Annotated in this window: 56 protein-coding genes (2 of these 56 cut by a window edge); 24 read left to right on the plus strand and 32 right to left on the minus strand. The window is 67.8% G+C overall.

The features are described 5' to 3' along the window. Together groL and AC5P7F_RS06210 are read right to left on the minus strand one after the other, a co-directional pair. Positions 1–998, minus strand: the 5' portion of a protein-coding gene (groL, locus tag AC5P7F_RS06205) for a chaperonin GroEL (RefSeq protein WP_005411226.1). 652 nt of this gene lie to the left of the window's left edge; the window shows 998 of its 1,650 coding nt (coding positions 1–998); the start codon lies at positions 996–998; its stop codon lies off the left edge, out of view. Positions 999–1,079: 81 nt separating this feature from the next. Then, complete coding sequence (locus AC5P7F_RS06210) at positions 1,080–1,367, minus strand: co-chaperone GroES (protein WP_005411227.1); 288 nt, start codon at positions 1,365–1,367, stop codon at positions 1,080–1,082. A gap of 311 nt (positions 1,368–1,678) precedes the next feature. On the opposite strand from AC5P7F_RS06210, the gene AC5P7F_RS06215 reads away from it, so the two are divergent. The 5 genes from AC5P7F_RS06215 to AC5P7F_RS06235 all read left to right on the plus strand — a co-directional run bounded on the left by AC5P7F_RS06215 (position 1,679) and on the right by AC5P7F_RS06235 (position 9,975). Continuing rightward, a complete protein-coding gene (locus AC5P7F_RS06215; protein WP_014648594.1) occupies positions 1,679–3,469 on the plus strand; it encodes an endonuclease in 1,791 nt (596 codons plus the stop codon). Positions 3,470–3,537: 68 nt separating this feature from the next. Continuing rightward, positions 3,538–3,876: a divalent-cation tolerance protein CutA gene (gene cutA, locus AC5P7F_RS06220; RefSeq protein ID WP_014648595.1), complete on the plus strand. Its 339-nt coding sequence runs from the start codon at positions 3,538–3,540 to the stop codon at positions 3,874–3,876. Then, on the plus strand, positions 3,873–6,254 hold the full coding sequence (locus AC5P7F_RS06225) for a protein-disulfide reductase DsbD domain-containing protein (protein ID WP_164077596.1): 2,382 nt from the start codon (positions 3,873–3,875) through the stop codon (positions 6,252–6,254). Before cutA ends, AC5P7F_RS06225 begins: the two co-directional genes overlap by 4 nt. Next, a complete protein-coding gene (locus tag AC5P7F_RS06230) occupies positions 6,251–6,814 on the plus strand; it encodes a redoxin family protein (RefSeq protein ID WP_164077595.1) in 564 nt (187 codons plus the stop codon). Before AC5P7F_RS06225 ends, AC5P7F_RS06230 begins: the two co-directional genes overlap by 4 nt. 638 nt (positions 6,815–7,452) lie before the next feature. Beyond that, complete coding sequence (locus AC5P7F_RS06235) at positions 7,453–9,975, plus strand: PepSY domain-containing protein (protein WP_164077593.1); 2,523 nt, start codon at positions 7,453–7,455, stop codon at positions 9,973–9,975. A 92-nt stretch (positions 9,976–10,067) separates the two neighbouring features. Here AC5P7F_RS06235 and AC5P7F_RS06240 read toward each other — a convergent pair whose 3' ends face one another. After that, positions 10,068–12,605, minus strand: coding sequence for a methyl-accepting chemotaxis protein (locus AC5P7F_RS06240; RefSeq protein WP_164077592.1), 2,538 nt, complete (start codon positions 12,603–12,605; stop codon positions 10,068–10,070). 203 nt (positions 12,606–12,808) lie between these two features. Here AC5P7F_RS06240 and AC5P7F_RS06245 point away from each other — a divergent pair, with 203 nt between their 5' ends. Continuing rightward, complete coding sequence (locus AC5P7F_RS06245; RefSeq protein ID WP_164077591.1) at positions 12,809–13,648, plus strand: arylamine N-acetyltransferase; 840 nt, start codon at positions 12,809–12,811, stop codon at positions 13,646–13,648. Positions 13,649–13,713: 65 nt separating this feature from the next. Here the strand turns inward: AC5P7F_RS06245 and AC5P7F_RS06250 are convergent, their stop codons facing one another. After that, entirely contained in the window at positions 13,714–14,085 is a 372-nt protein-coding gene (locus AC5P7F_RS06250) for a VOC family protein (protein WP_032959087.1), read from the minus strand. 82 nt (positions 14,086–14,167) lie between these two features. Here AC5P7F_RS06250 and AC5P7F_RS06255 point away from each other — a divergent pair, with 82 nt between their 5' ends. Beyond that, the gene (locus tag AC5P7F_RS06255; RefSeq protein ID WP_014648602.1) at positions 14,168–14,884 is read left to right on the plus strand and encodes a transporter substrate-binding domain-containing protein; all 717 of its coding nucleotides are present in this window, start codon (positions 14,168–14,170) and stop codon (positions 14,882–14,884) included. Between the two features lie 34 nt (positions 14,885–14,918). Here the strand turns inward: AC5P7F_RS06255 and AC5P7F_RS06260 are convergent, their stop codons facing one another. Continuing rightward, positions 14,919–15,818, minus strand: a complete 900-nt coding sequence (locus tag AC5P7F_RS06260; protein WP_014648603.1) for a LysR substrate-binding domain-containing protein — start codon at positions 15,816–15,818, stop codon at positions 14,919–14,921. A gap of 98 nt (positions 15,819–15,916) precedes the next feature. On the opposite strand from AC5P7F_RS06260, the gene AC5P7F_RS06265 reads away from it, so the two are divergent. Further along, complete coding sequence (locus AC5P7F_RS06265) at positions 15,917–16,060, plus strand: hypothetical protein (protein WP_162838509.1); 144 nt, start codon at positions 15,917–15,919, stop codon at positions 16,058–16,060. A 7-nt stretch (positions 16,061–16,067) separates the two neighbouring features. On the opposite strand, the gene AC5P7F_RS06270 is transcribed toward AC5P7F_RS06265, so the two are convergent. Continuing rightward, positions 16,068–16,634: a GIY-YIG nuclease family protein gene (locus AC5P7F_RS06270; RefSeq protein WP_164077590.1), complete on the minus strand. Its 567-nt coding sequence runs from the start codon at positions 16,632–16,634 to the stop codon at positions 16,068–16,070. Between the two features lie 132 nt (positions 16,635–16,766). Here AC5P7F_RS06270 and AC5P7F_RS06275 point away from each other — a divergent pair, with 132 nt between their 5' ends. Beyond that, complete coding sequence (locus tag AC5P7F_RS06275; protein ID WP_164077594.1) at positions 16,767–17,561, plus strand: serine hydrolase; 795 nt, start codon at positions 16,767–16,769, stop codon at positions 17,559–17,561. Positions 17,562–17,566: 5 nt separating this feature from the next. Here the strand turns inward: AC5P7F_RS06275 and AC5P7F_RS06280 are convergent, their stop codons facing one another. Both AC5P7F_RS06280 and AC5P7F_RS06285 read right to left on the minus strand, forming a co-directional pair. After that, entirely contained in the window at positions 17,567–18,160 is a 594-nt protein-coding gene (locus AC5P7F_RS06280; RefSeq protein WP_049439310.1) for a TetR/AcrR family transcriptional regulator, read from the minus strand. A gap of 16 nt (positions 18,161–18,176) precedes the next feature. Further along, positions 18,177–18,773 (minus strand): NAD(P)H-dependent oxidoreductase, encoded by a 597-nt coding sequence (locus AC5P7F_RS06285; protein WP_049407909.1) that lies wholly within the window; start codon positions 18,771–18,773, stop codon positions 18,177–18,179. 126 nt (positions 18,774–18,899) lie between these two features. Between AC5P7F_RS06285 and AC5P7F_RS06290 the strand changes: the two genes are divergently transcribed. Beyond that, positions 18,900–19,433, plus strand: a complete 534-nt coding sequence (locus AC5P7F_RS06290) for a hypothetical protein (RefSeq protein WP_014648608.1) — start codon at positions 18,900–18,902, stop codon at positions 19,431–19,433. Between the two features lie 57 nt (positions 19,434–19,490). Here the strand turns inward: AC5P7F_RS06290 and AC5P7F_RS06295 are convergent, their stop codons facing one another. After that, positions 19,491–20,318, minus strand: coding sequence for an isocitrate lyase/phosphoenolpyruvate mutase family protein (locus tag AC5P7F_RS06295; protein WP_164077589.1), 828 nt, complete (start codon positions 20,316–20,318; stop codon positions 19,491–19,493). A gap of 164 nt (positions 20,319–20,482) precedes the next feature. Here AC5P7F_RS06295 and AC5P7F_RS06300 point away from each other — a divergent pair, with 164 nt between their 5' ends. The 5 genes from AC5P7F_RS06300 to accC all read left to right on the plus strand — a co-directional run bounded on the left by AC5P7F_RS06300 (position 20,483) and on the right by accC (position 24,268). Then, positions 20,483–21,211: a DOPA 4,5-dioxygenase family protein gene (locus AC5P7F_RS06300; protein WP_014648610.1), complete on the plus strand. Its 729-nt coding sequence runs from the start codon at positions 20,483–20,485 to the stop codon at positions 21,209–21,211. Between the two features lie 273 nt (positions 21,212–21,484). Continuing rightward, positions 21,485–21,934, plus strand: a complete 450-nt coding sequence (gene aroQ / locus AC5P7F_RS06305; RefSeq protein ID WP_164077588.1) for a type II 3-dehydroquinate dehydratase — start codon at positions 21,485–21,487, stop codon at positions 21,932–21,934. Further along, positions 21,931–22,356, plus strand: coding sequence for a lysozyme inhibitor LprI family protein (locus AC5P7F_RS06310; RefSeq protein WP_164077587.1), 426 nt, complete (start codon positions 21,931–21,933; stop codon positions 22,354–22,356). Before aroQ ends, AC5P7F_RS06310 begins: the two co-directional genes overlap by 4 nt. Positions 22,357–22,410: 54 nt before the next feature. Continuing rightward, a complete protein-coding gene (gene accB / locus AC5P7F_RS06315) occupies positions 22,411–22,890 on the plus strand; it encodes an acetyl-CoA carboxylase biotin carboxyl carrier protein (protein ID WP_005419696.1) in 480 nt (159 codons plus the stop codon). Positions 22,891–22,900: 10 nt separating this feature from the next. Further along, positions 22,901–24,268 carry an acetyl-CoA carboxylase biotin carboxylase subunit gene (gene accC / locus AC5P7F_RS06320; RefSeq protein WP_164077586.1) on the plus strand — a complete coding sequence of 456 codons (1,368 nt, stop codon included), beginning with the start codon at positions 22,901–22,903 and terminating at the stop codon, positions 24,266–24,268. Positions 24,269–24,397: 129 nt separating this feature from the next. On the opposite strand, the gene AC5P7F_RS06325 is transcribed toward accC, so the two are convergent. Next, positions 24,398–24,772, minus strand: a complete 375-nt coding sequence (locus AC5P7F_RS06325) for a hypothetical protein (protein ID WP_075076462.1) — start codon at positions 24,770–24,772, stop codon at positions 24,398–24,400. Beyond that, entirely contained in the window at positions 24,769–25,740 is a 972-nt protein-coding gene (locus tag AC5P7F_RS06330; protein WP_014648615.1) for a hypothetical protein, read from the minus strand. Before AC5P7F_RS06330 ends, AC5P7F_RS06325 begins: the two co-directional genes overlap by 4 nt. 164 nt (positions 25,741–25,904) lie before the next feature. Here AC5P7F_RS06330 and prmA point away from each other — a divergent pair, with 164 nt between their 5' ends. The 3 genes from prmA to fis all read left to right on the plus strand — a co-directional run bounded on the left by prmA (position 25,905) and on the right by fis (position 28,026). Next, the gene (prmA, locus tag AC5P7F_RS06335; protein ID WP_014648616.1) at positions 25,905–26,825 is read left to right on the plus strand and encodes a 50S ribosomal protein L11 methyltransferase; all 921 of its coding nucleotides are present in this window, start codon (positions 25,905–25,907) and stop codon (positions 26,823–26,825) included. A gap of 42 nt (positions 26,826–26,867) precedes the next feature. After that, positions 26,868–27,635, plus strand: coding sequence for a DUF3426 domain-containing protein (locus tag AC5P7F_RS06340; protein WP_049407899.1), 768 nt, complete (start codon positions 26,868–26,870; stop codon positions 27,633–27,635). Between the two features lie 115 nt (positions 27,636–27,750). Then, on the plus strand, positions 27,751–28,026 hold the full coding sequence (fis, locus tag AC5P7F_RS06345) for a DNA-binding transcriptional regulator Fis (protein ID WP_005419706.1): 276 nt from the start codon (positions 27,751–27,753) through the stop codon (positions 28,024–28,026). Between the two features lie 126 nt (positions 28,027–28,152). Here the strand turns inward: fis and AC5P7F_RS06350 are convergent, their stop codons facing one another. The 6 genes from AC5P7F_RS06350 to AC5P7F_RS06375 are packed head-to-tail and all read right to left on the minus strand — an operon-like array spanning position 28,153 to position 33,953. Then, a complete protein-coding gene (locus AC5P7F_RS06350) occupies positions 28,153–29,148 on the minus strand; it encodes a phosphatidate cytidylyltransferase (protein WP_014648618.1) in 996 nt (331 codons plus the stop codon). After that, complete coding sequence (locus tag AC5P7F_RS06355; protein WP_014648619.1) at positions 29,145–29,774, minus strand: lysophospholipid acyltransferase family protein; 630 nt, start codon at positions 29,772–29,774, stop codon at positions 29,145–29,147. The genes AC5P7F_RS06350 and AC5P7F_RS06355 overlap by 4 nt, the downstream gene beginning before the upstream one ends. A gap of 13 nt (positions 29,775–29,787) precedes the next feature. Then, the gene (locus tag AC5P7F_RS06360) at positions 29,788–30,225 is read right to left on the minus strand and encodes a hypothetical protein (protein WP_075076466.1); all 438 of its coding nucleotides are present in this window, start codon (positions 30,223–30,225) and stop codon (positions 29,788–29,790) included. Next, on the minus strand, positions 30,222–31,526 hold the full coding sequence (locus AC5P7F_RS06365; RefSeq protein ID WP_185741903.1) for a phosphatase PAP2/dual specificity phosphatase family protein: 1,305 nt from the start codon (positions 31,524–31,526) through the stop codon (positions 30,222–30,224). The genes AC5P7F_RS06360 and AC5P7F_RS06365 overlap by 4 nt, the downstream gene beginning before the upstream one ends. Before the next feature lie 23 nt (positions 31,527–31,549). After that, the gene (locus tag AC5P7F_RS06370; RefSeq protein ID WP_049439322.1) at positions 31,550–33,301 is read right to left on the minus strand and encodes a bifunctional alpha/beta hydrolase/class I SAM-dependent methyltransferase; all 1,752 of its coding nucleotides are present in this window, start codon (positions 33,299–33,301) and stop codon (positions 31,550–31,552) included. 34 nt (positions 33,302–33,335) lie between these two features. Then, positions 33,336–33,953 (minus strand): CDP-alcohol phosphatidyltransferase family protein, encoded by a 618-nt coding sequence (locus AC5P7F_RS06375; RefSeq protein ID WP_075076469.1) that lies wholly within the window; start codon positions 33,951–33,953, stop codon positions 33,336–33,338. Between the two features lie 208 nt (positions 33,954–34,161). On the opposite strand from AC5P7F_RS06375, the gene purH reads away from it, so the two are divergent. Next, positions 34,162–35,745 (plus strand): bifunctional phosphoribosylaminoimidazolecarboxamide formyltransferase/IMP cyclohydrolase, encoded by a 1,584-nt coding sequence (purH, locus tag AC5P7F_RS06380; RefSeq protein WP_046429857.1) that lies wholly within the window; start codon positions 34,162–34,164, stop codon positions 35,743–35,745. Between the two features lie 61 nt (positions 35,746–35,806). Further along, positions 35,807–37,090, plus strand: a complete 1,284-nt coding sequence (gene purD, locus AC5P7F_RS06385) for a phosphoribosylamine--glycine ligase (RefSeq protein WP_164077585.1) — start codon at positions 35,807–35,809, stop codon at positions 37,088–37,090. A gap of 78 nt (positions 37,091–37,168) precedes the next feature. On the opposite strand, the gene AC5P7F_RS06390 is transcribed toward purD, so the two are convergent. The 8 genes from AC5P7F_RS06390 to rhlB all read right to left on the minus strand — a co-directional run bounded on the left by AC5P7F_RS06390 (position 37,169) and on the right by rhlB (position 44,281). Continuing rightward, positions 37,169–37,501 carry a helix-turn-helix domain-containing protein gene (locus AC5P7F_RS06390; protein WP_014648626.1) on the minus strand — a complete coding sequence of 111 codons (333 nt, stop codon included), beginning with the start codon at positions 37,499–37,501 and terminating at the stop codon, positions 37,169–37,171. Further along, the gene (locus AC5P7F_RS06395; protein ID WP_239510517.1) at positions 37,485–37,868 is read right to left on the minus strand and encodes a type II toxin-antitoxin system RelE/ParE family toxin; all 384 of its coding nucleotides are present in this window, start codon (positions 37,866–37,868) and stop codon (positions 37,485–37,487) included. Before AC5P7F_RS06395 ends, AC5P7F_RS06390 begins: the two co-directional genes overlap by 17 nt. A 175-nt stretch (positions 37,869–38,043) precedes the next feature. Continuing rightward, positions 38,044–38,919 (minus strand): RNA polymerase sigma factor RpoH, encoded by an 876-nt coding sequence (gene rpoH, locus AC5P7F_RS06400; RefSeq protein WP_005411269.1) that lies wholly within the window; start codon positions 38,917–38,919, stop codon positions 38,044–38,046. 278 nt (positions 38,920–39,197) lie between these two features. Further along, complete coding sequence (gene ung / locus AC5P7F_RS06405; protein ID WP_005419723.1) at positions 39,198–39,911, minus strand: uracil-DNA glycosylase; 714 nt, start codon at positions 39,909–39,911, stop codon at positions 39,198–39,200. Then, entirely contained in the window at positions 39,908–40,750 is an 843-nt protein-coding gene (locus tag AC5P7F_RS06410; protein WP_019660837.1) for a response regulator, read from the minus strand. Before AC5P7F_RS06410 ends, ung begins: the two co-directional genes overlap by 4 nt. 7 nt (positions 40,751–40,757) lie before the next feature. After that, complete coding sequence (gene ftsX / locus AC5P7F_RS06415; RefSeq protein WP_032961674.1) at positions 40,758–41,705, minus strand: permease-like cell division protein FtsX; 948 nt, start codon at positions 41,703–41,705, stop codon at positions 40,758–40,760. 3 nt (positions 41,706–41,708) lie between these two features. Next, positions 41,709–42,395, minus strand: a complete 687-nt coding sequence (gene ftsE, locus AC5P7F_RS06420; RefSeq protein ID WP_014648630.1) for a cell division ATP-binding protein FtsE — start codon at positions 42,393–42,395, stop codon at positions 41,709–41,711. 164 nt (positions 42,396–42,559) lie between these two features. Continuing rightward, positions 42,560–44,281: an ATP-dependent RNA helicase RhlB gene (gene rhlB / locus AC5P7F_RS06425; protein WP_049439326.1), complete on the minus strand. Its 1,722-nt coding sequence runs from the start codon at positions 44,279–44,281 to the stop codon at positions 42,560–42,562. A gap of 508 nt (positions 44,282–44,789) precedes the next feature. Here rhlB and trxA point away from each other — a divergent pair. From trxA to AC5P7F_RS06440, 3 genes are all read left to right on the plus strand, one after another. Beyond that, positions 44,790–45,119: a thioredoxin gene (gene trxA / locus AC5P7F_RS06430; protein ID WP_005411275.1), complete on the plus strand. Its 330-nt coding sequence runs from the start codon at positions 44,790–44,792 to the stop codon at positions 45,117–45,119. 227 nt (positions 45,120–45,346) lie between these two features. Next, on the plus strand, positions 45,347–47,092 hold the full coding sequence (gene rho, locus AC5P7F_RS06435; protein WP_046429862.1) for a transcription termination factor Rho: 1,746 nt from the start codon (positions 45,347–45,349) through the stop codon (positions 47,090–47,092). Positions 47,093–47,301: 209 nt separating this feature from the next. After that, positions 47,302–48,876 carry a sensor domain-containing diguanylate cyclase gene (locus AC5P7F_RS06440; protein ID WP_032961682.1) on the plus strand — a complete coding sequence of 525 codons (1,575 nt, stop codon included), beginning with the start codon at positions 47,302–47,304 and terminating at the stop codon, positions 48,874–48,876. Positions 48,877–48,915: 39 nt separating this feature from the next. Here the strand turns inward: AC5P7F_RS06440 and AC5P7F_RS06445 are convergent, their stop codons facing one another. Both AC5P7F_RS06445 and aceK read right to left on the minus strand, forming a co-directional pair. Beyond that, the gene (locus AC5P7F_RS06445; protein ID WP_164077582.1) at positions 48,916–49,806 is read right to left on the minus strand and encodes an energy transducer TonB; all 891 of its coding nucleotides are present in this window, start codon (positions 49,804–49,806) and stop codon (positions 48,916–48,918) included. Positions 49,807–49,886: 80 nt separating this feature from the next. Then, positions 49,887–51,617: a bifunctional isocitrate dehydrogenase kinase/phosphatase gene (gene aceK / locus AC5P7F_RS06450; RefSeq protein WP_111205609.1), complete on the minus strand. Its 1,731-nt coding sequence runs from the start codon at positions 51,615–51,617 to the stop codon at positions 49,887–49,889. 155 nt (positions 51,618–51,772) lie between these two features. Between aceK and AC5P7F_RS06455 the strand changes: the two genes are divergently transcribed. Then, entirely contained in the window at positions 51,773–52,519 is a 747-nt protein-coding gene (locus AC5P7F_RS06455; RefSeq protein WP_014648638.1) for a KilA-N domain-containing protein, read from the plus strand. A gap of 74 nt (positions 52,520–52,593) precedes the next feature. On the opposite strand, the gene AC5P7F_RS06460 is transcribed toward AC5P7F_RS06455, so the two are convergent. From AC5P7F_RS06460 to AC5P7F_RS06480, 5 genes are all read right to left on the minus strand, one after another. Then, positions 52,594–52,953: a hypothetical protein gene (locus tag AC5P7F_RS06460; protein ID WP_014648639.1), complete on the minus strand. Its 360-nt coding sequence runs from the start codon at positions 52,951–52,953 to the stop codon at positions 52,594–52,596. A 53-nt stretch (positions 52,954–53,006) separates the two neighbouring features. Beyond that, a complete protein-coding gene (locus AC5P7F_RS06465; RefSeq protein ID WP_014648640.1) occupies positions 53,007–53,423 on the minus strand; it encodes a roadblock/LC7 domain-containing protein in 417 nt (138 codons plus the stop codon). After that, the gene (locus tag AC5P7F_RS06470; protein WP_014648641.1) at positions 53,416–53,964 is read right to left on the minus strand and encodes a GTP-binding protein; all 549 of its coding nucleotides are present in this window, start codon (positions 53,962–53,964) and stop codon (positions 53,416–53,418) included. The genes AC5P7F_RS06465 and AC5P7F_RS06470 overlap by 8 nt, the downstream gene beginning before the upstream one ends. Then, entirely contained in the window at positions 53,957–54,922 is a 966-nt protein-coding gene (locus AC5P7F_RS06475; RefSeq protein WP_053496027.1) for a hypothetical protein, read from the minus strand. Before AC5P7F_RS06475 ends, AC5P7F_RS06470 begins: the two co-directional genes overlap by 8 nt. A gap of 316 nt (positions 54,923–55,238) precedes the next feature. After that, a protein-coding gene (locus tag AC5P7F_RS06480) for an NADP-dependent isocitrate dehydrogenase (protein WP_046432822.1) crosses the window boundary here: on the minus strand, positions 55,239–55,488 show its final stretch. 1,973 nt of this gene lie beyond the right edge of the window; 250 of the gene's 2,223 nt are visible here — the last part of the coding sequence; its start codon lies off the right edge, out of view; it ends in the stop codon at positions 55,239–55,241.

The following is a 55,488-nucleotide window of genomic DNA, read 5'->3' on the forward strand; positions in this document are numbered from 1 at the left end:
ATGATGGTGGTGTTCTCCTTGGAGACCTGCACCTTCTTGGCGCGGCCCAGGTCCTTGATGGTGGCCTTCTCCAGCGACAGGCCGACTTCTTCGGAGATCACGGTGCCGCCGGTCAGCACGGCCATGTCTTCCAGCATCGCCTTGCGACGGTCGCCGAAGCCCGGGGCCTTGACGGCCACGACCTTGACGATGCCACGGATGGTGTTGACCACCAGGGTGGCCAGCGCTTCGCCTTCGACTTCCTCGGCCACGATCAGCAGCGGCTTGCCGGCCTTGGCGACGCCTTCCAGCACCGGCAGCAGGTCACGGACGTTGGAGATCTTCTTGTCGTGCAGCAGGATGAACGGGTCATCCAGGTCAGCGGTCTGCGACTGCTGGTTGTTGATGAAGTACGGCGACAGGTAGCCGCGGTCGAACTGCATGCCCTTGACCACGTCCAGCTCGTTGTCCAGGCCCGAGCCTTCTTCAACGGTGATGACGCCTTCCTTGCCGACTTCCTTCATCGCGTCAGCGATGATCTGGCCGATCGACTCGTCCGAGTTGGCCGAGATGGTACCGACCTGAGCGATCGCCTTGTCGTCGGCGGTCGGCTTGGAGATGTTCTTCAGCTCGGCGACGGCGGCCGAGACGGCCTTGTCGATACCGCGCTTGAGGTCCATCGGGTTCATGCCGGCGGCAACGGCCTTGGCGCCTTCGCGGATCAGGGCCTGAGCCAGCACGGTGGCGGTGGTGGTGCCGTCGCCGGCATCGTCGTTGGTGCGCGAAGCAACTTCCTTCACCATCTGCGCGCCCATGTTCTCGAACTTGTCAGCCAGTTCGATTTCCTTGGCGACGGAGACGCCGTCCTTGGTGATGGTCGGCGCGCCGAAGCTCTTTTCCAGCACGACGTTGCGGCCCTTCGGGCCCAGGGTGGCCTTGACGGCATTGGCGAGAACGTTGACGCCGCGCACCATGCGCGAACGGGCGTCTTCACCGAAACGAATATCCTTGGCAGCCATTGCATTTACCTCATTGGTAGCGCCGGACGATGCCCGGCGGCTGGGAGTTTGGGATCAGGTTGAAACAGGTCGCGCCGGGGCTCAGCCGATGACGGCGAGCACGTCGTCTTCGCGCAGGACCTTGTATTCGACGCCTTCGCTCTTGTACGAGCTGCCGGCGTACTGGCCGTAGATGACCTTGTCGCCGACCTTCAGCGACGGCGCGCGCACGTTGCCGTTGTCCAGCGGCTTGCCGGGGCCGACGGCCACGACCTCACCCTTGGTGGACTTTTCCTTGGCCGAGTCGGGGATGACGATGCCACCGGCGGAGATTTCGTCGGCTTCGATCGGCTTGACCACAACGCGGTCGTGCAGCGGCTTGATGCTCATAGGAGACCTCTTAAGTGATTGATTGGTCTAAAAAAGTCCGGCGATGTTAGCACTCACCCCAGGCGAGTGCCAGAACCGCACGTGAAGAAACCCGACAACGTCGGGAGCAGGGCAGAGATGGAGCCCCGCCGCCCCCTTTCAAGGGCGGAATGAAAAAATTTTTCCGCCCGCGCGCCTCGGCCAAGGCGTCGGGCTTGGACAATTTCGGTGACAAGCGTCGCACTGTCAGATATCTGACGTTCATTTACGACAAAGTGTCACTGGATCGGCCTTAGGCTCGGTCAGGCATTCCCAATCACAAGGAGTAGTCGATGCGATTGCTGTCCCCGCTTGCCGCCGCCTGCCTGCTGGCACTGGCCGCCGCGCCGGCCCAGGCCGAGGTTTTCATCAACGAACTGCACTACGACGACAGCACCGCCGCCGGTGACGTCGGCGAAGCCATCGAAGTGGTCGCCACCGCCGGCGAGGACCTGTCCGGCTACCGCCTCTACCTCTACAACGGCAGCAATCCTTCGGCGGCCGCGGTCTACGCCAACAACCCGGTCCCGGCCGGCACCGCCGCCGGCTGCGGCAGCGCGACCATCGCCGTGGTCAACTACCCGACCAACGGCATCCAGAACGGCCCCAACGACGGCATCGCCTTGGTCGATGCCAGCGGCAAGGTGGTCCAGTTCCTCAGCTACGAGGGCGCCATCACCGCCTCCGGTGGCCCTGCCGCCGGCATGACCAGCCAGAACATCCCGGTGGCCGAGACCAACAGCACGGCCGCGGGCACCTCGCTGCAGCTGACCGGCAGCGGCAGCCAGTACACCCACTTCACCTGGGCCGAGTCGGCCAGGCAGACCTTCGGCAGCTGCAACAACGGCCAGACCTTCAGTGGCGGCGGAACCCCGGGCCCGAACACACCGCCGTCGGTCTCCACCACCACCCCGGCGCAGGGCAGCAGCACCTTCCCGGCCGCCGCCGACCTGGAAGTGGTGTTCAGCGAGACGGTGAACCTGGCCAGTGGCGCCTTCGCCCTGAGCTGCGGCACCTCCGGCAGCGTGCCGTTGACCTTCCCGGCCAGCGGCCGCAGCGTGAAGCTGTCCACCAACACTGCGCTGGTGGCCGGTGAGGCCTGCCGCTTCGACATCCGCGCCGCGCGCATCACCGACCTGCAGGGCGCGCACCCGGCCGCCGACAGCCGCATCGCCTTCACCGTGGCCAGCACCGGCGGCAATCCGGACCCGGGCAACCCGGGCGTGCCGGCCGGCTATTACTCCAAGGTCAACACCAGCAGCCCCAGCCAGCTGCGCTGCTCGCTGCATGCCACCATCAAGGGCCACACCGCCTACCCTTACAGCGGCTCGGGCACCAGTACCTGGACCATTCTGGAAATCGCCGACGAGGATCCGAACAATTCCGGCAGGATCCTCGATGCATATCGCAACCACAGCTACGCCAAGGTGACCGATCGCGCCGGCAGTGGCAGTGGCCTGAAGTACAACCGCGAGCACACCTGGCCGAACTCGCTGGGCTTTGCCACCACCACCGGTGACAAGGGCCTGCCGTACGCGCCGTATACCGACACCCACATGCTGTACCTGACCGACGCGCAGTGGAACGCCGACCGTGGCAACAAGCCGTTCGGCAAGTGCGACGCCAACTGCGGCGAGCGCGCCACCGAGGCCAACAACGGCCAGGGCGGCGGCAGCGGCGGCTATCCGGGCAACTCCAACTGGGTGCGCACGCCGGACGGCAACACCGGCACCTTCGAGGTGTGGGGCAAGCGCAAGGGCGACATGGCGCGTGCGGTGATGTACATGGCGATCCGTTACGAGGGCGGCAAGGATGCGGCCACCGGCCAGTCCGAGCCGGACCTGGAGCTGACCGACGACCGCAGCAAAATCGTCAAGACCAGCAGTTCGCCGGCCTACATGGGCCTGCTGTCCACGCTGATCGACTGGCACCTGTCCGATCCGCCGGATGATGCCGAGCGTGCGCGCAATGACGTGATCTACAGCTTCCAGGGCAACCGCAACCCGTTCATCGACCACCCCGAGTGGGCAACCCCGGCCCTGTTCACCTCGGCCAAGCCGGCCACCTGCCAGCTGGCCAACTGACCGCGCAACGCAGCGGTCCACTGCCGCCGCCCGGCCCTGACCCGGCGGCGGCCCTATACTCGGCGGTCATGTCGACCGTCGATCCCGTCCTGCTGCTGTTGACCACCTGCCCGGACCGGGCCAGTGCCGAGCGCATCGCGCACGCGCTGGTCGGCGAGCGCCTGGCGGCATGCGTGACCCGCCTCGATGGCGCGCAGTCGACCTACCGCTGGCAGGGGGAGGTGACCACCGACGCCGAACTGCAGCTGCTGGTGAAAACCACCGCGAGCCGCGTCGATGACGCAATTGCCCGGATCGTCGCACTGCATCCGTATGAACTCCCGGAGTGCATCGCGGTCGAAACCCGGGCCGGCCTGCCGGCGTATCTGGACTGGATCCGGGCACAGACCCGGGAGGACACTGATTGAAGACTCTGTTTGCGCGCGGCGCCGCCTTGTGCGCCCTGTTGTGGCTCTCGCTGCCGGCCTTCGCGCTGGATGAGAAGGACCTGCTGCCGGTGGACCAGGCGTTCGCGCTGACCGCCAGTGCCCCCGAACGGGGCCAGGTGCAACTGCAGTTCAAGATCGCACCGGGCTATTACCTTTATCGCCACCGCACCAGCGTCAAGGCCGACCCGGCCTTCAATGCCGGCGCGCTGCAGATGCCCAAGGGCGACAAGCACCACGACGATTTCTTCGGCGAAGTCGAGACCTATCGCGAGCGCCTGCAGGCCACCCTGCCCGGCACGCCGTCCGAGGCTGCCGGCACCATCAGCCTGGAAGTGCGTTACCAGGGCTGCGCCGATGCCGGTGTCTGCTACCCGCCGCAGAAGCGCGTGGTGCAGGTCACCCTGCCGGGCGCCGGTGCGGCGGCGGCGGTGCCTGCCGCGCGTGCCGGTGCGGCCAACCCGTTCAACAACCCGCTGGCCGGTGCCGGCAACAGCGGTGGCCTGCGCCTGCCGGGCGCGGCCAACAACAGCCAGGCCCTGCCGCTGCCGTCGGAACAGGCGTTCGGCTTCGATGCCATCGCCAGTGACGGCAACACCCTGCTGCTGCGCTTCAGCCCAGCGCCCGGCTATTACCTGTATCGCGACCGCACCTCGCTGAAGCTGGAAGGCAGCGCCGGCGTGCTGGCCGGCAAGCCGCGCTGGCCGGCCGCGCAATCGCATCGCGACGAGCACTTCGGCGATGTCTCGGTCTACTTCAACCAGGTGGAAGTGCCGCTGCCGCTGCGCCGCACTGTCACTGATGCCGTCGACAGCACCTTGGTGGTGACCTTCCAGGGCTGCCAGACCGATGGCATCTGCTACCCGCCGATGACCCGCCGGGTGAAGCTGTCGATTCCCGCTGGCAAGCTGTCCGCCAGCATTGACCAGGCGCCAGCGCGCAACGAGGTGATCAGCCCGCTGCCCGCCGCCGGCGTGCCACGTGAATCCGCCAACGGCGCACCGTTGCGCCTGCTGCCGACCGTCCCCAACGACGGCATTGCCACTCCCGCCGCCAGCGGCAGTGAGGGTGCGCGCAATGAGTTCGCCGCCGACGCGCGCGATGGCAACGCACTGCGCACGCGCCCACCGGCGACAACCCCGAACCCGGACCGTTCGTTCGTGTGGGTGCTGCTGCTGGCGCTGGCCGGTGGCCTGGTGCTGAACCTGATGCCCTGCGTGCTGCCCATCCTGTCGCTGAAGGTGCTGAGCCTGGCGCAGAGTGGCGAAAGCCCTGAGCGGGCACGCAGCCATGCCCTCTGGTACACGCTGGGCGTGCTGGTCGCGTTCGCGGTGATCGGCGCGCTGATGGTGGGCCTGCGCGCGATCGGCAACGCCGTCGGCATCGGCTTCCAGCTGCAGCACCCGGGCGTGGTGGCGGCGCTGGCCTACATCATGTTCGCGGTGGGCCTGAGCCTGTCCGGCGTGTTTACCCTCGGCGGTGGCATCGGCAACCTCGGCCAGTCGCTGGCCAGCCGCAGCGGGCCGGCCGGCGATTTCTTCACCGGTGCGTTGGCCTGCCTGGTCGGCAGCGCCTGCGTCGGCCCGTTCATGGGCGGGGCGATCGCCTACGCGTTCATTGCCCCGCCGCTGAAGGCGATGACCGTATTCCTGTTCCTCGGCCTGGGCCTTGCGCTGCCGTTCCTGCTGATCGGCTTCGTGCCAGCGCTGGCACGCCGCCTGCCCAAGCCCGGCCCGTGGATGGAAACGCTCAAGCACGTGCTGGCCTTCCCGATGTATGCCACCGCGCTGTGGCTGCTGTGGGTGCTGGGCAAACAGCGCGGCGTGGACGGCATGGCACTGGTGCTGGGTGGCCTGCTGCTGTTCGCCTTCGGCCTGTGGCTGTTCGAGCGCAATCGCTGGACCGGCTCGCGTGCGGTGACCCTGCTCGGCGTGCTGCTGGCGATCGGCGCGCTGGTTCCTGCCTGGGGCGTGACCCAGCTGGCACCACCGGCGCGGGCCGCACAGGCCGCCAGCGAGAACGTGGTCGAGTATTCGCCGCAGTTGCTGGACCGCCTGCGTGCGGACAACCGCGTGGTGTTCGTCAACATGACTGCCGACTGGTGCGTGAGCTGCAAGGCCAATGAACGTGCCGTGCTGTCGCGGCCGGAGTTCAAGGAACTGCTCATGCGCACCAACGCGGTGTACATGCGCGGTGACTACACCAACGTCGACCCGCAGATCACCACGTTCCTTGAAGAGCACAAGGCCGTGGGCGTGCCGCTGTACGTGGTGTACGGCCCGGGGGCGCCGCCGACCGTGCTGCCGACCCTGTTGACCCAGGCGGTGGTCGAGGAAGCGCTGCTGCGCACCGCACGATGAAGTGGCAACGGCCAGCGCTGCTGTGGACAGCGGTGCTGGCCGCCGGCCTCGGCCTGTGGGCCGGGCATCGATTCTCACCCGGCCCGTCTGCACCGGCCGCGCCAACGACGGCTTCCACAGCGACGGCCGTGAAGCCTGCCCTGCAGGTGGGTGATCCCTTGCCGGCGCTGATCCTGCCGGACGTGGCGGAACAACCGCTGGACCTGCGCGCCCGCTTCGCCGGCCGGCCGCTGCTGATCAATGTCTGGGCCAGCTGGTGTGCGCCCTGCGTGGAAGAGATGCCCGAACTGGCCCGCTTCGCCGAAGCCCAGGGCGACAACGGTGTGCAGGTGCTGGGCATTGCGCTGGATGCCCCGGACGACGTGCGCGCTTTCCTGCTGCGGGTACCGGTGGACTACCCGATCGTGGTCGAGACGCCGGGGCCAGGCGATGCCAGCGTGCAACTGGGCAATACGCAGGGCCTGCTGCCCTACAGCGTGCTGTTCGATGCACAGGGGCGGCGGGTGAAGGCAAAGCTGGGGCCGTTCGCCCACGGCGAGATCGACGGCTGGGTGAAGTGAGGGTGTTTTTTGCAGGGCTTGGAGCCCTGCACCCTGCTCAATGCAACGGCAACAGCCAAAGCGGGCTTTCCGTGGGATGGCGGGGCGCTGTGGCTGTGCAGGACACGCCGTAAACCCGTCCGTGGGGGCTCGATGGCGCCATCCATGGCGCCAACGGTCCTGCACAGCCACACCGCCCCACCTTCGACAGATTCCGGCGGCTGTTGGTAGGTGTCGACCTTGGTCGACATCTGTCAGATATCGATATTCAGAACGGAATCAGACCCCGTGCCGACCAACGGTCGGCACCCACCAAAGCAGAACGTCGTTCCGACAGATCGCAGGAACTGTCGAAGGCGGGGTGGGTCCGGTTGAGGGGGTGTCCGCGGCATGGATGCCGCGGCCAAGGCTACAGGGACGTACTTGCGCCGTCCCCCGCAACCGGACCCGCCCCGCTTCCTCACAGGAAACCCGCTGTTGCTTCGGCTGTTGCTTCTGAGGTTGCCGGCCAGCGGCCGGCACTACCGCGGGTGCCGGGCGCAGCCCGGCCGGCAACCCCTGCTTGACCGCAGGCAGGGCGCCACGGAGAATTCCGCGACTAATTCTCATTTGCTGTTGCGCAGGATGCGGGCGGCAGCCTCCCGGGCCCCTCTCCTTCGATGTTCAAGAACGTCCTGTTCCAACTGCATTGGCTGCTGGGCATTACCGCCGGTGCCGTCCTGGCCCTGATGGGCCTCAGCGGCGCCATGCTGTCCTTCGAGGACGAGCTGCTGCGCGCGGCCAATCCTGGCTTCGCTGAGATCGCCGAGCACCATGCGGACGGCCAGCATCCCCTTGCACTCAGCGAACTGGTGCCGTTGCTGCAGGCTGGCAGCGAGCGTCCCCTGCAACGCCTGCGCGTGGATGCCACCGGACAGCGGCCGTCGGTCGCGCGCTTTGCCGGCGGCAAGGAACACTGGGTGTACTTCGATCCGTACAGCGGCGAGCGCTTCAGCGCCCTGCGCGGGCAGGCATTCTTCGACGTCGTCGAGGACCTGCATCGCCACCTCGCTGCCGGTGAGCGCGGCAAGTGGATCACCGGCAGCTGTGCAATCGCGCTGCTGTTCTTCACCCTGTCCGGTCTCTACCTGCGCTGGCCACGACGCTGGTGGCACTGGCGCAGCTGGCTGGCGGTGGAGTGGACGCGCAGCGGCCGAGGCTTCCTGTGGAGCCTGCACTCGGTGGTCGGCACCTGGGTGCTGCTGATCTACCTGATGAGTGCGCTGACCGGCCTGTGGTGGTCGTTCGACTGGTACCGCAACGCGGCCAACACGCTGCTCGGTGTGGCGCCGGCGGCAAAGCACACGGTTGCCGCCGACGCGGCACTGGACGTCCATCGCATCGAGGCCACGCTGTACGCGCTACCCGGCGTGCGCACCGGCTTCATCGACCTGCGCCTGCCGGAGAAGCCGGGGCAGGCGCTGAACGTGCGGGTGATGGCCGGTGATCCGTCGCAGCGCGGCGGCCACCACGACCGTGCGCATGACCTGCTGCAGCTCGATCCGGCCAGCGGCGCGGTTCTCGATGCCCGCCCGTACGCACGCCAGGGCGCGGGCGGACAGCTGGCCACCAGCGTGTTCGCGCTGCATTCGGGCAGCTACTTCGGTGTGCCCGGGCGCGTGGTGGTGATGCTCAGCAGCCTGGGCATGAGCCTGTTCTTCATCACCGGCTGGATGCTGTACCTGGACCGCCGCCGCAGCCAGCGTGCAGCGCGAGGGCTGCGCCGCGCGCTGCCGGCCACGACCACCGATGGCCGTGGTCCGCCGTGGCTGGTGGTGCATGCCAGCCAGAGCGGACTGGGCGAACAACTGGCGTGGCGTGCGGCCGCGCAGCTGCAGGCGTCCGGTCATGCGGTGCAGGTGCAGTCGCTGGCCCGCGTCGATGCCGCGACGCTGCAGACCACCTCCCAGGCGCTGCTCGTGCTGAGCACGTTCGGCGACGGCGAGCCACCGGATGCCACGCGCCGCGCGGCGCGGCTGCTGCTCGCACAACGCCTGGACCTGTCGCGCCTGCAGTTCGGCCTGCTCGCGCTGGGCGACCGCCAGTACCCGCATTACTGCGGCTTCGGCCGCCAGTTCGATGGCTGGCTGATCGGCAACGGCGCGCGCCCGCTGTTCGAGCGCATCGATGTCGATGCCGCTTCGGTGCCGGCATTGCGCCAATGGCAGCAGCAGCTGGGTACGCTCACCGGCATCGTCACCGATGACAGCGTGCTGCCTGCGGCTACGCAGATGCATGAGTGGCGCCTGCTCGGCCGCGACCACCTCAACCCGGGCAGCGTCGGCGGAGCCATCTGGCGTATCCGTCTTGCCGCACCGGCCGACGTGCAGTGGCAGGCGGGTGACATCCTGCACATCGCACCCCGCCACAACGCGCGGCATGCCGGTGCCGTGCTGAAGGGCCACGGTCTGGATCCGCTGCAGCCCCTGCTGGTCGATGGCCATCCGCGCACGCTGCTGGCGCTGGCCAGTGAACGCGAGCTGCCCGAGGCCGATGCCGCGCTGGCGGTGCAGGATGCCTGCCTGTGGCTTGCCGGGCTGCCGCTGCTGCCCAGCCGCGAGTATTCGATCGCCTCCTGCACGGATGATGGCGTGGTGGAGCTGGTGGTGCGGCTGGTGCATGACGCCTCCGGTCGCGCCGGGTTGGGCTCGGGCTGGCTGTCGTTGCATGCACCGATCGGTGCCGGCATCGTCGCCCGCGTGCATCGCAACCCCGGATTCCATCGCGTCAGCGGCGCGCCGATGGTGCTGATCGGCAACGGCACCGGCATCGCCGGGCTGCGCAGCCTGTTGCGCGAAGCTGCCCACGCAGGCGAGCACGGGCACTGGCTGCTGTTCGGTGAACGCCAGCGCGCACACGACTTCCTGTTCGCCGACCAGATCGAAGCCTGGCAGGCCAATGGCCATCTCACGCGGGTGGACCTGGCGTTCTCGCGCGATGGCGAGGGTGGTTACGTGCAGGATCGCCTGCGTGCGGCCGTCGATGCGCTGCGCGACTGGATGCAGCGTGGTGCGGTGATCCATGTCTGTGGGTCGTTGCAGGGCATGGCCGAAGGTGTGGACCAGGTGCTGCGAACCGCGCTGGGTGATGAAGCGGTGGAAACGCTGCTGGAAAACGGGCGCTACCGCCGCGACGTGTATTGATTCCTGCCGCCGAACGCTGGTGTGAGCCGAGCATGGGCTCGGCTCTACAGTGTTCGTGCAGCCGATGTAGCGCCGAGCCCACGCTCGGCTGACTAGGCCGCCGCGCGCGCCTGCGGCATCGACTGCAAGCGGAACGCGCCCACGGCTTCTGCCAAGGCACGCACCTGCGCCTGCATCTGCGCAGTCGAGGCCCCCGCCTCTTCCACCAGGCTGGCGTTGCGCTGGGTGCTGGCTTCCATCTGCACGATGGTCTGGTTCACCTGAGCGATGCCCGCATGCTGGTCCTGCGACGCACTGCGGATACCTGCCAGCAGCTCGGCCAGCTGCTGCACGCTGCCGACGATCTCGCCCATCGTGGTGCCGGCCTGCGCGGCCTGCTGGTTGCCCTGGCCGACACGCGCCACCGAATCCTCGATCAGCCCCTTGATCTGCTTGGCCGCCTCGGCACTGCGCTGCGCCAGCAGGCGCACTTCGGCGGCCACCACGGCGAAGCTGCGGCCCTGCTCGCCGGCACGCGCCGCTTCCACCGCCGCATTGAGGGCAAGGATGTTGGTCTGGAAGGCGATGCCGTCGATCAACTGGGTGATGTCGCCGATCCGTCGCGAGGCTTCGCTGATGCCATGCATGGTCGCGACCACCTGGCCGACCGCCTCGCCACCCCGCTGGGCCACCGCCGCCGCGCCCTGCACCAGTGCATCGGCGCGGCCTGCGGCATCGGCGTTGCGGCCGACGGTATCGGTCAGCTCCTGCATCGACGCCGCGGTCTCTTCCAGGTTGGCGGCCTGCTGCTCGGTGCGCCGCGACAGATCGTGATGGCCGGCGACGATCTCGCCAACGCCGGTATCCAGGCTGGAGGTGGCCTGCTGGATGCGGGTGACGATGCGGCCCAGCTGCGCGACGGTGGCATTGGCATCGTCGCGCATGCGCGCGAACACGCCCTGCAGGTCCCCCTCCATGCGCACGCTGAGGTCGCCGCGGGCCAGCGCAGCCAGCAGTGCCTGCAGGTCACCAAGGTTGGTTTCAAAGGTGGCCAGCAGGCGGTTGATGCTGGTCGACAAGGTGCGCACGAAGCCCTGCTTGCCCTCCAGCACGATACGGCCATGCAGGTCGCCGCGTGCTGCAGCATCGACCAGGGCAGCGACCTCGGTTTCCAGCAGCGTCTCCAGCGCACGACTGCGCCATTCCACCGCTACGCCGAGGAACTGCCCTTCGTCGATGATGGGGTTGGCAATCAGCTGGTAGCGCACGCCGGCATGGCCGATCTCGCGCTCCTCGCGCTGGCGCGCGCCGGCCAGGCTGGCCAGCGCCGGATGCAGGCGCACGGCATCGCTGCCCACCAGATCTTCGGCCTCGCGCTCGAGTTGCTGCAGCAGTGCCGGATTGACGTAGGCCACCTGGCCCTCGGCATCGATCACCATCAGCCCGGTCTGCGCACTGTCCAATGCCTGCCGCACACGGGTGTTGCCGCGCGCCACGGCACGCTCGGTCTCGATGCGCGCGCGCAGGCGCTGCTGCATGTCGACCAGGCGCTGCGCCAGCTGGCCGATTTCATCGTTGGCGTTGTAGACGCGCAGGGTGGTGTCGAGTCGGTCGTCGGCGATGTCGCTGGCGAAGCGCAGGGTGTCCTGGATCGGCTGGCGCACCGCACGCCGCACCAGCACCAGGCTGGTGATCAACACACCGGCGACCAGCAGCAGGGTCACCGCGAACAGCACGCTCATGGTGCGTGCGCCGGCCTGCTGGCGCGCCTGTGCCTTGGCCAGCGCCGCCACCTGGGCCTGCTGGAAGGCGGCCAGCGCCGGCGCCACGCCGGCGGCGGTATCCAGCAGCGATTGCGCCTCTACATCCAGGCCCACGCGGGCGGCGGTATAGCCCAGCAATGCGGCCTGATAGGCCTCCATGCCGTTACGAAGGGCATCCTGCGCATCGGTCGGCAGGCCCACCAGTGCGAGATCGAACGGCAGCTTTTCTTCGCTCGCACGGTCGGCATGGGTGGAGTCGCCATCGAGCAGCAGCAGTGCCTCCTGGCGGCGCATCTTCTGCAGGGACAACGCCAACGAAGGCCGCTGCAACGCATCCACCTGCGCCTGCAGGGCGTCGGCGGCCTGCTGCAATTGCGCGGCGAGGCCGGCATCGCCACGACCCATCTCATCGACGCGTTCGAACAGGGCGGCCACACCCTGCGAGAACGCGCCGGCGGCTTCGGTCAGTGCCTGCAGCGCCTCGCGCCGGCCGGGATCCATCGGCATCGCGCGCAGCGCCTGAAGATCGGCCTGGAGCGCCTTCTGCGTCGCCAGCAGCTGCGCGCGGTCGGCATCGTCGAAACTACGTGCATACTGGGTCTGCAGACGACGCGCCTCGGCCACCTGCGTGGCCACGCTCGCGGCCAGATCGCTGCCGTGCTGGTAGCTGGCCTGGCTGCGCGCCGCCTGCGTGCTGGCATGGCCGGTCCAGGCGTAGACGGCGGCGATCGCGATCAGGCCCAGCCCACAGACCCACAGGGTCGCCTTGAGCTTGCTGGCCACACTGAGCCGATGCGGCTGCAGCCACAGCAGCAGGCCGGGGGACGCCGAGCGCAGTGCGGCAAGCCGCATGCGCAGGGACCGGAGGTGGGGGACGACGGCCGACATGACAGGCTCCAGGCGGAAGGACGCACCTGTATCGGCGGAAAATGGCGCAACTTTAGGGCGCTCCTGGTTCACTCCCACCGATTGCTGGCGGACGCGGCCTTTGTACCCGGCACAGGCGACGGGGGGATGACACCCGCGCAATGCTTGACCTCAACCCCGGTCGGGAGAGCACAGTAGATCTCCCTCCCCCGCCCGGCGCGCGCATGACGACGCTCGATGTCCCCCGCTACCTGCAACGCCTGCAGCTGGATGCACTGCCACCGCTGACGCTGGCGGGCCTGACCCTGCTGCAGCAGCGCCACAACGCACTGCTGCCGTTCGAAACCCTCAGCTGCCTGCTGCGCGATGCAGTACCGATCGACCTGGACAGCGTGCAGCGCAAGCTGCTCGACGACCGTCGTGGCGGCTACTGCTTCGAACTCAACGGCGGCCTGCTGGCACTGCTGCAGGCGCTGGGCTTCGATGCACAGCCGTTGAGCGCGCGCGTGCTGCTGGCCGCCCAGGACGGCGAACTGACCGCACGCACCCACCTGCTGCTGCGCGTGCAGGTGGACGGCGATGACTGGCTGGTGGATGCCGGTTTCGGCAGCCTGACCCCGACCGTGCCGCTGCGGCTGCATGATCCGCAGCCGCAGGCCACGCCCCACGAGCGCTTCCTGTTGCAGCGCCTGCCCGGCGAGGGGGATTTCGTGCTGTCCGCCGAGTCCGGCGATGGCTGGCGGGCGATGTATCGCTTCGACCTGCACGCGCCGGCACCGATCGACAACGTCGTGGGCAACTGGTACGTGTGCACCCATCCCGATTCCAGTTTCCCCGGCCAGCTGCGCGCATCCCTGACCGGGCCGGACTGGCGACGCACCATCGGCAGTGGCAACTACACCGAGTACCGTCCCGGCCAGGCACCGGACAAGCGTCCGCTGCGCGATGTGGGCGACGTGCGCGAGGTGTTGCAGCAGCGCTTCGGCATGCAGCTGCCGGACGACCCACGGCTGGACCCGGCGATCAACGACTGGCTGCAGCGCTCGCGCGCGGCCACGGTGTAGAGCCGGGCCGATGCTCGGATGAGCGTTGGCGGCTGGGTCAACAGCAGCCGAGCATGGGCTCGGCCCTACAGAATCACGCGCGCCTGCAGCGCAATGCGATTGCCTTCGCTGTCGGCGATCTCGGCCACGCGCCAGTCACCGGCATCGGCCGGGCCGAAGCGCAGCTCGGCCCCGGCCTGCAGTGCACGCTCGAGGCTGGCATCCAGGTCATCAACCCCGATGTAGATGCGCGCACCGTGGACGGAGGGCAGATAGTCGGCCCCCCGCACCAGCGCCATGCTGGCACCGGTGGCCTCATCGGCAAACGGCAGGTAAGCCATCCTGCAGTCGTGCAGCAGGATCGGTTCGTCCACCGCCACCTGCAGCCAGTGCTGGTAGAACGTGATGGCCCGGCCCAGGTCAGTGACCGGTATCTCGACGTGCAGGATGGGGTTCATGTCCGCAGGATAACCGGATGCTGACACTGCCTTGCAGGTCCGTACTGGCATGCTGGACCGCCCTTTCCCCGCGGAGTCCTGCATGTCCCTGGCCGATCATCGTGGTGCGCTGGCACCGCTGGGCTTCCTGCGCGTGGCCATCAACCTGGGCAATCCAGTACTGGCGCAGGGGGACGCGCGCTCACCGCGCGGGCCGTCACTGGAACTGGCCACGGCATTGGCGCAGCGCATGGGCGTGCAGGCACGCTTCACCTGCCACGACGCCGCGGCCGCGGTGGTCGCTGCAGCCAGCAAGGATGCCTGGGACCTGGCCTTCCTGGCCATCGATCCGGCGCGCGCCGACCGCATCGCCTTCAGCGCCCCCTATGTGGAGATCGAAGGCACCTACCTGGTGCGCGAGGACAGCCCTGCGCAGCAGGTGGCCGACCTGGACCGCGATGGCCTGCGCATCGCGGTCGGTCGTGGCGCCGCCTACGACCTGTTCCTCAGCCGCGAACTGCGCCACGCCATGATCGAGCGGGCCGAGACGTCGGCCGCTGCCATCACCCTGTTCGATCTGCAGCGCCTGGATGCCGCCGCCGGCGTGCGCCAGCCGCTGGCCGCCTGGGCGCAGGCGCATCCCGGCCACCGCGTGCTGGCCGACCGTTTCACCGTGATCCAGCAGGCGGTCGCGGCGCCGGCCTCGCGCCCGGCCGATGCATTGCAGGCGCTGTTCGAGGAAGTGGAGGCGATCAAGGCAGGCTCGTTGCTGGGCGAAGCCTTCGCCCGTGCCGGGCAGGCGGTTACGTTGGTACGGTGACCGCGGGACACACGCAGTCGAGCATGGCTCGACGCTATAAATGCGCGTCTGCCATGTGCCGGACGTGCTCGGCCGCCTGAGCGTGCAGCCAGTCGCGGAAGGCCAGGAAGCCGCGATGGCGGGCCGAGCGCTGCGGGTAGACCAGCCAATGCGGCCAGGCGGTTTTCAGTCGCAGGCTGGACAGCGCCACCAGTTGGCCCGAATCCAGCAGCAGGCGCGCCCGCGTCACCCGTCCCAGCGCTACGCCCACCCCGTCCAGCGCCGCACGGTGATGCGCCTCCGAATCATCCAGCACCGCCACGAAGCGCGGCGGCGGGTTCTGCCCACTCAGCGCGAACCAGGCGCCCCACGCGCCATCGGGATCCCCCAGCAGCGGCCACTGGTTCAGCGGCACGCGGTCGATCCCTCCCATGCGTTCGATCAGCGCCGGGCTGGCCATCGGCAGCAGCCACTCGTCGAACAGCGGCTCCACCACCAGGCCCGGCCACTGCCCGCTGCCCAGCCGCAGCGCGGCGTCGAACTGGCGCTGTCGCTCGAAGTCAATCAGGCGTTCACTCGACTGCAGGTTGATCTCGATCTGTGGATGCTCGGCAACGAAGTGCCCCAAGCGCGGCACCAGCCACGCCGACGCCATCGACGGTACCGCGCTGATCGTCAGCACGTGCTCGGCGCGTGCGGCATAGGGCTGGAAGGCCTCGTTGATCGCATCCAGATGCGGGCCGACCTGGTCGAGCAGGCGCTGCCCTTCCAGGGTGAGGGTGACGCCGCGTGGCTGGCGGACCAGCAGCGGCTGCCCCAGCCGCTCTTCCAGCTGGCGCATCTGATGGCTGAGCGCACTGACGGTCAGGTTCATCGACGCCGCTGCGCGTGACAGGTTGCCCAGCCGCGCGGCGGCCACGAAACCCTGCAGGGCGTGAAGGGGCGGACGGGACATCAGGCTTGAATTCCTCTCAAGGCATGCTTGCGGAAATGTCGCTTTTTCCGCGTCCATGCTGCCCGTATCGTGCAATCCACTCAAGTGGAGGGACGCTCATGAACATCTACGGCAGCCTGTTGTTCCTGCAGGGCCACGTGGCCAACGCCGAACTGGCCCGGCAGCTGGCCTGCCCGTCCACCGGCTCCCCCACGGGTGCGCCGCAACCGGCCGCGCCGGTTCAGAAACCGCGTGGCCGTTGAACACGGCTCAACCTGCATACCAACGCTGGACGTGTTCAGGCAGCCATGGCATTGGGTCGATATCCAGCACCCGGCAACCGTCGAGGGTGTCACGCAGCACGCGCTCGCCGGGGCCACCGGGCATGCGCAGGCCATCCTCTTCCGGAAGCTGCACCGCCGCCCAGTCGTGCAGCCGGTCCATGCGCAGGCGCTGGGCGGCCTGCAGCCAAGCCTTGAGCTGGAAACAGCGATAGCCCTGTGCGCCCAACGCATCAACCGCGAGCGACAACGCCTGGTTGGCACCACGCACCCATTCGGTGCGACCTCCGGCCTTGTCCTGAACCGTCATCGGCGCCGGCGCGCGGTGCGCCTTGAACGGCGAACGCAGCTGCAGCTCCAGATCACGCGCATCGCGCTCGCTCTCCGCTTCCACCAGCGTACCGGCATCAAGGTCGAAGAACTCGAACCAGCGCCGGTGCAATGCGCTGATGCGCCCGAGCGGATCGCGTGAAAAGCCGATCTTCGCGTAGTCCTCCCACGCACAGGGGAAGACGTAGGCGAAGACACGACCGTCGATGCGGATATGCGGCTGCATGTGCGCAGGCTGCCTCCACTGCAGCCCGGGCGCAACCGGGCGTTGCCGTGGGCGCCGCAGGGCTTTGGCAGTACGGCTTCATGCAGCCGCTGCGGACTATCCTTGCTGGCTGTCGCTGTCATCACCGCCACCATGCCTGCTCCTGCGCCTGCCCACCTGCCGGTCTCGTCCATCACCCTGGACGCGGCAACCTTCGCGGTGGTCCACCAGCACAACGCGGACATCGCGCGGCAACCGGCCTCGCTGACCAAGCTGATGACCGCCTACGCCGCTTACGGATGCGTCGAAGAGAACGGTGGCACGTGGGACCAGGCGGTCACCATCGCCGCCGAGGATGTGCATGCCGTAGCCGATGATGAAACACGCATGGGCCTGGTGCCCGGCGAAACGGTCACGCTGGCGCGCCTGCTGGAAGGGTTGATGATCGTCTCCGGCAATGATGCGGCGCTGGCCATCGCACGCCATCTGGACGGATCACAGCCTGCGTTCCTGGGCCGCATGAACTGGCACGCGCGCCAGCTTGGCCTGCGCAGCACGCGGTTCGCCAGCGTGTCCGGCATCACCACCCCGCACCATGCCTCCAGCGCGCGCGACATGGCGGTACTCGCCGCCTGCCTGCTGAATGACCATCCGCAGATCCTGGCAATCACCGCGCAGCGCACGTTCGCGCATGGCCGCTTCAGCCGCAGCAACCAGAACGCCCTGCTTGGCGAAGACGGCGTGGATGGATTGAAGACCGGCTACACCCAGGCCGCAGGCTTCTGCCTGGCCGCCACTGCCTGCCGGGCTGTGCCCGGGCGGAACCTGCCGGTACGCCTGATCACCGTGGTGCTGGGCGCTGAAAGCCGCGACGCACGCGATGCCCTTGTGCGCGAGCGGCTGGCCGCCGGGTTTGCGGCGCTGGACGACACCACCGCCGACGCCTGAGCGGATCAGCGTCGCTTGACCGTCGCCACGATCAAGCGCTGCAGCTCGGCCTCGGCGCCGACCTTGTCCAGCGCGCCTGCCGCCACGGCTTCGGACAGGGCTTCGGCCGCACCGAGAATCGCCCAGCGTCCGGCCAGGGGGACCGTGCCATCGGCCGCAAACGGGCCCAGCCAGGTGTCGCAGTTGTCGATGAAGTCCTGCTGGTAGCGCCGACGCACTTCATGGAGTTCCGGCGCGCCCACCAGCGCAGCGAGGATGCCCTGCACTTCACTGCCCTGGCTGAGGACGCAGTCGATGTAGCCGGAGGCGATGGCCGCCGCACGATCGGCCAGCTGCGCCCTGGCACGACCGATACGCTCGTGGAAGACCACCGTCTGCCGCCCGTCATAGTCATCGTAGAGCGCGGCCAGCAGCCCGTTGCGGGTCACGAAGTGATCATAGGCCACCGGTTTGGTCACACCGGCCGCCTCGGCCAGCCGCCCCAGCGTCAATGCGTCGGTGCCTTCGTCGCCGACCAGCGCCCAGGCCACGTCCAGCAACTGGCGGGCGCGTTGCTCGCGGGTCAATCGGCGGCGCGTGGGAGCGGCGTTGGCAGGCATCGGTGGAGCACGGCGGTCAGCGCATCGGAGCACCGATTTTACGGCCGATCGCCAGCGCGGTCTGCAGATGCGCTTCGGCTGCACCGGAATCGGCGTCCAGCAGCAGGTCGGACGACAGCACGCGCGCGCCGCAGTAGTCGAAGATGCCCATGTCGATCTGGGTCTTCATCGCCGCACCGTAGCCGCGCCGTTCGATCATGTCCGCGCCAGCCCCGCCGATGCCGACCAGATGCACGCCCAACCGCTGCAGCTTTTTCTGCACCTTGCCATCGGCGCCGTCCTGGTAGGCCCAGCCTTGGGTGAACACACGATCGATCCAGCCCTTCAGCAGCGCGGGGAAGGACCACCAGTACAGGGGATAGACCAGTACCAGCGTGTCGGCAGCCTGCAGCCGCGCCTGCTCGGCGGCGACGTCAGCCGGAGTCGCGCCGGTGCCACGGAACAGCGCTTGGTCCTGCATGTTGAAGCGCGGATCGAAGCCTTCAGCCATCAGATCGGCGTGGGTCACGCTGTTGGCGGCATCCGACGCGGTGATGGCTTCGCCGATGCGCCTGGCGATGGCATGGGTCAACGCGCCAGGTTCAGGGTGGGCGGTAACGATGAGGGTGTGCATGGGGCATGTCCGGAGTTCACTAACTACCAATAGTAAGTAGTGTCGCCCGGGATACCAGCGCCATGCGTGGGACGCTGTTTCCGCATCCACCGTATAGTGCGGCGGTTCCCACTGAGCTGCCCGACGATGCACCGGTATCTGCTTGCCCTTCTGCTGGCCCTGCCGATGGCAATGGACGTTACGCCCGCGCTGGCCGGTGAACTCAGTCCGGAAGACTCGGCCGCATTGCGCAAGGAGGTGCAGGCGATGATGGGCGCCTTCGCCCGTGGCGATACCGAGCTGATCATCGCGCGTACCCATCCCAGCCTGAAGCAGCTGGCCGGTGGCGACGAGGCCTATGCGCGGGCGACCCGCGACACCGTGAAGGCGCTGCGCAGGGCCGGCGTCAGCATCATCAGCGACGAGGCAGGCGTGCCGGGCCGCACCTATGCGGCCGGTGACGAGGAAGTCTGCTTCGTACCGCGCCAGTCACTGCTGCGCGTGCGCGAAGCGCCGATGCGCAGCACGTCATTCATGGTTGCTGTGCGACGCGTCGGTACAACGCAATGGCGCTATCTGGACGGCGCGGCGATGCTGGACAACCCGGCACTGCTGCGGCAACTGCTGCCGGCGCTGGAGCCGGGCGTGACGCTGCCCAGGGGCGGGATGGAAGCGCTGTAGTCGCAGGCGCGCGTCCATCCACGCCCGGGCTCGATCCATTGCAGGCCTGGGCGTGTGTCAGCGGAACAGCGCGTTCAACGCCGCGCCCGAAGCCGCCTGCTGCAGGCCATCGAAGCGGCCGTCCTGCATGATCGGCTCGATGGCCTGCATCAGCCCACCCCACGCGGCTCGCGCCAGCGCACCGCCCAGGCTGACCCGTCGCACGCCGAGTGCGGCGATGTCCTGCAGGCTCAGCGGTGTCGGTCCACCGACCAGCAGGTTCACCGGCTTCGCCCCCGCAGCGGCAACCACCGCGCTGATCTGTTCGGGCGTGCTGATGCCCGGTGCATACAGCACATCGGCGCCGGCCTCGGCATAGGCGCGCAGGCGCTGCAGGGTGTCCTGCAGATCCGGCACGCCAACGAAGAAATTCTCGGCCCGCGCGACCAGCAGCACATCGCCCCCCGCGCGGTCGATGGCCGCACGTGCCGCACACAGTCGCTCGACCGCCTGCCCGATCGGCCGCAGCGGCGCATCGGCCACGCCGCTGGCGTCCTCGATCGACAGCGCCGCGATACCGGTGTCGATGGCCGCCGCCACCGCCTCGCCCACTGCCTGTGGCGTGGCGCCGAAGCCATCACCGAAAACGGCGTTCAACGGCAGCGGTGTCGCGGCCGCCATCAGCCGCAGATGTTCCAGTGTGGCCTGCAGCGAAACCGCCCCATCCGGCCGCCCTTCACTCCAGGCGCAGCCGGCACTGGTCGTGGCCAGTGCCTGGAAGCCCTGCCGCTGCAGGTAGCGGGCGCTGCCCACGTCCCACGGATTGGGCAGCACGAAACAACCGCGCGCATGCAGCTGGCGGAAACGCGCGCGCTTGCGCTGGGTGTCGGCATCAAGCGGGGTCATGGCGGGTTCCCGGGCGGCGGACCTGCACCCTAGCCCACGCTGCGGCGGCACTCAATCACGGCGTGGGCCAACGCGCATGAGGTGATGCCGGCTGCTTATTGGACACCACCGTGCACGCTGCCCGAGCGTGCTTGCCTGCCACACAGTGCCCCACGGAGCCCCAGATGCACCCGGACCCGCAGACCCTGATCGACGCCGGCGACGATGACGCCCATTGGGCCGACCTGCTTTCACCCGCGCGCCGTCGCCTGATCGCGTCGGCCGGGCTGGCCGCTGGCGGCCTGGCCAGCGCGTCGGCTGCCACCGCAGCCGCGCGCAGCGACAACGCCGTGAACACCACCGAACCCGGGCGACCCGGCTTCCGCGCCATCGTTCCGCCGGCGCCCGAGGGCCGCAGCCCTTGGGGCCAGGCCACGGCCAGCGAGCCTACCCCGCGGCCGGCCAGCGTGCGCCCCGGCGAGGCCACGCTGCCCACCCGGCCACGTGCCTACACCGCCATCAAGAGCTACCACGCCCACATCTACTTCGACGAGGACAGCTTCGAGAAGGCCGCGCTGCTGCGGCGCTGGGCCGCCGAGCGCTTCCCTGTGGAGCTGGGCAACTGGAACCTTGAGCCACGCGGGCCGCACGTCACCCCGTCGTTCTATTTCGGCTTCACCAACGACCTGCTGCCGGTGCTGGTGCCCTGGCTGCAGCTCAACAGCCTGGGCCTGACCATCCTGATCCACCCCAATACCGGCGATGGCCGCGCTGACCATCTGCATTACGCGTTGTGGGTGAACCGCGCGCAGCCGGTCAATGCCTACAACTGGCCGGCGCCGAAGCCCGGGCAGCCGGAACCGCTGGAAGAGGTGTTCCCGAACGTGGTGCCGACGGTGCCGCTGGAGATCTGAGCGGCCGGGTGCCGGACAGCTCCATGTGGAGGCGCAGTGTGCTGCCCACCGAACCCCGTCTCCCCGCATGGCGTGGATGCCGGCATCGTCGGCCTACGTGCACGCATCCCCGTCCAGCACCACGTTCAGCGCGCCTTGATCCAGCGCCCGCCATACGGCCGCAAGCGCTCCGGCAGATTTCAAACATACGATTGAAACGCTGCAAACTTCGCCGAACTGGACAGCATCCGCCGGTTCCGCCAGACTGCCGCCCTTTCCCGTCTTCCGGATCCCATGGCGAAGCTGCTGGTCCTGCACGGCCCCAACCTCAACCTGCTCGGCACCCGCGAGCCGGAGGTCTACGGCCACACCACGCTGGCCGACATCGACCAGGCCCTGGCTGCCCAGGCATCGGCCGCCGGACACTCCGTGGAACGCCTGCAGTCCAACGCCGAGCATGTGCTGGTGGACCGCGTGCAGGCTGCGCGCAGCGACGGAACCGCTTTCATCCTGATCAACCCCGCCGCCTTCACCCACACCTCGGTCGCCCTGCGCGATGCGCTGGCGGCGGTGGCGGTGCCGTTCATCGAGATCCACCTGTCCAACCCGCATACCCGTGAGCCGTTCCGCCAGCACAGCTACTTCAGTGACAAGGCAGTGGGCGTGGTATGCGGTTTCGGTGCCGACAGCTACCGCTACGCGATGGACGCGGCGCTGCTGCGCGTGCAGGCGGCCAGCGCGTGAAGATGCCGCCGCGCGTGCTTGCCGGCATCCTGCTGTGGGCCGGTCTGTGCGGCGCCAGTGTCGCTGCCGAGCGCGCGGCCGCGGGCATCGACTGCGCACAGGCAAGCGGCGGCTACGAGCGCGACATGTGCGATTCCGATCGCCTGGATGATGCCGACAGCGCATTGAACGCCGTCTACGCGCAGGCGCGTGGCGAACTGAAGGCGCAGGCAACCGATGGCAGCTGCAGCCGCTGCGCGGCGGCCGAACAGCAGCTGGTGAAGGCCCAGCGCATCTGGATCACCTTGCGCGATGCAGATTGCGAGGCGGTGCATGCCTTCAATGCAGACGGCACCTCGCGCAACCCCGCGAAGATGCAATGCCTGATCACCCAGACGCGCGACCGTACGCGGCAGCTGCGCGAGTTCTACGAACTGCTTTGAACCGAGTGCAACCGCACTCTCCACCACACTGACATCACGAGCAAAGAGGCCACCATGGATCTCCGCAAAATCAAGAAGCTGATCGACCTGCTGGAAGAGTCGAACCTGGCTGAAATCGAAATCAAGGAAGGCGAAGAGTCGGTGCGCCTGTCGCGCGCCCCGGTGGCCGGCTATGCCGCCCCGGTCGCCGCGCCGGTGTATGCCGCTCCGGCCGCCCCGGCGCCGCAGGCGATGCCGATGCAGTCGCCGACCGAAGCCTCCACCGGCGGCAGCGCCAAGCCGGGCCCGGCACTGCCGGAAGGCCACGTGCTGCGCTCGCCGATGGTCGGCACCTTCTACGCCTCGTCCGCCCCGGACAAGCCGGCCTTCGTCACCGTGGGCCAGCAGGTCAAGGAAGGCGAAACCCTGGCCATCATCGAAGCGATGAAGATGTTCAACCCGATCGAAGCCGACACCTCCGGCACCATCGTTGCCATCCTCGGCGAGAACGGCCAGCCGGTGGAATTCGACCAGCCGCTGTTCGTGATCGGCTGAGGGACGCGCCATGCTCGACAAAGTCGTCATCGCCAACCGAGGGGAGATCGCGCTGCGCATCCTGCGCGCGTGCCATACCCTCGGCATCCGCACGGTGGCCGTGCACTCCACGGTCGACCGCAACCTCAAGCACGTGGCCATGGCCGACGAGTCGGTCTGCATCGGTCCGGCGCCGTCGCCGCAGAGCTACCTCAACATCCCGGCCCTGATCGCGGCGGCGGAAGTCACCGACGCCCAGGCCATCCACCCGGGCTACGGCTTCCTGTCGGAGAACGCCGACTTCGCCGAACGCGTGGAAGAATCCGGCTTCATCTTCATCGGCCCCAAGGCCGACACCATCCGCATGATGGGTGACAAGGTCGAAGCCATCCGCGCGATGAAGGCCGCGGGCGTACCGTGCGTGCCCGGCTCGGGCGGCCCGCTCGGCGAGGACATCGTCGCCAACACCAAGATCGCCCGCGAGATCGGTTATCCGGTCATCATCAAGGCGGCCGGCGGTGGCGGTGGTCGCGGCATGCGCGTGGTGCACGCCGAAGCGTCGCTGAAGACCTCGATCGAAACCACCAAGAGCGAGGCCAAGGCCGCGTTCGGCAATGGCGAGGTCTACATGGAGAAGTTCCTGGAGAATCCGCGCCACGTGGAAATCCAGGTGCTGGCCGATGGACAGGGCAATGCCATCCACCTCGGTGAGCGCGACTGCTCGATGCAGCGCCGCCACCAGAAGGTGGTGGAAGAGGCACCGGCGCCGGGCATCACCGCCGAGCAGCGCGAGCAGATCGGCAGGGTCTGCGTGGAAGCCTGCATCCGCATCGGCTACCGCGGCGCGGGCACGTTCGAGTTCCTGTACGAGGACGGCCGCTTCTACTTCATCGAGATGAACACCCGCATCCAGGTGGAGCATCCGGTCACCGAAATGGTCACCGGCATCGACCTGGTGGCCGAGCAGCTGAAGATCGCCGCCGGCCAGAAGCTGTCGATCAAGCAGAGCGACGTGGTGCTGACCGGCCATGCCATCGAGTGCCGCATCAACGCTGAAGATGCTGAAACCTTCGTGCCGAGCCCGGGCACCATCACCGGCTTCCATCCGCCGGGTGGCCCCGGCGTGCGCGTGGACACCCACATCTACAGTGGCTACCGCGTGCCGTCGAACTACGACTCGATGATCGGCAAGCTGATCGTGCACGGCCCGGATCGCGAAACCGCCATTGCCCGCATGCGGGTGGCACTGAGCGAAATGGTGGTCGATGGCATCAAGACCAACATCGCCCTGCAGCAGCGGATCATGCGTGACAAGGGCTTCCAGGCCGGTGGCCAGAACATCCACTACCTGGAAAAGCGCCTGGCCGAGCGCAAGAACAAGCCGATCGCATTGACCTGATCGGCGCCAGGTGCCGGACATGAAAAGGGCGGGGATCTCCCCGCCCTTTTCTGTTCCTGTAGAGCCGGGCCCATGCTCGGCTTGCCGCCAAGCACAGCCGAGCATGGGCTCGGCTCCACAGCGAGCACGTCAGCGCTTGTCGACCACGTCGGCCGGAATCTGCGAATGGGCCAGCGGCCGCACGCCATTGGGCGAGGTAGGATCGACGATCACCATGGTTTCGGTGGAACCATCGGGCCACACCACCTGGAAGGTGCTGCCGGCCGGCAGTGAAGCGAATGGCATGCCACTCTGCGCGCGGTAGACCGCAGCGACCTGGCTGGCACCGGCGCGGCGCACGTCTTCCTGCGCCTTCACCGTGGTCAGCTCCACCTTCGACAGATGCCGGTAGCGGTCCTCGTAGGTATCGATCATCAGCAGGCCAACCGCCCCAGCCGAGTAGGCCACGAACAGCGCCACCCAGAACCAGAACTTGGCCCCATGCAGGAATCGACGGTAATTCATCGCCCGTCCCTCTTTCCAACCAATCGCTTGATCCATTCCTTCATTTTCCCAGCACCTTGCCGCGATACCGCAGCGTCATACACGAAATCCCGGAAATCCTGCGCTCCATCCTGCGAACAGATCCCTCCGTTCGCACAAAAATTGTTGACCAGCACGCTGTCCGCTCCACAGGCCAGGCCGAGTTCACAGGCCGCAAGCCGCCATGCAAGTTCACTGAGCTGCTCGCCCGCCACCAGCCCGTCAAGCGCGCGGTCACCGGCCGCACGCACGCCCATGCCTGGCGCGATGGCCATGTAGGCCTCGGGGTCGCGCGAGGTGCGCACGCGCTCGACCAGGTCGCGGCGGTACTCGGCACTGTCATGCAAGGGCTCGCCCTCGGCGAACAGCGACGCTTCCGCGGCCAGGTTGCCCTGCGCGGCCGCCTTGCGGCGTTCGGCCAGCACCAGCGCCGCGCCCAGCTTGTCGCCCGGCACGAAACCGCCACACCGCTGTGCCACGCGCTCGCGTGCCTCGATCATCGCCGGCGCCGCAGTCAGGCCCAACCCGCTCAGTACGTTGTTGTCCAGGCGGTAGCCACCCGGATCGAGTGCGTACTGCGCGCAATAGTCATAGACGCGGCTGAGCATCCAGCGCGCCTCGTGATTGCCGTTGTCGGCCTGTGCGCGCAGGCGCTGGGCGTAGGCATACAGGTCGCTGGCGTCTTCGATGTCGGCGCGCAGGTCCAGCGGCAGGCCCGACGGCAGCGTGTTGCCGCGCTCGAAAGCCGCCAGCCGCCGCGCCAGGGCTTCCGGCACCACCGGCAGCGGCGCTCCGCCGTCACGGCTGGCCATGGCCAGCGGCAGGTCCGGCGACGCCGACGTCGACGCCACGCCCGCAGCATGGCCGCTGGCCCGATACCCGGCCACGCCCAGCACGGCCACCGCCGGCAGCACGAGCAACCAGGTTTTCAGGGTCGGAGCGAAGGCCATCGGCGGTGGTGAGCGTTCACGGCACACAGGAAAGCGCCGAGTTTAGCAAGGCCCGGCAGGCCTGTCTGAACTGCCCCCATTCATCTCAGAGCGGCATCTCAGGCAATACGGAGACGCCCCGATGGTCTAGCATTGCCCCCTTTCCCGCGACTGTCCCCACCGCCATGCCGTTCCTGGAACTGACCCTGCGCTGCACCGAAGCCACCCAGCCCCGCTATGAAAATGCGCTGGAGGACGTCGGCGCACTGGCCGTGACCCTGCTTGATGCCGAAGCCGACACCAGCAACGAACAGGCCATCCTCGAACCCGGCGTGGGGGAAACGCCGCTGTGGGACACCCTGGTGCTGAGCGCGCTGTTCCCCGCCGACAGCAATGCGCTGCTGCTGCTGGCCGCCCTGGAATCCTTCGACCCGGAACTGGACTGGAGCAATGGCAGCTTCCGCGCGGTCGAAGACGAAGACTGGGAGCGCGCATGGCTGGACCAGTTCCAGCCGATGGATTTCGGCAGCCGCACCTGGATCGTGCCGTGGAACCATGAACTGCCGGACGCTGCACAGGCCGCCGATGCCGCCGTGGTGCGGCTGGACCCGGGCCTGGCCTTCGGCTCGGGCACCCACCCGACCACCGCCCTGTGCCTGCGCTGGCTGGACCAGCTGGCCGTGGACGGCCAGCTGCAGGGCCAGCGCGTGCTCGACTTCGGCTGCGGCTCGGGCATCCTCGCGCTGGCCGCGCTGAAGCTGGGCGCCGCCGAAGCGATCGGCGTGGACAACGACCCGCAGGCGCTGGTCGCCACCGCCGACAATGCCGAGCGCAATGGCGAGCAGGCCCGCATGCAGGTGTACCTGCCGCAGGACGAACCGGTCGCCACCTACCCGATCGTGGTCGCCAACATCCTTGCCTCGGCGCTGGATGCGCTGGCCGAGCTGCTGGCCGCACGCGTCGCCGCCGGCGGTCGCATCGCCCTGTCGGGCATCCTGCAGGGCCAGGAAGGCGAACTGCTGCAGCGTTATGCCGCGTGGTTCGACGATCTGCAGGCCACCCAGGATGGCGACTGGATGCGCATCACCGGCACGCGCCGCGCCTGATCGTGATTGAATGACCGCTGGATCCGAGCCCGCGCCCTGAGCATGTCCGAGCCGAACCCGCCGCGCCGCCCTTTGGCCACCTTCCTGCGCCCCGCGTCGGAAGGCGAGGCCGCACCTGCGACCGACGCGCGCACGCCCGACCCGTCGGCGCATGACATCCCTGCCGCGAAGTCCGGGGACCCGGTCGACGCGGCGCTGCCGCCGATGGCGGAGACGCGACAGCTCGATGACACCGTCATCCTCGACGAAGCGACCGTGATCGAACCCGTCCTTGCCGTCCCCGCCGCGCAGGCGGTGGCCGGCGATGCGCCGAGCTTCCTGGGCACTTCGCGGCCGCGCGCGCTGCCGACGCCGCGCTGGCACTGGGTGCTGGTCGCCGGGCTGGCACTGCTGCTGGTACTGCAGAGCGTGCTGGCCGATCGTGCGCGACTGGCCGCCGACGCCGGCAACCGCACCTGGCTGGGCGCACTGTGCGGCGTGCTGCGCTGCAGCCTGCCGGCCTGGCACGAGCCGACCGCGTTTACCATGACCAGCCGCGAGATCCGCCCCCTGCCCGGCCAGGCCGGTGTGCTGCAGGTGCAGGCCAGCATCCGCAACGATGCGCGCTGGGCACAGGCCTGGCCGGACCTGCGCCTGTCACTGTCCGATGCCGATGGCCGGGTGATCGGCAGCGGCGTGTTCACGCCCGCGCAATACCTTGGCGAAAGCCCGGCCACGACCGTGCTGGAACCGGGCCAGAGTGCGCGCATCGCGTTCCGCGTGCAGGAACCCGCCGCGTCCACCGTCGCATTCACCTTCGACTTCCTCTGACCAGGGTAGAGGCGACCAGCCGTGGCAGGTCGGGCACGCTCGCGCTAGACTGGCCGCCACCACCTCGTCCGGCCGCGCGCTCCGCGCGCACGGGCCAACCGAATCGGGAACCCCCTTGAACGCTGTCCTCTCTCGTCCTGACAACAGTCGTGGCGCTCCCCGGCCACCGCTGCGTGAACACGTCGCCCAGTCCGTGCGCCGCTACCTGCGTGATCTTGATGGCTGCGACGCGGACGATGTCTACGAGATCGTGCTGCGCGAGATGGAAATCCCGCTGTTCGTGGAAGTGCTCAACCACTGCGAAGGCAACCAGAGCCGCGCCGCTGCGATGCTGGGCATCCACCGCGCCACCCTGCGCAAGAAGCTGAAGGAATACGGCATCAGCGCCTGAGCGCGCGCGGGTAGTGCCGGCCGCTCGCCGGCAACCCCATGAACGATGGCAGGATGTCGCAGTTGCCGGCCAGCGGCCGGCACTACCGGTAGATCCACGCCATGCGTGGATGCAGCCCCGGCGGGATCACCCGCCGCCGCCCGCCTTCCAGTAGTACCGCACCACATGGAAGAACACCGGCGCGGCGAAGCACACCGAATCTAGCCGGTCGAGCATGCCGCCATGGCCCTCGATCATGTGGCCCCAGTCCTTGATCCCACGGTCGCGCTTGATCGCCGACATCACCAGGCCGCCCCAGAATCCCATCAGGTTGATCAGCAGCGACAGGCCGAACGCCTGCAGCGGCGTGAACGGGGTGATCCACCACAGCGCCGCCCCAAGCGCGCTGGCGCTCAGCACGCCACCCACGAAGCCCTCCACCGTCTTCGACGGCGACAGCTTCGGCGCGATCAGGTGCCGGCCCAGCAGCTTGCCCCAGATGTACTGCAACACGTCCGAGGACTGCACCACGATCACCAGGAAGGCGAACAGCAGCACGTTGCGCGAGGGGTCGTGACCGGGCACGTGCAGGTTCAGCAGCAGCGGCACGTGCGAGATGCAGAACACGCAGATCATCAACCCCCACTGCACCTTCGCGGTGCGCTCCAGGTAGTGCGTGGTATCGCCACCGATGGTCGACAGGATCGGCAGGAACAGGAACGCATAGACCGGGATCAGCAGCGTGTACATGCCGTACCAGTCGATCCACACCAGGTAGTACTGCCACGGCAGCACGATGTAGAACGCAGCCAGCAGCGCGTAGTAGTCGCCTGAACGGGTCGGCGCCAGGGTGATGAACTCGCGCAGCGCGAACAACGAGATGATCGCGAACAGCACGATCACCCCGGCGCGGCCGAAGAACAGCGCCAGCCCGACCACGATCGCCATCACCCACCATGCACGGATACGCGACACCAGGTTGGCGATCACCGCGCTGGGCTGACCGCGCTGGCGCCAGCGCAGGGTCTCGGCCACCAGCGTGGCCAGCACCAGCACCGCGCCGACGCCGGCAAACAGCAGGCCGGTCTGCTGGCCGACACTCTGCGTTGCCAGATCGCCAGATACATCCAGCACGAAACTCATGCACGACCTCCATTCGGCGCCAGGTCCAGCAGCGCCTGCCGGCTGCGGGCCAGGAATGCGGCCTTGTCCTCGTCGGCCTGCAGCCGCAGCGGCGTGCCGAAGGTAGCCGTGCACAGCAGCGGCAACGGCAGGAACCGCCCCTTCGGCATCACCCGCTTCAGGTTGTCGATCCATACCGGCACGAACTCCAGCTCCGGCCGTTGCCGCGCCAGGTGGTAGATGCCGCTCTTGAACGGCAACAGCGGTTCATCGCCGATATTGCGCGTGCCTTCCGGGAACAGGATCAGCGAGCAGTCTTCGTCCACCGCATCGCGCAGTACCTGCAACGGGTCCTGCTGGCGATGGCCGGCCTCGCGCTCGACCAGAACACCGTTGAACACCGCATCGATCAGGTAGCGACGCAGGCCATCACGCTGCCAGTACTCGGCCGCGGCCACCGGGCGCACCTGGCGCCGCAGTGCCGGTGGCATCGATGACCAGATCAGCACGAAGTCACCATGGCTGGCGTGGTTGCCGTAGTACACGCGGCGCTCGCTGGACGGCGCGCAACCGATCCACAGCGCGCGTGCGCCGGTCACCACATGGATCGCGCCACTGCAGGCGCGGGCAATCAGTTCGGCAAACATCGGTCACTCCCATTCACGTCTGCGGCCACACCACGGCCAGCACCAGCAGTGCGAACTGCACTGCGGTCAGCAGGTACTGGCGCAGCAGCAGGCGGCGCATGCCGGACCAGCGCGCATCCCAGCCACGCAGTGGCGCATCGGGCGACGCGCGGCGCAGGCCACTGTCGTGCAGCAGCTGATCGATGCGGCGCGCGGCGGCTTCGCCCTCCAGGCCTTCATCGCGCAGCAGCTGCAGCAGGCTGGCATCCAGCCCCACCCGCCACGCGTGGTAGGCCTGTGCGATGCCCGCGGCAACACTGAGCAGCAACAGGCCGGCAGCGATCATCGCCAGCCCCGGCTCGGTGCCGAGCAGCAGCAGTGCCACCAGCAACATCCCCAGCGACAGCAGCGCCGGCCAACGCCCCTGGCGCAGCAGCAGCTGCATGGTCACCAGATCGGGAACCGTGCTCATGCGCGCGCTCCTGCCGCAGCAGTGATGGCATGCAGATGCGCCGCGTGCAGCACGATGCCGGGGCGTGCAGCCCGCACGATCGCCACTGCCGCGTTCGCATCGGCGGCACGACCACTGCGCAGCAGCCAGGTGGCGACGCTGGCGGCACTGCGCGAATAGCCCAGCGCGCAGCACGCCAGCAGCGGCCCCTGCACGCGCAGACGCTCGATGGCATCGGCCGCCTCGCGCAGCTGTTCCGGCGTGGGCACCACCAGGTCCAGCATCGGCACGCTGGCATACGCCGCGCCCGGCGCGCGGCAGGACAGTTCAGCACAGGTATCGACCACGCCGACCAGCGGTGTTGGCAACGCAGCACAGGGAATGCGTCCCAGCCACACGTCATCCATCACCGGCACCGGCTGCGGCGCACGCCGCGTCCACAGCCGCGAATTGACCCAGGCTGCGCCCAGGTACGGCGCCAGCAGCCAGCGTGCCGCCATGGTCAGGCGACCATCGGCGCGCTTCTGGAACACCGCGGTACCCAGCCCGGCATAGGCCAGCGCCACCAGCAGCAGCGACACCACCGGCCACAGCAGCCACAACGCGGCGCCACGCAGAAGCACCACCGGCACCAGCAGTACAGCGGCCCCCAGCAGGTACACCCCTGCCAGGCGCCAGCGCTTGGCATCACGTGCCGTGCGCCATGCACGCAGCGGTGGCGTGCCCTGCTCCGGCCACAGCCAGACGCACAACCAGCCGGCCAGCAGGCCGGTCGGGATATCGATGAAATGATGCTGGAACGTGGTCAGCACCGATACGCCGATCAGCAGCGCCCACACATGCAGCACCCAGCGCCACACGCCGTGCAGGTACTGTGCGAACTTCACCCACAGCACGATCAGCAACACGATGTGCAGCGACGGTGCCTGGTTGAACGGCTTGTCGAAGCCTAGCAGCACATCGAACAGCCAGCCGAACACACCGCCGATCTGCGGACGCTCGAAGCTGAAGCGCAGCGGCCACAGCAGGAAGCAGCTCACGGCGATCAGCTGTGCGCTCAACAGCCGCAATGCGTGCCGGTCCAGCTCCAGCCGTTGCCGGCACAGGAAGAACGAGACCGCGTAGAACAGGTCGATCGACCAGTACGGCACGATCGTCCATGGCACGAACGGGATGCGGGTCTCCCAGCCGAACGCCATCACCGGCAGGGTAGCGTGGCGGCCGGCCATCCAGTTGGCGAAGCCATAACTGGCGAAGAAGAACGGACCCAGCAGGGCCAGCCACAACAGGGCGCGCCGCCAGGGGCGCCCCTCTGCGGCCAGTGGGGATGCGGCGAGCGTCGCCATCACGCGGTCCGGCGCGCCAGCGATACGGTGAAGATGCCGAAGTCGTCGATACGCTGCGCCACCTTCTCGAACCCGGCCAGGCGCACCAGTTCGTCCATCTCCTGCTGGGTACGGCGGCGCATCACCCACGCCGCGCCACCGCGGTGGCTGGTCAAGGCACGGGCAATGAATTCCAGCTGCGGGTGCCAGGGCTGGCCGGTATAGGCCAGGTAGCCACCCACCGGCACCGCTGCGGCAATGCCCTGCAGCGAGCGCAGCACGGCGTCGTTGTCGGGGAACAGTTCGTACAGGCCCGAGACTACCGCCAGCGTCGGCGCTGGATCGACCTTGGCCAGCTGTGCCGGGTCGAACGCATCACCCTGCTCGAAGCGCGCGATGTCGGCCGCGCCCAGGCGCTGGATCAACGCCTGGCCCTGGGTCACGTTCAGATCGCTGAAGTCGCGCAGCACGATGCGGTCGGCGCGCTGCTCGCCCTGGCCCAGTGCTTCCAGCACATAGCGGCCATGGCCGGCGGCCACGTCCAGCACCCGCACCGGCGTGCCCTGCCCGCGCAGGCGCTGTGCGGCGTCGCGCAGCAGTTCCTGCAGGTGCTGGCCACGCACGCGGATGCCACGCCAGCCGATCGCATCCAGGTAGTTGCGGTCGACCATCCGCCCCAATGGGCCCTTGCCGCGCGCCTCATTCCGGTAGATGTAGTCCAGCGTGCTACCGGAATCGAAACCGGTCTGCAGGCCCAGCGCGATGCCTTCGGACAGCGTGCCGCCGAAGCGCAGGCCGCCACGTACAACGCGCCAGCGCAGGTCGGCCAGGCTGTTGCGTTCCGGTGGCCAGGCCAGGATCTCCGACTCTTCGAAGGTCGGCCCATGGCGGTGCGCGTCGCGCCGTGACAGCTCGCGCAACGGTTCGGCGAAACGCGCCTGGATGAAGCTGCGGATGCGCGCCAGTGCCGGTGCCCGATCGCGCTCGCCCAGCGTGTCGTGGAAGAAGCCCGGCAGGTGCACCCGCTCCTTGATCGGGCTGGACAGGCGCTCATAGAAGCGATCCTGCGGGCCACGGTGCACCACGAAATCCGAGCCGGACACCAGCAGCTGCACCGGCACGCTGATCGCCTGCGCATCGGCCACGATGCGGTCGGCCGCTTCGTACAGGCCCAGCAGCACGCGCACCGAGATCGGCCGGGTGATCAGCGGATCGGTACGGTAGCTTTCCACCCGCGCCGGGTCATGGGTCAGCCACTGCGGCTTGACGTAGCTGTTGACGAAGAAGTTGCCGCGCAGCTTCTGCATCAAGGCCAGGCCCGGCCGCGCGAACGGCACGTACAGCTTCACCTTGAACGCCGGTGAAGCCATCACCAGCGCACGCAGGCGTGGCGCGTAATCGTGCACCCAGGTCGCGGCGACCACCGCCCCTACGCTCTGCGCGATCACCACGATGTCTTCCACCGCAATGCCGTGCTCGGCGCCGATGTGGGCGATGAAGCTGTCCAAGTCGCGCACCAGCGCCGGGAAGCCCGGTGCATCGCCACGCGCACCCGGCGAACGGCCATTGCCGCGCGCATCCCAGGCGAAGAAGGCGGTGTCGGGCAGGTCCAGCTCATCGACCAGGTGGGTGACACGCCCGGAGTGCTCGTGGCCGCGGTGCAGCAGCACGATGGCCCGGGTGGCCGGGGTGGCGGTGGTGCCCGCCCAGTACCGGTAGAACAGCGGTACCTGGTCGAAGCTGTGGAATTCCCGTTCCTGCGCCTGACGCATGCAATCTCCTGATTGTCTTTTTGTATCTGCTTGATTAATTCGACGAAACCGCCGTTTCCCGCAGTCCGCGACGGACGCGGTTGATCATGGTCAGCATGCACAGCACCGCCATGGCCGCGGCCACGCCCGTCACCGTCATCGCGCCAACCCACCCAAACGCCAGCAGCAGACCCAACACGCCGACGACGAAGGCGCGGTCACTCTTGCCCATCGGGCCGTCATAGCGGCGGCTGGCACCGACCATCAGCCCCAGCACCCCGGCGTACTCGCTCAGCGCCGCCGTCCAGGCCACCAGCCACAGCACTTCCGGGCGCACGCCCGGCACGCTGAGCAGGCTCAGGTACAGCGCCGCGTCGGCGATCACATCGCACAGCTCGTTCAGATAGGCGCCCAGCCGCGACTGCTGGCCGAACTCGCGGGCCAACATGCCGTCCACGGCGTTGAGCGCCATGCGCAGCAGCATCCACAGCGGCAGCAGCAGGTACAGCAGGGGCTGGGCCGGCGCGCAGCACCAGACGGCGGCAGCGACCAGCAGCGAGACCACGGCCGCGGTCACGGTCACCGCATTGGCGGTGATCCCCATGCGGTACAGACCGCGTACGGCGGGACGCAACAGGTCCTGAAAACGTCCTTTCAATGCATAGATCGACACGATCCGAACCCGCTGATCCTTGGCAGTTCCGGCACAGCCTACCCGATTGGAGCAGCGCGCCCCATCGAATTGCTTGCGGACCGCCCCCGGCCAGGCTGTGCTGAAGGCGGCCACAGGCCGTGGGTGCGGGTCGATTTTCCCCGCCGGCGCCCGCCACCGGCCCCCACCGCCTACAATATCGGCCCCGCTCCGCTGCCGATTCTGTCCCATGACTGCTGATCTGTTGCCCGTCCGCCGGGCCCTCCTCTCCGTTTCCGACAAGACCGGCCTGGTCGAGCTGGCCACTGCGCTGGCGGCACGCGGCGTGGAGCTGTTGTCCACCGGCGGCACCGCCAAGGCGATCCGCGATGCGGGCCTGGCCGTGAAGGACGTGGCCGAGGTTACCGGCTTCCCGGAAATGATGGACGGCCGGGTCAAGACCCTGCACCCGATGGTGCACGGCGGCCTGCTGGGCCGTTCCGGCCTGGATGATGCGGTGATGGCCGAGCACGGCATCGGTGCCATCGACCTGCTGGTGCTGAACCTGTACCCGTTCGAATCGGTCACCGCCCAGGCCGACTGCACCCTGGCCGACGCGGTCGAGAACATCGACATCGGCGGCCCGGCCATGCTGCGCTCGGCGGCCAAGAACTTCGCCCGCGTGGCGGTGGCCACCGATCCGTCGCAGTACGCCGAGCTGCTGGCCTCGCTGGAGGCCAACAACGGCCAGCTGACGGCGGCCACCCGCTTCGCATTCTCGGTGGCCGCGTTCAACCGCGTCGCCCAGTACGATGCGGCGATCAGCAACTACCTGTCGGCGGTCACCGCCACTGACGCCGCCGTGCCGGCCCGTGCCGAGTACCCGGCGCAGATGAACTCCACCTTCGTGAAGGTGATGGACCTGCGCTATGGCGAGAACCCGCACCAGAGCGGCGCGTTCTACCGCGACCTGTACCCGGTGCCGGGCACGCTGGCCACCTTCCAGCAGCTGCAGGGCAAGGAGCTGAGCTACAACAACCTGGCCGACGCCGATGCGGCGTGGGAATGCGTGCGCCAGTTCGATGCGCCGGCCTGCGTCATCGTCAAGCACGCCAACCCGTGCGGCGTGGCCGTCGGCGCCGGCAACGGCGATGCCTACGAGCTGGCCTACGCCACCGACCCGACCAGCGCCTTCGGCGGCATCATCGCCTTCAACAAGCCGCTGGATGCCGCCACCGCCAAGGTGATCCTCGACCGCCAGTTCGTCGAAGTGCTGATCGCCCCGGACTACGAGCCGGCCGCGCTGGAGTACGCGCAGAAGAAGGCCAACGTGCGCGTACTGCGCATCCCGCACGGCGACGGGCTGAACAACTTCGACAGCAAGCGCGTCGGCTCGGGCCTGCTGCTGCAGTCCTCGGACAACCGCGGCATGACCCGCGACGAACTGAAGGTGGTCAGCAGGCTGGCGCCGACCGACAAGCAGTTCACCGACCTGCTGTTCGCCTGGAACGTGGCCAAGTTCGTGAAGTCCAACGCGATCGTCTACGCCAAGGACAACCGCACCATCGGTGTCGGTGCCGGCCAGATGAGCCGCGTGTACTCGGCCCGCATCGCCGGCATCAAGGCCGCCGATGCGAACCTGGTGGTCGAGGGCTCGGTGATGGCCTCCGACGCTTTCTTCCCGTTCCGCGATGGCATCGATGCCGCTGCAGCCGCCGGCATCAAGGCGGTCATCCAGCCGGGCGGTTCGATGCGCGATGCCGAAGTGATCGCCGCCGCCGACGAACATGGCCTGGCCATGGTGTTCACCGGCGTGCGCCACTTCCGCCACTGATCCGCATCACCAAGCCGGGCCCTGCCCGGCTTTTCTCTTCCGTACCCGAGAACCCTGTCCCATGAAGATCCTCGTCATCGGCTCTGGCGGCCGCGAACACGCCCTGGCATGGAAGCTGGCCCAGTCCTCCCGTGTCACCGAAGTGATCGTGGCGCCCGGCAACGCCGGTACCGCCAGCGAAGACACGTGCCGCAACGTGGCAGTCAAGGTGACCGATATCGACGGCCTGCTGGCGTTGGCCCAGGCCGAAGGCGTAGCGCTGACCGTGGTCGGCCCGGAAGTACCGCTGGTGGCCGGCGTGGTCGACCGCTTCCGCGCCGCCGGCCTGCGCATCTTCGGGCCAACCGCCGCCGCCGCGCAGCTGGAAGGCAGCAAGGCCTACGCCAAGGACTTCCTGGCGCGCCACAACATCCCCACCGCGTACTACGCCGTGCACAGCGACGTGGACGCCGCGCTGGCGTATGTGCGCGAGAAGGGCCCACCGATCGTGGTCAAGGCCGATGGCCTGGCCGCCGGCAAGGGCGTGATCGTGGCGATGAGCCTGACCGAGGCCGAGGACGCGGTGCGTGACATGCTGTCCGGCAACGCGTTTGGCGATGCCGGTGCGCGCGTGGTCATCGAGGAATTCCTCGACGGTGAGGAAGCCAGCTTCATTTCGATGGTGGACGGCGTGCATGCGCTGCCGATGGCCACCTCGCAGGACCACAAGCGCGTCGGCGACGGCGACACCGGCCCGAATACCGGCGGCATGGGCGCCTATTCGCCGGCCCCGGTGGTGACGCCGGAGGTGCATGCACGGGTGATGCGCGAGGTGGTGAACCCCACCGTGCAGGGCATGATCGCCGACGGCATCCCGTTCACCGGTTTCCTCTACGCCGGCCTGATGATCGATGCCAGCGGCGCACCGAAGGTGATCGAATTCAACGTGCGCTTTGGCGACCCGGAAACCCAGCCAGTGATGCTGCGCCTGCAGTCGGACCTGGTCGAGCTGGTGGAAGCGGCTATCGATGGCCGCCTGGATGAGGTCGAAGCGCAGTGGGACGCGCGCCCGTCGCTGGGCGTGGTGCTGGCGGCCAGGCCGTACCCGGAAGCGCCGATCACCGGTGACGTGATTTCCGGCCTGGACGACGTGCCGGCCAGTGCCAAGGTGTTCCATGCCGGTACGGCATTGGATGCGCAGGGCCACGTGGTCAGTGCGAGCGGTCGCGTGCTGTGCGTGGCCGCACTGGGCGACAGCGTGCGCGACGCGCAGGCCAATGCCTATGCCGGCGTGGCCAAGGTGAGCTGGGCCAACGCGTTCCACCGCAACGACATTGGTTGGCGCGCGATCGCACGCGAGGGGTGAGGCACACCCCCGCTTCCATGCATGGCGCGGATTGAATACCACAGTAAAGCAAAGGCCCGGCATTGCCGGGCCTTTGCTTTACAGGACTGCTTCGAGACCCTTCCGATCAATCAGGTTCAAAAGCTTCAGCGACGGCCCGCTCGGCTTCTTCCCGCCCTGTTCCCAGCTACGGACCGTCGAAACGCTGGTGTTGAGCACACCTGCGAACACCGGCTGGCTAAGTTCCAACGACGTGCGAAGTGCACGGATCTGGGCGCTGCTGTATTCGGGCACAGGCCTCAGACAAAGCGCCTCGTACATGCTCATGCGCCGCTTGTCGATGAAGCCGCTGGCGTAAAGGCCCGCCGCGCCTTCATGCACCGCATCGAGGATCGCACTCTTTGCACGTCCATGTTCAACCGTCTTTGTCATGGCAAATCTCCTGCAGTTCTCCGCAGATAACTGCCCTGTCCAACTGTTCAGGGCTCATTCTCAAGAACTCAGACGCATACAGCTGAAGGGCGTCCCGTTCCGCACTACTGATGGTCGCGCGCGCGTTCTTCTCGTAGCAGAAGAGAAAGAACCAGTAGCGCCCCACCTTAGTTGCGACAATAACGCGGGCGCTACCGCGCTTTCCGCGGCCCGGCAGCGCAACCCGCTTTTTGAGAAGGCCGCCCCCTATATCTGCATCAATCAGTCCTTGACGCATTTCCACCGCTGCGCGGCACAAGGCTCTATCGGTCAGTGAAGAACGTCGTGTACTGCGGTTGAAGCTTCGAGTGCGGAAGACACGTGACATGATCATACCGTGCCACCGAGTGGTACGGCGTGAAAATCAGCGTCCAGCGCATGCTCCGGTCGGCGCAGCTGCCGCCCTGGCGCCAGGATTGATCCACGCCATGCGTGGATGCGCTCCAGAAACAAAAAGGCCCGGCATCTCCGCCGGGCCTTTCTTCATTCCAACGCCTTCCCGCTTACGCGGTGAACAGCGCCTTCATCTTCTTCAGCGCGTTCGCTTCAACCTGGCGGATGCGCTCGGCCGACACGCCGTACTCGTCGGCCAGTTCCTGCAGCGTCACCTTGCTGTCCGCGTCCAGCCAGCGGCGGCGGATGATGTCGCGCGAGCGGGCATCCAGTTCCGCCAGGCCTTCGCGCAGCAGCTGCATCTGGTTGTCTTCGCTGTCCTCGCGCTCGTAGGCCATCGACGGGTCTTCGTCATCGGCAACCAGGAACGCAGCCGGCGACGGCGGCGCGTGCTCGTTGTCCTCGTCGGTCGGCGCATCGAACCCGATATCGCGACCCGACAGGCGCGACTCCATTTCCATGACCTCGCGCTCGGACACGTTCAGGTCCTTGGCCACCGCGCTCACTTCCGCCGCGTTCATCCAGCCCAGGCGCGTCTTCGACTTGCGCAGGTTGAAGAACAGCTTGCGCTGCGCCTTGGTGGTGGCGACCTTCACGATGCGCCAGTTCTTCAGGATGAACTCGTGCATCTCTGCACGGATCCAGTGCACGGCGAAGGAGACCAGGCGCACGCCCATGTCCGGGTCGAAGCGCTTGACCGCCTTCATCAGGCCGATGTTGCCTTCCTGGATCAGGTCGCCCAAGGCAAGGCCGTAGCCGTTGTAGCCGCGGGCCACGTGCACCACGAAGCGCAGGTGCGAATGCACCAGCTCGCGGGCAGCGTCCAGATCGTTGCCGTCGCGGAAGCGACGGGCCAGGTCCTGTTCGTCATCGACCGACAGCACCGGGATCTGGTGCACGGCACCGATGTAGGCGTCCAGCGAACCGAGCGCACTGGGAATCGGGAGATTGTTTGCCACAAGGGCAGTAGAGGTGTTCTGGCTCATAGGCACCCATCTTAGCAGTCCGGGATTTGGACTGCTAAAGGAGGAAAAAGTTCCAGCATCCCATTGATGCAACACTGGTCCCAAACAGAGCCCTACCGTAGCGCGATTTGATGACAGTGGCGAGCATGCTTTTCGGGATTCACAATCCCTTGGAATTCAAGCAATTACCTGCCGTAAAGCGGCCGATTCCGGTCAAGCGGAGCTGAACGGGCCGTTCTGAAGGCCCATTCAGGCCCGGGAACGTTGCCCGGTGTTCAGGCCCAGCGGCCCGCCGGCCCTCAGAGTGCCGAGCGCGGCGGCAGCGACCAGTCGATCGGGGCTTGGCCGCGGCGCTGCAGGTACTCGTTGGCCATCGAGAAATGACGACAGCCGAGGAAGCCCCGATGGGCCGAAAGCGGCGACGGATGCGGCGACTTCAGCACGCGATGGCGGCGGGTGTCGATCACCTTGCCCTTCTGCTGCGCATAGGCGCCCCAGAGCATGAACACCAGCCCTTCGCGCTCGCGGTTGAGCACATCCACCACGTGGTCGGTGAAGCCTTCCCAGCCACGACCCTGGTGCGCACCGGCCTTGCCCTCTTCCACCGTCAGTACCGCATTGAGCAGCAGCACGCCACGCTGCGCCCACGGAATCAGGCAACCGTGGTCCGGACGCGGGATACCGAGATCGCTCTCGATCTCCTTGTAGATGTTCAGCAGCGACGGCGGCACCGGCACGCCCGGCGGCACCGAGAAACTCAGGCCATGTGCCTGGCCGCGACCGTGGTACGGGTCCTGCCCGAGGATCACCACCTTCACCTGCTCGAACGGCGTGGCGTCGAACGCGGCGAAGATCTGCGGGCCGGGCGGGAACACCGCCGCGCCACTGGCCTTGCGCTGGCGCAGGAAGCTGGACAGCTCGCGCATCTGCGGCTGCAACAGGTAATCGCCGACATGCTGCTTCCAGCTCGGTTCCAGCTGGATCGTCGGGGTGTCGGCTACTTCATCCATCATCGCAACAGAGGTCCATCGTTCAATCGGGCCAGCCTCAGCTGGAACAGCACCTTGGTGACCAGCAGCCGTTCTTCGATCGGCTTGAGCACCAGGTCGTTGGCACCGGACTGCAGCAGCCCGGTCTGGTTGTGCGGGTTGCCATCGCCGGTCATCACCAGCACCGGCAGGCGGCGCTTGCCGTAGCCGAAATCCACGCGCACGCGCTGCACCACGTCGCGACCGCTCAGTTCGCCCTTCAGGGTGACGTCGGTCAGCACCAGGTCGATGCGGTGGCGACTGCGGCCCAGCGACTCGGCGGTGAGCAGGGTGAACGCTTCTTCGGCGCTGACCACGTGCAGCACGTTCAACTGCTGGCGTTCCAGCATGCGCTTGGTGGCCTCGGCCACCACGCGGCTGTCCTCGATATAGAGGATGGTGGCACCGGGGATGGTCTGCGGCTGCACGTAGCCGCGGATGAAGGTCGCCAGTGCTTCATGGCCGAGCGATTTGTCGAAATAGTCGGTGACGTACTCGGTGAAGCGGCGCTGCTCCAGGTGCTGCTGGGCATCGCCGGAGACCACGATCACCGGCACATAGGCCTGGCCGGCCGCTTCGCGCACCATCCGCGCCAGCGCCAGGCCGTCGCCATCGCGCAGGGTCAGCGAGGTCGTCACCAGGTCCACCGGCCCCTGTGCCAGCGCCTGCTGTGCGTCCTCGATGCTGTCGCAGCCGATCACCTCCACGCCCGGCAGGTCACGCTGCAGGACGTCGGCGATCAGCTTGCGCACCAGCTTCGAGCCATCGACCACCATCACCCGCGTCGCGGGCCCTTCAAGGTGTTTCAGCGCTTGCGGTTGCATGCCGGTCTCAGGTGTCGGTCGGGCGGGTCTGGCGGAGGAAGTGGCCGGTGACCAGCCAGGCGCCCAGCCAACCCAGCAGCAGCGTGCCGAGCAGGACCAGGCCGCCGTGCAGCAGGTCCAGGCCGTGCAGTACGAACGGGCTGCCGTAGCTGCGCGAGAGTTCGGCCAGCGGCATGCGCAGGGCGGCACCCGCAGCGCCGATCAGGGCCAGCGCCACCGCGCCGGCGCCCAGGCCGTACCACGCGCCCAGGTACAGGAACGGGCGGCGGATGAAGCCATCGCTGGCGCCGAGCAGCTGCAGCACGCCGATCTCTTCGCGGCGGGCCTGGATGTCCAGGCGCACCGTGTTGCCGACCACCAGCGCGGCACCTGCGCCGAGCAGGACCGACAGCACCTGCACCAGCCGCGCACCGAAGGCAAGCCAGGCATCCAGGCGCTGGCGCCACAGCGCATCGTGCTGCACCAGATCGGCCTCGGGCAGGCTTTCCAGCGCGCGCGCCAGGCGTGCGTCGTCCTTGCCCTGGCCGGGAGTGATCACCAGCAGCGAAGGCAGCGGATTGTCGTTGAGTGCGTCGATCGCCTCACCCAGGCCGGCATCCCGCAGTTCCTGCAGGCCCTGCTCGGGCGTGCGCACGTTCACTTCGGCCACGTCGTCGCGGTCGCGCAGCTGGCCGGCCAGGCGCAGCGCGCCGGGTGCATCGACGTTGCCCTTCAGGAACACGTTGATGTCGCGCGACTGCTGCACGCTGCCGGCGAACTGCTTGAGGTTGTCCAGCGCGATCGACAGGCCCAGCGGCAGCGCCAGCGCCAGCGCCATGACCATCACCGTCAGCAGGGTCGCCCATGGCTTGCGGCAGGCGCGGCCCAGGCTGAACACCACGCTGTGCACGTGGTGCTGGAACCAGACGCCCACGCGCGAGGGGGCGGCGGCTTCGCTGTTTTCGTTCTTCGCCATCGGTTACTCCGCCAGGTCCTGCGGCGAGATGTCATCCACCAGCCGGCCATGGTCGAGGATCAGCACGCGCTTGCGCATGCGGCGCAGCAGCGGCAGGTCGTGGCTGACCACCAGCACGCTGGTGCCGCGCGAGGGCAGCTCGGCGAACAGGGCCATGATCTCCGCCGCCAGGGTCGGGTCGAGGTTGCCGGTCGGCTCATCGGCCACCAGCAGCTTGGGCTCGCCGACGATGGCGCGGGCGATGCCCACGCGCTGCTGCTCGCCGGCCGACAGCTGCGAGGGCAGCGCCTTCTCGCGATGGCCCAGGCCCATCCGCTCCAGCACCGAGCGCACGCGCTTGCTGATGTCGCCACGGCGGGTGCCGCGCAGGATCAGCGGCAGCGCCACGTTCTCGGCGATCGAGCGGTCCATCAGCAGCCGGTGGTCCTGGTAGACCGCGCCCACCGCGCGTCGGTGGCGGGGCACGTCGCCGCCGCGCACCTTCAGCAGGTTGCGCTCGTCGAACACCACCGCGCCGCGGCTGGGCCGCTCGTCGAGGTGGATCAACTTGAGCAGGGTGCTCTTGCCCGCACCGGAATGGCCGGTGACGAACAGCATCTCGCCCGGCGCGACCTCGAAGCTGACATCGATCAGCGCCTCGTGGCCACCGGCGTACTGTTTGCTGACATTGTCGAAGCGCAGGACACTCATGCCCCGATTATGCAGGAGCGGCGCGACCTCGTGGAGACGGTGGCGCCGATCGGTAGTGCCGGCCGCTGGCCGGCAGCCATGTGGGTTGCCGGCCAGCGCCCGGCACTACCGTTCAAAGCCACCCGACCAGCGGTCGGGGGCTTCCCGCTGATCGGCAGCGCCGATCAGCTGCCCGACAGCATCCGGCGGATCTTGCGGCCGATGCGGGTCAGGAACGAATCGCCGCTGTCGGCCGCCGTGCGCACCGGCTTGGCCACCACCTGCACCGGGGTCACCGGGCTGGCGCCGTTGCCGGCGTTGGCCTGCACGCCCTCGCCACCCTCGACCGGACGGCCGTGGCGACGACGACGGCGCTTGCGCGGCTTGCGCTCGCCATCCACGGCACCTTCCGGCGCGCCCTCGGCGCGGGGCGGGCGCGGCGGACGCGGAGCCTGGGCGACAGCGGCTTCAGCACCTTCGGCCGGGGCAGCTGCAACCTGCTCGCCTTCCACGCGCGGCTTGCGCGGGCCACGCGAACGGCGCTCGCCGCTGCGCTCACCGTCGCGACGCTCGCCACGGCCACCGCCGGAGCGGCCCCCACTGCGACCACCACCACGGCGCTCTTCTTCAGCGGCGCGGGCTTCGCGCGCTTCACGGAAGATCTGGCCGACGCTCTCGTTCTCCTCACCTTCCTCGCCAGCAGCCGGGGCCGGGCGTTCCGGGCGCGGCAGCGGCGTCAACAGTTCCTTGGTGACCGGCTCGGACGGGATCTTCTGCTCGATGTAGGCCTCGATGTCCGGCAGGCCCATCGCGTAGCGTTCGCAGGCGAAGCTGATCGCATCACCCTCTTCGCCCAGGCGCGCGGTACGACCGATGCGGTGCACGTAGTCTTCGGCGTCGAACGGCAGGTCGTAGTTGTAGACGTACTTGATGCCGTCGATGTGCAGGCCACGCGCGGCCACGTCGGTGGCCACCAGGATTTCCAGCTGGCCCTTCTGGAAGCGGTTGAGCAGGCTCTCACGCTTCTTCTGCGGCACGTCGCCGGACAGCACGCCGACGCGGTAGCCGGCCTTTTCCAGCGAGCGGGCGACGCGCTCGACGAACACCTTGGTATTGACGAACACCATGGTGCGCGCGCCTTCACTGCGCGACAGCAGGCCCAGCAGCAGCGGGATCTTCTCGTCGTCGGCCGGGAAATAGATGCGCTGGCGCACGCGCGCAGCGGTGATGGTCTCGGCTTCGACCACCAGCTTCTGCGGCTCGTTCATGTGCTCGTAGGCCAGCTCCAGCACGCGATGGCTGAGGGTGGCACTGAACAGCAGGGTCTGGCGGATGGTGCGTTCCGGCATGCGGCGCAGCAGGAAGCGGATGTCCTTGATGAAACCCAGATCGAACATGCGATCGGCTTCGTCCAGCACGCAGATCTCGCAGGCATGCAGCGAAACCACCTTGTGCTGCTTGACGTAGTCGATCAGGCGGCCCGGGGTGGCGATGATCACGTCCACGCCCTGCTGCAGCAGCTCACGCTGCTTGTCGTAATCCACGCCACCGTAGACCAGCGCGAAACGCAGGCCCAGGTCGGAACCGAACTTCACCGCATCCTTGTGGATCTGGATGGCCAGTTCGCGGGTCGGGGCAAGGATCAGCGCACGCGGATCCTCCGGCTTGCGGTCGGCCAGCGCCGGGCGGGTCAGCAGGCGGTTCACGACAGCGACCAGGAAGGCCAGGGTCTTGCCGGTGCCGGTCTGGGCCTGGCCGGCAACATCACCGCCGGGCAGCGCGACCGGCAGGGTCAGCGCCTGGATCGGGGTGCAGCGGGTGAATCCGGCTCCTTCAAGGCCGGCCTGCAGGGCCGGATGCAGCTCGAAGGAGGAGAAGGTCAAATCGGTCAGCGGTTTGTCGCTCATGAGTCCGTCTTGGTATGGCCGCCGGCCCGTGGGGCGGCTGGCACTTCATCGTCTAGGGGCACCGTCGCAAACTGCGGCCCCTGCGGCGGGTTGGCAGGCTGGGACCACCGGTCCGCGCGCCGCACAATGCCCCAGTTTACCGCACTCGGGCAGGCAAACCGGAATGCGGCGTCTCATGGCATCCAGAGACGCCACCTTCACCCAGCCACACCGGACTTGAACGGCCTGCCCGGGTTCGCTGGTGTCGCCCACTGCCAGCCCCATGTACAGGAAGACAGTGAAATCCGACACATACCGGCCATCGAAGCGATCACGATACGCTGGGTTCCAACCGGCGCCTGTCCCTGCCCTGCGATAGGGGTACACTGCCGGCCGTGAGCGTCCAGGCATCCCGCCGAACGCACCGCGGCAGTGCGCCGCGAGGCAACGACGAGGGTCGCGCCACCGGGCATGGCCCAGTTCACCCACCTCCGGCATGGCCGGGTGCAATCCAAGACGAGAAACCAAGATGAGCGACAAGGTTGTACATGTCGGCGACGCCGACTTCGATAGCGCAGTGCTGAATTCCAAGGAACCGGTGCTGGTCGATTTCTGGGCCGAGTGGTGTGGCCCCTGCAAGATGATCGCCCCGGCGCTGGACGAACTGGCCGATGCCTACCAGGGCCGCGCCAAGATCGCCAAGGTCAACGTCGACCACAACCGCGCACTGGCCGCCAAGTACCACGTGCGTTCGATTCCGTACCTGGTCGTGTTCAAGGACGGCGAGAAGGTCGGCGAGCAGATCGGTGCGGTGGGCAAGGCCCAGCTGGCCGGCCTGCTGGACAAGGCCCTGGCCTGATCCTGCTGTTCCCGGCAGCCGCCGCCCGCGGCTGCCGGCGGGCGCCCCGCGTCCATCATGAATGCTGTTCCCGGCGACCCTTGCATGCCGCCGCAGGCCGATGATAGTGTCGGCATATCCGGCCGCGCTCGCGTGCCGCACCCTCTGGACGCAGTTTCTTCCAGACCCATTCCCAACGTTCGCCGCCCCAGCCGGGCGCTCGCACCTTCAAGCGAGGAATAACGCTCTTGTCCGATAACACTTCCGAAACCGGCAGCGCCGATGCGCCCGCCGAAAAGCGCGTGCGCAAGCCCCGCGTGAGCAAGGCCGCCGCCCCGGCAGCCGCCGAAACCAGCGCCGCTCCGGCGCAACCGACCCTGCCGCTGGCAGCCGCGCCCGAAGCGCCGGCACCGGCTGCAGCCGCCCCCGCGCCGAGCGCGCCTGCCACTGAAGCCCCCGCCTCCGGCGGCGGTGAGGGTGGCGAAGGCCGCGAATCCGGACAGCGCCAGCAGAACCACCAGGGCGGTGGGCAGCACCAGGGCCAGGGTCAGAACAACAACCCCTACAACCAGAACGGCCAGCAGGGCCAGGGCAATCGCCGCGACCGTTTCCGCAACCGTCGCGACCGCGACCGCAACCGCGGTGGCCGCGATGACGGCATGCCGCAGGACGGCGGCGAGCAGCAGCCCTTCGTGCCGCGCCCGCACGCCAACGTGCCCGAGGGCTTCCCGGTCTACTCGCTGAGCGACCTCAAGCGCATGCCGGCACAGAAGCTGCTGGAGATCGCCGAGCAGCTGCAGATCTCCGAAGGCGTGGCCCGTGCCCGCAAGCAGGACGTGATCTTCGCCCTGCTGAAGGTGCTGACCCGCCACGGCGACGGCGTTGCCGCCGATGGCGTGCTGGAAATCCTGCCGGACGGCTTCGGCTTCCTGCGCGCGGCCGAAGCCAGCTACCTGGCCGGCCCGGACGACACCTACATCTCGCCCAGCCAGATCCGCCGCTTCAACCTGCGCACCGGCGACCACATCTCCGGCCGCATCCGCTTCCCGAAGGACGGCGAGCGCTACTTCGCGCTGAACATCGTCGACACCATCAACGGTGAGCCGATCGAAGCGTCGAAGAACAAGGTGCTGTTCGAGAACCTGACCGCGCTGTTCCCGCGCCGCCGCTTCACCCTGGAGCGTGGCAACGGTTCGTCGGAAGACATTACCGGCCGCATCCTCGATCTGATGGCGCCGCAGGGCAAGGGCCAGCGCTCGCTCATCGTGTCCCAGCCGAAGGCCGGCAAGACGATGATGATGCAGCAGGTCGCCACTGCCATCACCACCAACCATCCGGACGTGCACCTGATCGTGCTGCTGATCGACGAACGCCCGGAAGAAGTGACCGAAATGCAGCGCACCGTGCGCGGCGAGGTCATCAGCTCGACCTTCGACGAGCCGGCCGCGCGCCACGTGCAGGTGGCCGAAATGGTCATCGAGCGCGCCAAGCGCCTGGTCGAGCACAAGAAGGACGTGGTGATCCTGCTCGACTCGATCACCCGCCTGGCCCGCGCCTACAACAACGTGGTGCCGAGCTCGGGCAAGGTGCTGACCGGTGGCGTGGACGCCAATGCCCTGCACCGCCCGAAGCGCTTCTTCGGTGCCGCGCGCAACGTGGAGGAAGGCGGCAGCCTGACCATCATCGCCACCGCGCTGGTCGACACCGGCTCGAAGATGGACGAGGTGATCTACGAAGAGTTCAAGGGCACCGGCAACAGCGAAGTGCACCTGAGCCGCCGCATTGCTGAAAAGCGCGTGTTCCCGGCCATCGACATCAACCGTTCCGGCACCCGCCGCGAGGACCTGCTGATCGAGCCGGAACTGCTGCAGAAGATCTGGATCCTGCGCAAGCTGCTGCATCCGATGGATGAAATGGCCGCGATGGAGTTCCTGCTCGACAAGATGAAGAACACCAAGTCCAACGACGAGTTCTTCGGTTCGATGAAGCGCTGATCCACGGCATTGCATCGAAAGGAACCTGCCGCTCGCTGCGGCAGGTTTTTTTTTTGCCTGCAGGGCGACCCACTTCACTTTGCCGCCGCCGACTTTTGGCGATAATCCGCCCGATACCCTGCCCGGCCCTGCGGGCGTGGCCACCGATTCCGCTGTCGCCCCTTCCGGAGAACCGGTCGGGTCCAGCCTCCTGCCGGATCCGTCGACGCATGCGAACGCTGTCTCCCCGCCTCAACCTGGGCAAGCTGATCCTCGCCCTGGCCCTGCTCAGCGCCATCATCGCCCTGGCCAATACCCTGCTGGCCAGCTACCGCGTGCAGCGCGACCAGCTGGTCGGCAATACCCTGGAAGCCAACCGCGTCTATGCCACCAAGCTGGCCGAGACCACCCAGAACTTCCTGCTGGCCGCACAGCAGGAGCTGGCCTACGCCGCCACCCGGCTCGGCCAGAGTGACCTCGATCCGGCACAGGCGCAGGACGAGGCCAGCCGCCTGCAGCTGCAGACCAACAGCTTCAATTCCTCGCTGGTGGTGGACGCCGACGGCCTGGTGATCGCCACCTCGCCGCAGACCCTGCAGCTGCAGGGCGAGATCCTGCACAGCGTCGGCAACAATGCCGCATTGGCTGCACGCCAGCCGATGATCAGCGACCCGTACCAGTCGACCACAGGCAAGCTGCTGGTCTCGCTGTCGCACCCGATCTTCGACCGCCAGGGCCACTATCGCGGCTACGTCAGCGGCACCCTGTACCTGCGCCAGCGCAGCGCGCTGCATACGCTGCTGGGCAAGCACTACTACCGCGACGGCTCCTACCTGTACGTGGTCGACCGCCATGGCCGCCTGCTGTACCACGCCGACGGCAAGCGGGTCGGCGACTACGTGGTCGGCAACCCGGCGGTGAAGGCGGTGGTGCGCGGTGAGCGCGGCGCGCAGCAGGTCCGTAACAACCTGGGCGTGTCGATGCTGGCCGGTTACGCGCCGGTACCGGCCACTGGTTGGGGCATCATCGCCCAGCGGCCGACCGAGGCCACATTGCAGCCGTTGTCACGGTTGATGACCGCGGTGATCTGGAACGCGATCCCGCTCGGCCTGCTGTCACTGCTGATCACCTGGTGGTTCGCCCGGCGCATCTCGATGCCGCTGTGGCAGCTGGCGCGCAACGTGCAGGGTGGCGAGGACACCGGCAGCGCGATCAACCACGTCAGCGGCATCCGCGCATGGTACTTCGAGGTTGCCCAGCTCAAGCAGGCGGTCCTGCACAGCTTCAACGCCCTGCAGGACCGCATTGGCACACTCAACCGCGCCAACCGTACCGATCCGCTGACCGGCCTGCTCAATCGCCGCGGCCTGCAGCAGGCGCTGGATGCGCTGCAGGTGCAGGGCATTCCGTTCGCGATCCTGGCGCTGGACATCGATCGCTTCAAATCGATCAACGACAGCCACGGCCATGACGTCGGTGACGCCGCCATCGTCCATATCGCCGACCAGATGCGCCGCTACTCGCGCGACAGCGACATCCTCTGCCGTGCCGGTGGCGAGGAATTCCTGCTGCTGCTGCCGGGCATCAGTACCGACTCGGCGCGCCAGGCCGGCGAGCGGCTGCGCCAGCACATCGCCGATCATCCGTTCGAGCCGGTCGGCACCATCACCGTGTCGCTGGGCGTGGCCCACTTCCCCAGCTTCCATGTCGATGCCGAGCAGGCGCTGCGGCTGGCCGACAAGGCCCTGTACATGGCCAAGGAACAGGGCCGCAACCGCGTGGTGGTCTACCCGTACGCGGACTGAAAAGCGGCCGGCCTGGCCGACCGCTCCATCGCACCGGGCTCAGCGCTGCGCCAGCGGCGTCAGCAGGCGCAGGCCGCGCTGGGTGCCATCGACCATGTACACGCCGCCGGCCGGCAGCAGATCACTTCCCGCCTGTCCGGCGCCATCCGGCGTGCGCCAGGGTGCGGCCTGGCGCGGGCCGGGGATGAAGGCACGCCAGCGGCCGTAGCGTTCCGGCTGGCCGTTGTCGCTGTTGTTCAGGGCGAAAGTGACCGGCACGCGCACGGTCCATGAATCCCGCGTGCTGTCCTCGCCGGTGGTCGGCGGCGAGAAGGTCCACTTGCGGGCCGCACTGATACTGGCCTTGGCGAAGATGTCGCGCATCCTGGCCATGGTCCGTTCCGGTGCGACCACGGTCATGTTCACCTGCTCGGCAATGACATCGGCCACGGTGCCGTCGCGTGCGACCTTGACCAGCAGCAGTACGTCACCCTGCCCGCCATTGCGGAAGGCCTCTTCGGGGTAGCGCGGCGGCGGCATGCGCTTCTGGGTGATCGAATCGGTAGCCTTCGGATCATATTCACTGAAGTCGACGCTGGTCATGCTGATCTGGTAGTTGCCGTCTTCCTGCTCCTTGCCACGCAGGCGTACGCGCAGCGGCGCGTGGACGGCCACCGGCGTACCATCACGCAGCGTCGGTTCGAACTGCCAACCGCGGATGGCGCCTTCCACGAACGACACGATGCCGGGTGCGAGCATGGCACGCTGGTCCAGGACCAGCGTGCTGACCGAACCATCGGCCGCCACGTCGATACTGCCCGACAGCACCATGCTCATCTCGGCAGTGGCGCGCACGGCGCGCGCGTTCTGGGCCATGGCATCGGCCGGCAGCAGGGGAGCACCGGCGGCGAACGCCAGGGCCAGCGCAAGGAACAGGGGGGAACGCATCATTGCCGGATCCATGGTGATGAGGTGAACCCCGAGCGTACCGCAGTCCGAGCGGGACCGGCAGGCAGTCCACGCCACGCCGTTCAGGCCAGGCGATGGACCGCCGCATAGGGCGGGGTATCCGGATAATCACCGCTGGCGAAGCGCGCCTGCAGGCCCTGCCACCACGCGGGATCAAACAGGTGCCGGTAATGTTCGCGCACCGCCGCCAGCTCGCCCGCCGGCAGGCCCATGAACGGGCCGAAGCGCTCTGGAAACACGTCGCGTGGCCCGACGTGGAACCAAGGTTCGTCGGCCATGGCTTCCTCCGGCGTGCGCGGCTGCGGCCAGGCGCGGAAGACGCAGTCGCTGACCAGGCACAGCTCGTCATAGTCGTAGAAGACTGCCCGGCCATGCCGCGATACGCCGAAGTTCTTCGGCAGCATGTCGCCGGGGAAGATGTTGTTGCGCGCCATGTCGGTGATCGCCTGCGCGTAGTCGAGTACCGCCGCACGCACCGCATCGCCGCCCTGCTCGCGCAGGTACAGGTTCAATGGACGGAAGCGACGCTGCACGTAGCACAGTGCGACTTCCACCTGATCGCCATCGACGCGCACGCTCTGCGCGCACTGCGCAAGCAGCTCCTGCAGCAAGGCCGGTGCGAAGCGGTCGCGCGGGAAACGCAGATGGCGGTACGGCTGCGCATCAAGCAGGCGACCGACACGGTCGAGGTTGAACACCAGCGCATACTTCTCTTCCACCTGCTGCCGCGACATCGACTTCGGCCACGCGAAGCGGTCGCGGATCAGCTTGAACACCAGCGGATAGCTGGGCAGGGTGAACACCGCCATGACCATGCCCGGCGTGCCTTCGGCATGCACCAGCCGCTCCTGCGGATGTTCGTTGAAGTGGCGGAAGAAGGTACGGTAGCGCTCGGTCTTGCCCTGCTTGGCGCGGCCCAGCACCGTATAGATCTCATCGATGGGCTTGCCCGGCAACAGGCTGCGCAGGAACACCACCGCATCGCCCACCGTGGCAAGGTCGGCCTGGAAATAGCTGCGCGACACGCCGAACAGATGGGCGACATCGCGACGCCGGGTCAGCACCGCATCTGCACGCAGGCCCTGCCCATCGTTGACCAGGGCGATCACGCACGGTGAGAAGCGGTGTTCGCCGAACACGCGACCCACCAGGTAGGCGCGGCGCTCCCGGTAGAACACGGTGTCGAGCAGCTCGATGCTGCGCACCGGCGTATCACCCCAGTGGGCCAGATCATCCTGCAGGCGCACAGCGATGGCCGCCGCGCAGCGCAGCTGGTGCGCATACGGAATGTCGAAGCGGTAATCGGCCAGCACGCGCTGGAGAGCCTCCACCGGCCGCGTCGGCGAGACCGCATAGGTATGCCGTGCGACCGGGTGGGTGATCGCATCGGACGGCTCGACATCGAAGGCGATGAACTCCAGCGCCGGGTCCACGCCACGGGTGGAGAACAAGCGCCGCGACAGCGTGTTGTAGAAGGTCTTGTACAGCTCGGCGTCGATCAGCCCCCGCAGCAGTGCGCTATAGCGCGCATGCACCTGCAGCCACAGCGCGCGTTCCCCGATCGCTTCGCCGGCGAGGCGCCGCAGCGCATCCATCTGGTCGGCGATGCACAGGTCGTACAACGCGATGCGCTCGACTGCATCCCGGCGCGCGCCCACCCAGTCGCGCTGCTCGAAACGCTGCCGCGCACGGGCGGTGATCGCCGCAAAGCGGGCGTGATACTGCTCGAAGCCGGCGTGAATGGCGCCGGCGATGCGCGACGCCAAGTCGGCAACGGTGTCAGGCTCGGACATGCAGGGCTCACCCGGGAGGACCTGCCTCACCATACGCTGGCGTGGGGTGGCTTGTGTAGGGCCACTGCATGCCGCGACAAACGCAACGATTCCTACAGACCTGATGCCTCCCTGCTGCCTACCCTTTCAGGCCCAACAACGGCACGAGGTGACGCATGCAGCAAATGACCTTTATTCCGCGCGTGGAGGAAGGCAACGTCATCCCGCAGCGCGCCCGCGACGGCTACATCAGCGCGACCGCCCTGTGCCAGTCCGTCGGCAAGCGCTGGTCCGACTACCGGGCACTGAAATCGACGGAGGAGTTCCTGCAGGAGCTCATGGCGCAGACGAAGCTGTCCGAGAATGAGCTGATCCACGTGGTATCCGGTGGGAACCCGGCCATGCAGGGCACCTGGATCCACCCGTACCTCGCCATCCACCTCGGCCAGTGGCTGTCGCGCAGGTTCGCAGTGAAGGTCTCGCAGTGGGTGGTGGAATGGCAGCAGGGTCGCGCCAATGCGTTGCTGCCCGTGCACATCGACCGCTACATGCAGAACCGTGCCAAGGTGCCGTACACCCATTTCTCGATGCTCAACGAGCTGACGTTGAACCTGATCGCACCGCTGGAGCAGGCGGGCTATACGCTCCCGCAGGCGCTGGTGCCGGACATCTCCGAAGGCCGACTGTTCTGCAAATGGCTGAGGGATCATCGCGGCGTCGACACCGATGCGCTGCCCACCTATGACCACGCCTACCCGGACGGCCGCACGGTGCAGGCCAAGCTGTATCCCAACGAGTTCTACGAGGACTTCCGCCGCCACTTCAACGAAGTGTGGCTGCCAGATCATGCGCCCAGGTACTTCGCCGCACGCGACAGCAAGGCTCTCTCGTTCGTCTCTGCACTGCTGCTTCCAGCAGCCTGAAGGCAGCGCCGAACGTGCTCGGCTGCTTCGGCTGGAAGCAGCCGAGCATGGTCCGGCGCTACGGAGGCGGCCGCTCAGATCGCCAGTTCGGCCTCCACGTCCTGCACCTTGCGCCGGGCCAATGCCAGGTTGGACTTGGTACGGTCCAGCACGATGTAGAAGAACAGGCCCTTCTTCTTCGCCACCGGGCGCATGATGTGGTACGCCTTGCCCAGCGAGATCAGGATGTCCTCGATGCTGTCGTTGAGGTTCAGCGATGCGGCGGTCTTCATCTTCGCGCGGATCACTTCGGTATTGCCGGCGGCGGCCACTTCCATGTCCATGCCAGCACCGGCTTCGCCCAGCAGCATGCCGCTTTCGTAATCGACCAGCGCCACTGCCTGCGCGCCGTCGATGCCCATCAGTGCGTTCAACGAATCATTCAATCCAGCCACGTCGCACCCCTTGTCGATGTTGGTCCGAGCCCCTTGTTCCCCTGCGGCCGGGCTCACGATCCGCCGAGTTCGGCCAGGATCGCCTGGCCACATTCCCTGCTCTGCCACAGCACCTGGCCGATCACGCTGCGCTGGTCGCAGGCCGCCATCAGCAGCAACGGTGCGCGCCCTTCGGCCTGGATCGCCAGCATCAGCACCTTTCCGCCCGCCGCTTCCAGCATCAGTGTCTGCAGATCGCCCAGCACCAGTTCGCGCCCGACCGCCGCAGCCAGCGCCAGCATCGCGCTGGTCATCGCCGCCAGCCGTTCGCCGCGCCCTTCGGCGCCGGCGCTGACCAGGGCAAAGCCATCGACGCTGGCCAGCACGACCGTGCGCACGCCTTCGACCCGCTGCTGCAGGTCCTGCAGCAGGGGCTGCAGGCGCTCACGCTGACCGGCGTCGGGCAGTACCGCCAGCTGCCCGTCAGCCATGTGCAGCCACCAGTGCGTGCGCTTCCATTTCGCTCATCAGTACATCCATCAGCAGCAGTCCCTGTCCTCGGTCACGGGCATCCACGGCCAGCAGCGGCAGCGGCTGGTCGTCAAGGCAGGCACGGATGGCCCAGTCATCCAGTGCGGCCTGCGGTGCCTGGTCCAGGTGGGTGACCGCCACGACCAGTGCCAAGGATGATGCGAACGGCTGCAGCACCTGCAGATAGCCTTCCAGCTCGCTGGCCAGGCCGGCGCGGCGCGCATCCAGCAGCAGCACCGCGCCACGCGCGCCCTGCAGCAGGATCGGCCACAGGAAATCGAAACGCTGCTGGCCGGGTGTGCCGTAGAGACGCAGGCGTTCGCCGTTGGGCAGGTCGATGTCTGCATAGTCCAGCGCCACGGTGGTGGAGGCCTTGTCGGCGCCGAGGCGATCACTGTTGGCCACATCCGTGTCGACCACCGCGCCAGCCGCGATGCTGCGTACCAGCGTCGACTTGCCGCTGCCCATGCCGCCCAGCACGACCACCTTGTGCTCACGCATTGCGCTCGCTCCCGCGCAGGTGCCGCCACAGGCGGGCGAGCAGTCCGTTGTCGGTGCGGGTGCCACCCGCCGCCATCATCAGCGTCGCCGGGGCGGCCTGCAGCTGCGCGTAGCCACACAGATAGGCGGCATGGATGAAATCGCGAACGGCCGCCGCCGGCAGTTCGAGCAGCATCGCGCATTCCTCAACCGTGCACGCACGCTTGAGCAGCAGCGAGCACAGGCGGAAGCCATCGTGGTCATGGCCCAGTACGCGGAAGTCCGGCCAGCGCAGCAGCTTCACCGAGGCGCCGCGCAGGCGCTCGTCCAGCGCCTGCCAATGGCGGCTGCGTTGCGCCCATTGCCACAGCAGTGGCCGCAGCGGCTGGCGTGGCCGCTCGCCGGCCAGGGCCTGCAGGCGCGCCGGTGTCAGCGCGTCCAGCTGCAGGCGCTCAAAGGCATCGGCCAGCCGCTCCACCAGCGCCGCAGCCGGCTCCTGCAACAGCACGGCCTGATCGTGCTCCAGATCCATCAGCAGCAGAGGCTCGCCCGCATCACCCAGCAGTGCCTGGCCCTGTCGCAGCGGCAGCCGCTCGCGCAGCAGGCGGGTGATGGCGTGCGCGCCATCTGCCAGGCGGATCGGCGCAGGTGTCTGCATGGCCAGGGGCTCCGGTGCCAACTGCATGCGACGCAACGCGCGACCGATGGCACCGTCATCAAGCACGTCCTGATGCCCGTCGCCATCACGCAGCTGGCCGCCGATGTCCTCGATCCAGCACTGCAGGCGCGGACGTTGCTGCCGCATGCGCTGGGCGGCGTTGCGCAGCGCCGGGGTATCGCGGATGACCAGCAGATCACAATCGTCCAGATCCTGGCTGCGGCGGACCTGGCCATCCGGCAGCGCCGAGGCCAGGCGCAGCCGTTGCAGCAGGGCCTGCTCGCCCTGGATATCGGTTCCCACTACCAGCACGCGTGCCATCCGTGTTCCCCGTGCGGCCACCTCCCCGGTGGCCTCGCGTCGCCAAGGCTAGGGCATCGCCAGCGGCGGCCGTCGTGATCGATTGCTCAGATTCAAGGCGACTGCGAAACCGCGCCGATCCATTCTGCGACCGCCATCGCGGGCAAGTTTCATGCCCCGTTGACGGCATTCCGACGACCGACGGATGTCACGGTTCTGGACACGGGTCGAATGGGGTCAGATCCCTTTTGCTTGCAAAAGGAATCTGACCCCAGCGCCATAAAAAGAAACCCGCGCCGAAGCGCGGGTTCCGGTGTCACGGCCGAACGGCAGTGGATCAGCCGCGCAGCTGCTCCAGCGCGGCGTTGAAGGTCGCGCTCGGGCGCATCGCCTTGCTGGCCTTGGCCACGTCCGGGCGGTAGTAGCCACCGATGTCCACGGCCTTGCCCTGCACTGCGATCAGCTCTTCGACGATCTTCTGCTCGTTGTCGGTCAGCGTCTTGGCCAGCGGGGCGAAGCGCGCCTTCAGGGCGGCGTCCTCGTCCTGCGCGGCCAGGGCCTGGGCCCAGTACAGCGCGATGTAGAAG

It is taken from the genome of Stenotrophomonas sp. YJH_SMC_105-26 (assembly GCF_059368915.1).

Coding starts and splice junctions, on each gene's coding strand:
- AC5P7F_RS06210 (WP_005411227.1), bottom strand. CDS start 1,367: ATGAGCATCAAGCCGCTGCACGACCGCGTTGTGGTCAAGCCGATCGAA.
- AC5P7F_RS06255 (WP_014648602.1), top strand. CDS start 14,168: ATGTCCCTGGCCGATCATCGTGGTGCGCTGGCACCGCTGGGCTTCCTG.
- AC5P7F_RS06325 (WP_075076462.1), bottom strand. CDS start 24,772: ATGAATTACCGTCGATTCCTGCATGGGGCCAAGTTCTGGTTCTGGGTG.
- AC5P7F_RS06260 (WP_014648603.1), bottom strand. CDS start 15,818: ATGTCCCGTCCGCCCCTTCACGCCCTGCAGGGTTTCGTGGCCGCCGCG.
- AC5P7F_RS06355 (WP_014648619.1), bottom strand. CDS start 29,774: ATGTTTGCCGAACTGATTGCCCGCGCCTGCAGTGGCGCGATCCATGTG.
- AC5P7F_RS06360 (WP_075076466.1), bottom strand. CDS start 30,225: ATGAGCACGGTTCCCGATCTGGTGACCATGCAGCTGCTGCTGCGCCAG.
- AC5P7F_RS06300 (WP_014648610.1), top strand. CDS start 20,483: ATGCACCCGGACCCGCAGACCCTGATCGACGCCGGCGACGATGACGCC.
- AC5P7F_RS06265 (WP_162838509.1), top strand. CDS start 15,917: ATGAACATCTACGGCAGCCTGTTGTTCCTGCAGGGCCACGTGGCCAAC.
- trxA (WP_005411275.1), top strand. CDS start 44,790: ATGAGCGACAAGGTTGTACATGTCGGCGACGCCGACTTCGATAGCGCA.
- AC5P7F_RS06280 (WP_049439310.1), bottom strand. CDS start 18,160: ATGCCTGCCAACGCCGCTCCCACGCGCCGCCGATTGACCCGCGAGCAA.
- aceK (WP_111205609.1), bottom strand. CDS start 51,617: ATGTCCGAGCCTGACACCGTTGCCGACTTGGCGTCGCGCATCGCCGGC.
- AC5P7F_RS06290 (WP_014648608.1), top strand. CDS start 18,900: ATGCACCGGTATCTGCTTGCCCTTCTGCTGGCCCTGCCGATGGCAATG.
- accC (WP_164077586.1), top strand. CDS start 22,901: ATGCTCGACAAAGTCGTCATCGCCAACCGAGGGGAGATCGCGCTGCGC.
- accB (WP_005419696.1), top strand. CDS start 22,411: ATGGATCTCCGCAAAATCAAGAAGCTGATCGACCTGCTGGAAGAGTCG.
- rpoH (WP_005411269.1), bottom strand. CDS start 38,919: ATGAGCCAGAACACCTCTACTGCCCTTGTGGCAAACAATCTCCCGATT.
- AC5P7F_RS06285 (WP_049407909.1), bottom strand. CDS start 18,773: ATGCACACCCTCATCGTTACCGCCCACCCTGAACCTGGCGCGTTGACC.
- AC5P7F_RS06235 (WP_164077593.1), top strand. CDS start 7,453: ATGTTCAAGAACGTCCTGTTCCAACTGCATTGGCTGCTGGGCATTACC.
- AC5P7F_RS06270 (WP_164077590.1), bottom strand. CDS start 16,634: ATGCAGCCGCATATCCGCATCGACGGTCGTGTCTTCGCCTACGTCTTC.
- AC5P7F_RS06215 (WP_014648594.1), top strand. CDS start 1,679: ATGCGATTGCTGTCCCCGCTTGCCGCCGCCTGCCTGCTGGCACTGGCC.
- cutA (WP_014648595.1), top strand. CDS start 3,538: ATGTCGACCGTCGATCCCGTCCTGCTGCTGTTGACCACCTGCCCGGAC.
- AC5P7F_RS06465 (WP_014648640.1), bottom strand. CDS start 53,423: ATGGCTGACGGGCAGCTGGCGGTACTGCCCGACGCCGGTCAGCGTGAG.
- prmA (WP_014648616.1), top strand. CDS start 25,905: ATGCCGTTCCTGGAACTGACCCTGCGCTGCACCGAAGCCACCCAGCCC.
- AC5P7F_RS06445 (WP_164077582.1), bottom strand. CDS start 49,806: ATGATGCGTTCCCCCCTGTTCCTTGCGCTGGCCCTGGCGTTCGCCGCC.
- AC5P7F_RS06440 (WP_032961682.1), top strand. CDS start 47,302: ATGCGAACGCTGTCTCCCCGCCTCAACCTGGGCAAGCTGATCCTCGCC.
- rhlB (WP_049439326.1), bottom strand. CDS start 44,281: ATGAGCGACAAACCGCTGACCGATTTGACCTTCTCCTCCTTCGAGCTG.
- AC5P7F_RS06475 (WP_053496027.1), bottom strand. CDS start 54,922: ATGGCACGCGTGCTGGTAGTGGGAACCGATATCCAGGGCGAGCAGGCC.
- AC5P7F_RS06330 (WP_014648615.1), bottom strand. CDS start 25,740: ATGGCCTTCGCTCCGACCCTGAAAACCTGGTTGCTCGTGCTGCCGGCG.
- AC5P7F_RS06240 (WP_164077592.1), bottom strand. CDS start 12,605: ATGTCGGCCGTCGTCCCCCACCTCCGGTCCCTGCGCATGCGGCTTGCC.
- AC5P7F_RS06370 (WP_049439322.1), bottom strand. CDS start 33,301: ATGCGTCAGGCGCAGGAACGGGAATTCCACAGCTTCGACCAGGTACCG.
- AC5P7F_RS06390 (WP_014648626.1), bottom strand. CDS start 37,501: ATGACAAAGACGGTTGAACATGGACGTGCAAAGAGTGCGATCCTCGAT.
- ftsX (WP_032961674.1), bottom strand. CDS start 41,705: ATGGCGAAGAACGAAAACAGCGAAGCCGCCGCCCCCTCGCGCGTGGGC.
- AC5P7F_RS06410 (WP_019660837.1), bottom strand. CDS start 40,750: ATGCAACCGCAAGCGCTGAAACACCTTGAAGGGCCCGCGACGCGGGTG.
- AC5P7F_RS06295 (WP_164077589.1), bottom strand. CDS start 20,318: ATGACCCCGCTTGATGCCGACACCCAGCGCAAGCGCGCGCGTTTCCGC.
- ftsE (WP_014648630.1), bottom strand. CDS start 42,395: ATGAGTGTCCTGCGCTTCGACAATGTCAGCAAACAGTACGCCGGTGGC.
- ung (WP_005419723.1), bottom strand. CDS start 39,911: ATGATGGATGAAGTAGCCGACACCCCGACGATCCAGCTGGAACCGAGC.
- AC5P7F_RS06230 (WP_164077595.1), top strand. CDS start 6,251: ATGAAGTGGCAACGGCCAGCGCTGCTGTGGACAGCGGTGCTGGCCGCC.
- AC5P7F_RS06245 (WP_164077591.1), top strand. CDS start 12,809: ATGACGACGCTCGATGTCCCCCGCTACCTGCAACGCCTGCAGCTGGAT.
- AC5P7F_RS06395 (WP_239510517.1), bottom strand. CDS start 37,868: ATGTCACGTGTCTTCCGCACTCGAAGCTTCAACCGCAGTACACGACGT.
- AC5P7F_RS06340 (WP_049407899.1), top strand. CDS start 26,868: ATGTCCGAGCCGAACCCGCCGCGCCGCCCTTTGGCCACCTTCCTGCGC.
- AC5P7F_RS06455 (WP_014648638.1), top strand. CDS start 51,773: ATGCAGCAAATGACCTTTATTCCGCGCGTGGAGGAAGGCAACGTCATC.
- AC5P7F_RS06250 (WP_032959087.1), bottom strand. CDS start 14,085: ATGAACCCCATCCTGCACGTCGAGATACCGGTCACTGACCTGGGCCGG.
- AC5P7F_RS06275 (WP_164077594.1), top strand. CDS start 16,767: ATGCCTGCTCCTGCGCCTGCCCACCTGCCGGTCTCGTCCATCACCCTG.
- purD (WP_164077585.1), top strand. CDS start 35,807: ATGAAGATCCTCGTCATCGGCTCTGGCGGCCGCGAACACGCCCTGGCA.
- purH (WP_046429857.1), top strand. CDS start 34,162: ATGACTGCTGATCTGTTGCCCGTCCGCCGGGCCCTCCTCTCCGTTTCC.
- aroQ (WP_164077588.1), top strand. CDS start 21,485: ATGGCGAAGCTGCTGGTCCTGCACGGCCCCAACCTCAACCTGCTCGGC.
- AC5P7F_RS06470 (WP_014648641.1), bottom strand. CDS start 53,964: ATGCGTGAGCACAAGGTGGTCGTGCTGGGCGGCATGGGCAGCGGCAAG.
- AC5P7F_RS06350 (WP_014648618.1), bottom strand. CDS start 29,148: ATGAGTTTCGTGCTGGATGTATCTGGCGATCTGGCAACGCAGAGTGTC.